General features: G+C 45.6%; 39 protein-coding genes. 38 read left to right on the top strand and 1 reads right to left on the bottom strand.

The features are described 5' to 3' along the window. The 38 genes from Q8N16_03050 to recA form a co-directional block, all read left to right on the top strand. A partial coding sequence (locus tag Q8N16_03050) for a hypothetical protein (protein MDP3093719.1) occupies positions 1–1,555 on the top strand: 1,555 nt, incomplete at its 5' end. Positions 1,556–1,656: 101 nt separating this feature from the next. Continuing rightward, complete coding sequence (locus Q8N16_03045; protein ID MDP3093718.1) at positions 1,657–2,052, top strand: four helix bundle protein; 396 nt, start codon at positions 1,657–1,659, stop codon at positions 2,050–2,052. A gap of 36 nt (positions 2,053–2,088) precedes the next feature. Continuing rightward, entirely contained in the window at positions 2,089–2,586 is a 498-nt protein-coding gene (locus Q8N16_03040; GenBank protein ID MDP3093717.1) for a hypothetical protein, read from the top strand. Between the two features lie 41 nt (positions 2,587–2,627). Beyond that, positions 2,628–3,653 carry a hypothetical protein gene (locus Q8N16_03035; GenBank protein MDP3093716.1) on the top strand — a complete coding sequence of 342 codons (1,026 nt, stop codon included), beginning with the start codon at positions 2,628–2,630 and terminating at the stop codon, positions 3,651–3,653. Positions 3,654–3,657: 4 nt separating this feature from the next. Continuing rightward, positions 3,658–4,884, top strand: coding sequence for a hypothetical protein (locus Q8N16_03030; GenBank protein ID MDP3093715.1), 1,227 nt, complete (start codon positions 3,658–3,660; stop codon positions 4,882–4,884). Between the two features lie 202 nt (positions 4,885–5,086). Continuing rightward, positions 5,087–6,253: a PKD domain-containing protein gene (locus Q8N16_03025; protein MDP3093714.1), complete on the top strand. Its 1,167-nt coding sequence runs from the start codon at positions 5,087–5,089 to the stop codon at positions 6,251–6,253. Positions 6,254–6,341: 88 nt separating this feature from the next. Continuing rightward, entirely contained in the window at positions 6,342–6,986 is a 645-nt protein-coding gene (locus Q8N16_03020) for a type II secretion system protein (GenBank protein MDP3093713.1), read from the top strand. 166 nt (positions 6,987–7,152) lie between these two features. After that, positions 7,153–7,599: a hypothetical protein gene (locus tag Q8N16_03015; protein ID MDP3093712.1), complete on the top strand. Its 447-nt coding sequence runs from the start codon at positions 7,153–7,155 to the stop codon at positions 7,597–7,599. An 8-nt stretch (positions 7,600–7,607) separates the two neighbouring features. Next, positions 7,608–8,165 (top strand): prepilin-type N-terminal cleavage/methylation domain-containing protein, encoded by a 558-nt coding sequence (locus Q8N16_03010; protein ID MDP3093711.1) that lies wholly within the window; start codon positions 7,608–7,610, stop codon positions 8,163–8,165. A 17-nt stretch (positions 8,166–8,182) separates the two neighbouring features. Then, positions 8,183–8,536, top strand: a complete 354-nt coding sequence (locus Q8N16_03005) for a hypothetical protein (GenBank protein MDP3093710.1) — start codon at positions 8,183–8,185, stop codon at positions 8,534–8,536. 87 nt (positions 8,537–8,623) lie between these two features. Next, on the top strand, positions 8,624–9,334 hold the full coding sequence (locus Q8N16_03000; protein ID MDP3093709.1) for a transposase: 711 nt from the start codon (positions 8,624–8,626) through the stop codon (positions 9,332–9,334). 123 nt (positions 9,335–9,457) lie between these two features. Next, positions 9,458–11,563 carry an NAD-dependent DNA ligase LigA gene (ligA, locus tag Q8N16_02995; GenBank protein MDP3093708.1) on the top strand — a complete coding sequence of 702 codons (2,106 nt, stop codon included), beginning with the start codon at positions 9,458–9,460 and terminating at the stop codon, positions 11,561–11,563. Positions 11,564–11,736: 173 nt separating this feature from the next. After that, complete coding sequence (locus tag Q8N16_02990; protein MDP3093707.1) at positions 11,737–12,318, top strand: hypothetical protein; 582 nt, start codon at positions 11,737–11,739, stop codon at positions 12,316–12,318. Positions 12,319–12,356: 38 nt separating this feature from the next. Then, positions 12,357–13,457 carry an FtsW/RodA/SpoVE family cell cycle protein gene (locus tag Q8N16_02985; GenBank protein ID MDP3093706.1) on the top strand — a complete coding sequence of 367 codons (1,101 nt, stop codon included), beginning with the start codon at positions 12,357–12,359 and terminating at the stop codon, positions 13,455–13,457. A gap of 447 nt (positions 13,458–13,904) precedes the next feature. Then, the gene (locus tag Q8N16_02980; protein MDP3093705.1) at positions 13,905–14,981 is read left to right on the top strand and encodes a hypothetical protein; all 1,077 of its coding nucleotides are present in this window, start codon (positions 13,905–13,907) and stop codon (positions 14,979–14,981) included. Positions 14,982–14,998: 17 nt separating this feature from the next. After that, positions 14,999–15,706 (top strand): polyprenol monophosphomannose synthase, encoded by a 708-nt coding sequence (locus Q8N16_02975; protein ID MDP3093704.1) that lies wholly within the window; start codon positions 14,999–15,001, stop codon positions 15,704–15,706. A 161-nt stretch (positions 15,707–15,867) separates the two neighbouring features. Next, positions 15,868–16,515, top strand: a complete 648-nt coding sequence (locus tag Q8N16_02970) for a hypothetical protein (GenBank protein MDP3093703.1) — start codon at positions 15,868–15,870, stop codon at positions 16,513–16,515. Between the two features lie 147 nt (positions 16,516–16,662). Continuing rightward, positions 16,663–17,646, top strand: coding sequence for a hypothetical protein (locus Q8N16_02965; protein ID MDP3093702.1), 984 nt, complete (start codon positions 16,663–16,665; stop codon positions 17,644–17,646). 67 nt (positions 17,647–17,713) lie between these two features. After that, positions 17,714–19,759, top strand: coding sequence for a DUF2723 domain-containing protein (locus tag Q8N16_02960; GenBank protein ID MDP3093701.1), 2,046 nt, complete (start codon positions 17,714–17,716; stop codon positions 19,757–19,759). Between the two features lie 134 nt (positions 19,760–19,893). Then, on the top strand, positions 19,894–20,496 hold the full coding sequence (locus tag Q8N16_02955; protein ID MDP3093700.1) for a class I SAM-dependent methyltransferase: 603 nt from the start codon (positions 19,894–19,896) through the stop codon (positions 20,494–20,496). 10 nt (positions 20,497–20,506) lie between these two features. Further along, the gene (locus Q8N16_02950; protein ID MDP3093699.1) at positions 20,507–21,673 is read left to right on the top strand and encodes a glycosyltransferase; all 1,167 of its coding nucleotides are present in this window, start codon (positions 20,507–20,509) and stop codon (positions 21,671–21,673) included. Next, positions 21,658–22,398: a class I SAM-dependent methyltransferase gene (locus Q8N16_02945; protein ID MDP3093698.1), complete on the top strand. Its 741-nt coding sequence runs from the start codon at positions 21,658–21,660 to the stop codon at positions 22,396–22,398. Before Q8N16_02950 ends, Q8N16_02945 begins: the two co-directional genes overlap by 16 nt. A gap of 12 nt (positions 22,399–22,410) precedes the next feature. Beyond that, complete coding sequence (locus Q8N16_02940) at positions 22,411–23,295, top strand: glycosyltransferase (protein ID MDP3093697.1); 885 nt, start codon at positions 22,411–22,413, stop codon at positions 23,293–23,295. 4 nt (positions 23,296–23,299) lie between these two features. Then, positions 23,300–24,601, top strand: coding sequence for a fibronectin type III domain-containing protein (locus Q8N16_02935; GenBank protein ID MDP3093696.1), 1,302 nt, complete (start codon positions 23,300–23,302; stop codon positions 24,599–24,601). Next, positions 24,598–25,365 carry a hypothetical protein gene (locus Q8N16_02930; protein MDP3093695.1) on the top strand — a complete coding sequence of 256 codons (768 nt, stop codon included), beginning with the start codon at positions 24,598–24,600 and terminating at the stop codon, positions 25,363–25,365. Before Q8N16_02935 ends, Q8N16_02930 begins: the two co-directional genes overlap by 4 nt. A gap of 565 nt (positions 25,366–25,930) precedes the next feature. Continuing rightward, positions 25,931–26,401 (top strand): hypothetical protein, encoded by a 471-nt coding sequence (locus Q8N16_02925; GenBank protein MDP3093694.1) that lies wholly within the window; start codon positions 25,931–25,933, stop codon positions 26,399–26,401. 16 nt (positions 26,402–26,417) lie between these two features. Beyond that, positions 26,418–36,863 carry a hypothetical protein gene (locus Q8N16_02920; GenBank protein ID MDP3093693.1) on the top strand — a complete coding sequence of 3,482 codons (10,446 nt, stop codon included), beginning with the start codon at positions 26,418–26,420 and terminating at the stop codon, positions 36,861–36,863. 15 nt (positions 36,864–36,878) lie between these two features. Next, entirely contained in the window at positions 36,879–37,592 is a 714-nt protein-coding gene (locus tag Q8N16_02915) for a transposase (GenBank protein ID MDP3093692.1), read from the top strand. A gap of 40 nt (positions 37,593–37,632) precedes the next feature. After that, positions 37,633–38,265, top strand: a complete 633-nt coding sequence (locus tag Q8N16_02910; protein MDP3093691.1) for a ComF family protein — start codon at positions 37,633–37,635, stop codon at positions 38,263–38,265. A gap of 54 nt (positions 38,266–38,319) precedes the next feature. Then, on the top strand, positions 38,320–39,207 hold the full coding sequence (gene dprA, locus Q8N16_02905) for a DNA-processing protein DprA (GenBank protein MDP3093690.1): 888 nt from the start codon (positions 38,320–38,322) through the stop codon (positions 39,205–39,207). Then, the gene (locus Q8N16_02900) at positions 39,197–40,738 is read left to right on the top strand and encodes a YifB family Mg chelatase-like AAA ATPase (GenBank protein ID MDP3093689.1); all 1,542 of its coding nucleotides are present in this window, start codon (positions 39,197–39,199) and stop codon (positions 40,736–40,738) included. Before dprA ends, Q8N16_02900 begins: the two co-directional genes overlap by 11 nt. Before the next feature lie 74 nt (positions 40,739–40,812). Further along, a complete protein-coding gene (locus Q8N16_02895) occupies positions 40,813–41,310 on the top strand; it encodes a YraN family protein (protein ID MDP3093688.1) in 498 nt (165 codons plus the stop codon). An 81-nt stretch (positions 41,311–41,391) separates the two neighbouring features. After that, complete coding sequence (locus tag Q8N16_02890) at positions 41,392–43,818, top strand: hypothetical protein (protein MDP3093687.1); 2,427 nt, start codon at positions 41,392–41,394, stop codon at positions 43,816–43,818. Between the two features lie 12 nt (positions 43,819–43,830). Beyond that, positions 43,831–46,047, top strand: a complete 2,217-nt coding sequence (locus tag Q8N16_02885) for a tetratricopeptide repeat protein (GenBank protein MDP3093686.1) — start codon at positions 43,831–43,833, stop codon at positions 46,045–46,047. 364 nt (positions 46,048–46,411) lie between these two features. Next, complete coding sequence (locus Q8N16_02880) at positions 46,412–49,684, top strand: DNA-directed RNA polymerase subunit beta (protein ID MDP3093685.1); 3,273 nt, start codon at positions 46,412–46,414, stop codon at positions 49,682–49,684. Between the two features lie 74 nt (positions 49,685–49,758). Continuing rightward, positions 49,759–53,457 (top strand): DNA-directed RNA polymerase subunit beta', encoded by a 3,699-nt coding sequence (gene rpoC / locus Q8N16_02875; protein MDP3093684.1) that lies wholly within the window; start codon positions 49,759–49,761, stop codon positions 53,455–53,457. An 80-nt stretch (positions 53,458–53,537) separates the two neighbouring features. Beyond that, positions 53,538–55,769 carry a DNA translocase FtsK gene (locus Q8N16_02870; GenBank protein ID MDP3093683.1) on the top strand — a complete coding sequence of 744 codons (2,232 nt, stop codon included), beginning with the start codon at positions 53,538–53,540 and terminating at the stop codon, positions 55,767–55,769. 103 nt (positions 55,770–55,872) lie between these two features. Next, positions 55,873–56,901 (top strand): recombinase RecA, encoded by a 1,029-nt coding sequence (recA, locus tag Q8N16_02865; GenBank protein ID MDP3093682.1) that lies wholly within the window; start codon positions 55,873–55,875, stop codon positions 56,899–56,901. A gap of 4 nt (positions 56,902–56,905) precedes the next feature. Here recA and rpsR read toward each other — a convergent pair whose 3' ends face one another. Continuing rightward, positions 56,906–57,103 (bottom strand): 30S ribosomal protein S18, encoded by a 198-nt coding sequence (gene rpsR, locus Q8N16_02860; protein MDP3093681.1) that lies wholly within the window; start codon positions 57,101–57,103, stop codon positions 56,906–56,908. Between the last annotated feature and the right edge of the window lie 269 nt (positions 57,104–57,372).

The raw sequence follows: 57,372 nt of genomic DNA, 5'->3' as shown, positions 1-57,372 counted from the left end.
GAACCCAACAATTAAATTAGCGATAGGAGACACCGATACAGGATTGAACTGGGCCGGAAGTGGACAGCTCGATTTGTATTCTGACAATACAAGGACGCTTAGTCTAAGAGGCGGCAACGTCGGCATCGGGACGGCGGGGCCTACTCAGAAATTGGATGTAATAGGTTATGTAAGGGGCTCTTCGGGTTTATGTATTAATACTGATTGCCGTTCAAGTTGGCCAGCAGGAGGTGACATCACCGCAGTTAGTGCCGGCTCAGGACTTACTGGCGGAGGCACTTCAGGGAATGTTACTTTGGATGTGGGGGCGGGGACCGGAATTTCAGTGGCTGCTGATAATATCTCTGTAGTTTATGGTTCAGTTGCTGGAACAGCAGCTCGAGGAAATGTTAGTCTTACCGGTCCTGCGGCTGGAAATGGGCTAACTGGAGGTGGCGGCGCAATTGCTGTTGGAGCCGGTGGGACTTTTACTACTATCAATGTTGCTGGTAATTCAACTTTGACTGTTGCTGCTGACTCAGTTGGTATTAATCTTGCTAATGTCAATACCTGGACAGGTGCTCAAACTTTTTCCGCGAACACCAATTTTCCGGGTTCGGGCATCTGGAATACTTCCGGCAACGTCGGCATCGGAACGGCGAATCCGGGAGCAAAATTAGAAATTGCCGGTCAAATTAAAATCACCGGCGGTTTGCCGGGCGCAAACAAGGTTTTGACTTCAAATGCCGTCGGTTTAGCCACTTGGACTACGCCAGCCAGCGGACTACCGACTGGCACTTCCGGCCAAACCTTAAGGCATAATGGCACAAATTGGATCGCAAACAGCCTGATTTTCAACAATGGTACCAATGTCGGCATCGGCACGGCGAGTCCTGTTGTAAGACTCCACGTTTATGGCGGAGGAGAATCTTTGAGATTAGATGGAGGTGGCAGTTATTCTCGATTAAATTTCATGTCAGGGGATGCGACTGTTGCCGGAGTTTTGAACCGCAATTCTACTTCAGGTTCGACAAAACATTTTTACTTTGGAGAGGATTCTGATAGTGGCCAGTGGATATTTCGAGGCAGTGGTGCAGTTATGATTGGCAGCAGTGGTGGGGGAAAATTAAATGTTGGGACCATTGACCCGGTCTATGATATTAACGGCAAGAAATATGCCACCTATGTTTCAGATTTTGCCGGCGGAGTAAGAATGGAAACAGCCGGAACTATACAACTGACAACTGACAACTTACAACTGACGACCGACAACTCGCAACCTACAACTGACAACTTACAACCGGAAATCGCGATTAATTTCGATGAATTAGAAATTGGTTCCGATTTGTGGCTGTTCTGGCAGGTGTCTAATAAAAACATAAAAGACGTGGCGGTTTTACTAACTCCTGGGTTTGAGGGAAAAACTTGGTATGAGAAAAGCAAAAATACCATAATAATTTACGGGGAAAGGGCGGGCGAGGTTTCCTTCAGATTATCGGCGCCAAGAATTGATTACAAAGATTGGCCAAACTTGGCCGAAGATCAAGATTTAACGGGAATAAAAGTCAACTATTAACCCTACAACTAACAACTTTACAACTGACAACTGACAACTAACAACTAACAACTGACAACTAACAACAAACAACTGACAACTAACAAATGATAACTAGCAACATGCAACAAACAACTAACAACAAACGAGAATTCAGATTTCAAAAATTCCCAGTTTATAACGATATTAGAAAATTCATTAAAGATATTTTTTCAATTACCTCGAAATTTCCAACAAAATATCAATATGATTTAGGTTCCCAAATAAGAAGAGCAGCTATTTCAATTTTACTTAATTTAGCGGAAGGGTCGGGTCGAAATTCAGATAAGGATTTTAATCGGTTTATTTTAATAGGGTTGGGATCAATTTATGAAGTAGTAGCTGGTTTAGATATAGCCTTGGATAACGAGTTAATTTCGAAAGAAGAATACCAGAAGCTTTATGAAAAAGCTGAAAGCATCAAAAAACAACTTGGTGGATTGAGCAAGACATTAAAGGTTGCATGTCGTAAGTCGTAAGTCGTTAAGTCGTAAGTCGTAATAAGTTAGAATCTTATGTCAAAAAAAGGAATAACTATTTTCGCCTTAATTTTGATCTCGATTTTGGTTTTGGGAACAGTTCTTTACCTGAAACTTAAATCAGTTCCTCAAGTAAAGCCAGAAGGGAAGGAAATTTCAGAAACGGCTGAAAAACCTTCTGAAAGGATGGGAAAGTTTTCTGTTAGCGGAGGAGAAATTCCTGGACCGGCTTTTGAAAAGGAATTAATAGTTGATCCCTTAAAACCAAAACTAAATGAAATCCAAAAATTTTCAATTTGGGCAAAGGATCCAAAGGGAATAAAAGAAGTGACCGGGGAAATAGAAACAGATAATAAAGGAAAGGAAAAAATTGGATTCAAGTTGGTTGAAGGAAGGAATGAGGAAGGAAGGTGGTTTGGCTCTTGGCAAACTAAAGACGTTTCATCTGGAAGCCACTATTCAATTTTGATTTTGGCAAAGAATGAAGAGGGAAAAGAAACAAAACTTAATTTTCCCTTTGAGGTCCAATTTTGAGGCCCAAAGGCGTTAAAATAACGCGAAGATTGTTAAAATCGATGACCGAAAGCCCCCAAAATTACAAAAGAAATCAGAAACTTTGGATATTGATCGGCCTCTGTTTCTTTATTTTCTCAATTTTCCTGATTTCCTTTTCCTTTAAAGATCTGGGGAATTTTTTATTTCCCCCCGAGAAACCTTTTTCAGTTGATAATGTTTTCAGAGAGATAAAAAAGGAGTTCCATAAGTCAACTTCAGAATATCCAATGATGGTGGGTGATAAAGTTGTTAGCTGGCAAGAATTGGATCAAGTTCTGGAGTTTGAAGAAATGCTTTGGAAAAATAGGCCGATAAACTGGCAGATAAAAGCATTAATATCTAAGAAGGGCTATGAATATGAAAAAGAGGAAATTGTAAACCTTCTTTTAAAAAGAAAGATTATTGAACAGATAGTTAAAAGCTATGCCATTTTGGATTTAACTGATAATGAGATAGAAAAAGCTAAAATAGATTCTTTTAGTCAAAATTACAAAGAGCTTCCCTTTAGTTCTCATTTGGAAATGGAAGCCAGGGCCAGAACAAGAGCTTTTAAGGAAAAAATCGACAAAGAATTGGTCCAAAGATATACCGGGATTCTCGTTTATGTTAAGTTTGAAAGCGCTGGAGCTTTTAATTTAAAGAATCGGGGGATTAACCCCAAAGTTAAGGCCAAAGAAAAGATAGATGAATTGTACCAAGAAGCAAAAAGGGGCGTTGAAACCATATCTTTGGCCGCGCTAGCCAATAACGATTCAGGGATAATAGAACTCAATGATCGCGCCCAGGCAATAATTCTTGATGAATCTGCTTTGATAGATCTATCTCTTTCTAGCCCGGAGATCAAAGAGGTTATAAAAAGTTTGTCGTCTGACCAGGTAAGTGAAATATTTGAACTTTCAGCGATTTTAGATCCAAATTCCAATGAACATAGGCCCTTTGCCTACGGTTTTTTAAAGATTGATAGGGTCAGCGGTTCAGCCGAATCGTTAGAAAGCCTCATTCAGCAGACTAAAGACAATTTAAAAATAGAGATTAATATTAATTAAAACCGTGAAGACTAATAAAGCACTTATAATCATTTACTTTTTCTTTATTGGTTTTCTTTTTGTTTTGCCCTTAACCGGGGAAAAAGATGTTCAGGCGGCTTGCCCTTGTAACGGGACTGCAGGAATCAGATGCCGTCTTGACGAAGACGTGGCTTCAGGAGATAGCGTTGATTGTGATGTTTCTGTGCAGTATGCCAATAATTGTACCGCATATTGTAACTGGTATCCTTGCGACGGGGCGGCAGAGTCTGGCGATTGCACTATTTCAGCTGGAAATGATTCGTGTACAGTTAGTGACCTTGATTGTCTCTGTTATCCTTTTAGGGTAACGATTTCAGCTGAAGAGGGGTCTGTTACTACTAGCTGTAGCTATGACGGATGCGATGGTTGGGGCGGTTACCCTTATTATGCGTCGGGTTATCATTGGGTAGGAGTCGCTAACCCAAGCACCTGTACAATTACGTGTGACTATACCCCTGGCTGCTCTACGACCAAGCCAGTCTGGTCTTCGGTTGGTTCCAGTAATATTACTGCCAATTCCGCGACTTTGGATTGGGCCCTTTCCTCTTGGGGCGAAGAATGCTCTTGTAGTGGCGCTCGCGAGTACGAAACTCATCTTCATTCTGGTTCTACTTGCAGCAGCTATTTGCAGCATTGGTCTTTTGAAACAGATTCTCTAACTCGTTCTAAAAACGTGACCGGCCTTGCGGCTGATACCACCTATAGCTACTTTGTTTGGGCCATGAATAAATGCTATGTGTCGGATTCAAGTACGCCAAATGCTTTTAGCCGATCTTCTTGCCATAGTTTTACCACTACTGGGGCTTGCAATGACTCTTGCACTGGATACCAATTGGTAGATTATAATAGCGATTGCGTTAGAAATAGCACTTGCGGCACGCAATCAACTCGTTATACCGGCGGGGAATGCTCTGTTTGCCCCTTAAACAATAATTCCTGTTCCTCAAAATATCCAGGAAATACTCAAACCTCTGGGAATTGCGTCATTCCGGGAAATATGCGGTCAAGTCTGGATTTCACCATCTCGCACAACGTCACCTTCCCGGGATCAGCGGCGTTAACGGTAGGAGGGAATTTGATATTGAATAGCGGAGGGAGAATAACCGCTGCTTCCGGAGCCACCGTCGTCTTTTATATTGGAAAAGAAATTAGAATGCAGGGAGGAAGGATTGATTTAACAGGCGGTTATATTTTAAACCAAATTCCATAAGATTCTTAAAATCCAAAATAAACAAGTTTGATTCTGACGAAATAAGCAAGCTTGTTTCTAACGAAATAAAAAAATGAAAAAAGAAATTTTTGCCCCGTTAGAAAATTTAAATTATAAACTAGCAAAAGTTGGAAATCGCAAATTTCTAACCAGGTTTATTTTTTTAATAGTTTTTCTGATATTGTGTTTTAGTTTTGGAAAGATGGAAGCGGGAACGGAAGACAATGTTTTGGGTTGGGCCTGGTCGGAAAATATCGGTTGGATTTCTTTTAACTGTAATAATCCCGAATTACCATCCCCTCGCTGTACCTATAATTACGGAGTGAATATTAATTCCTTAACCGGAATTCTTTCAGGTTATGCCTGGTCAGAAAACATTGGCTGGCTCACTTTTAATGAGTCGGAACTGGCCGGTTGTCCGACTTCTCCCTGTCAGGCAAAATTAGATGTTTTGACAAAGCAAATTTCTGGTTGGTCAAGAGCTTTGGCTTATGGTGGCGGTTGGGACGGTTGGATAAGATTAAGAGATACAAGCTATGGAGTTTTGATAAATGACATCGTTAGCCCGGCTGAATTCCGGAATTGGGCCTGGTCAGATATGAATATTGGCTGGGTTTCTTTCAATAGAGCCAACTGCGATCCTGATAAAAATGGATTTTCAAAAGGAATAGGCGCTTGTCCTCCAGCCGGTACTCCTATCTCAAATTATAAAGTGATTACCAGTTTTTCTTTCAATCAGCCGCCCGTAGCTGACTTTTCTTGCGTGCCGACAAACTGCACGATTTATACAGGCGAGAACCTGACACTGAATGATGGATCAGCTGACATTGATAATAATATTACCAGCCTGGAATGGTATATTGATTCTGATCCGGATTTTAGCTGTCCTTCTTCCGGCTGCGGCTCGCCAGCAGGTTCTTGCGATTGCGATAATACGGTTCAGTCTTCAATTCTAGGTACAGGAGATTATCAAATTAAGCTTACTGTTAAGGATGCCTTCAACGAAACAGATGACTTGACTAGAACCCTAACTATTAAGCAGGACGCCATTGCCGATTTCAAATGCTCGCTTGATAATTCCACTTGGGTAATTTGTCAGAACTTTAAAGCCAAAACCGGCCAGACAGTTTATTTCTTGAGCCAATCTTCCGCTTCAGAAGGGGCCTCGATCACTTCCTGGAGCTGGGTTTTTCAAGACGCGACGCCTCCGATTGCCAATACCAGCAGTCCTCAGACAAAATTCACTAAGAGCGGCACCAAAACCGTTTCTCTGACCATCGAAGACAGCGCCGGCAGAAACGCTTCCCAAACCTATAATCTTAAGATTCAAATGCCGGTTCCAGACTGGGAAGAAATCGCGCCGTTCTAGCATCCTAGCATCCTAACATTCTAACATTCTAACATTATGGGTTAGGAAGTTTCTGGCTGTTAAAATGTTAAAATGTTAAAATGTTGAAATGAAACACGGTTTTACCCCCACACCAAACCCGCGTTTAGCTAGTAAATCTTCATTGACCATAAGGCGAAGCCGCCTATCGGCTTCAGTCAGTGTAAACAGACAGCCTAACAAAGGTTTGGTGTGGGGGTTTACCCTGATCGAGTTGCTGGTGGTGATGACTATCATTTTGGTTTTGTTTTTTTTGGTTCTGGTAAATTACCGCTTGGGAGAGAAAAGTTTTTCCCTGGAAGAATCGGCGGCCAAGCTCGGTCAGGATTTCAGAAGGATGGAGGAAATGGCCATGTCTGCCAAAGAATTTCACGGGAAAATCCCCAGAGGAGGCTACGGCGTCTATTTAAGGGCAGGAGATAGCCTTTATACTCTTTTTGCCGATTGCGACCAAAACTACCAATATACTGCTGCCGGCACTCCTTGCGAAGGCGGATATTCGGAGAAAGTAGAAGAAGTTAGTTTGGGAGAAAGACTGGAAATCAGCAGTCTGTCTTCTGGTTCAGTTTTGAACGTCGTTTTTACGCCACCGATCCCCTTGGTAACGATTTCCGGCGGAGCCAACGAGGCGACGGCAACCGTCGCCATAAAACAAGTTTCAGGCAAGCATAAGACGATTAGAGTTAACAAAGCCGGTCTAATCGAAATTTATTAAAATGAAAAACGGATTCACCCCCACACCAAACCCGCGTTTAACTAGTAAATCTCCATTGGCTATAAGGCGAAGCCGCCTATCGGCTTCGGTTAGTGTAAACAAACAGCCCAATAAAGGCTTGGTGTGGGGGTTCACTCTTTTGGAAGTTTTGTTTTCTTTGTTTATAATGGTTGTCGCCATTATCGCCGTTTTCTCGCTGGTCCAGCAAACGACGAGTTTTTTGCCGCTTTCCGGGCAAAGGCTGATGGCAAGCTATCTGGCCCAGGAAGGAATAGAAATCATTAGGAACTTAAGAGATAGCAATAAAGTAAAAGAAGTTGATTGGCTGACCGGCCTGACTGGATGCGCTGCTACTGGCTGCGAAGCAGATTATTCCAGCCAGTCTTTAACTCCTTGGACAACAGGGCGTAATTTGCTGAACGACGGCAGTTTTTACAATTATGCTTTAGGCCAGGCGACGAGCTACCAGAGGAAAATTACTCTGACGACAGAAGACGCTTCGGAAAACCCGGACCCAGACACAGATATCTTGAAAATCGAGGTCCAGGTTCTTTGGCAAGAAAAAGGCAGGACGCATTCTTTTTTAGCCAGCGAAAAGCTTTACAATTGGTGAAAACAATTATGAATTCTAAAGATAAAACTAAAAGTGACGCGGGACTGACAATAGTTGAACTGCTGGTGGCGGTAACGCTTTTCTCTGTTGTCGTTGCCATTGTCGGCAATATCTTTCTGGTTAACTTTCAGAGCCAGCGCCGGTCTCTGGCTTTTCAAACTATTTTTGACCAGACCTCTTTCCTGATGGAATATATGAGCAGATCTTTGAGAATGGCAAAGAGAGAGACGACGGGCTGTCTTTCAGCCCCCAATTTGAACTATGAGACTACCAGGAGCGGCAAGGGGATAAAGTTTGTTAATTCTGACAATGTTTGCCAGGAATTCTTTTTGGATGTCTCAACCAGCAGGCTCAAGGAGAAAAAAGACACCCAGGAACAGTTTCTGACGTCGGAAAACTCGCAAGCAGTTGCTTTTGGCGTCGGCCTTTCGGGCCAGGACCAGGCAGACGACCTTCAGCCCAGAGTCACTTTTTCCCTGACCCTGAAGAGGAAAAGCGCAAAACCGGAGATGGAGCCTTTCCTGACGGTTCAGACGAGTCTTTCCCAAAGAAGGCTTGATAAGTAATAATATTTTTTGGATATATGCCCAATAACAAATTTTCCCGAGGAGTTTCCCTTTATTTGACGGTCATGATTCTGGCTTTAGTTTTGAGCGTCGCTCTGGGATCTTCTATCCTTTTGACCAGCCAGATAAAAAGCCTGAGAAATATAGGAAATTCTGTCGCCGCTTTTTACGCCGCCGAAACCGGGATCGAAAGATCCCTTTATGCTCTGGTTAATGGATCGACTCAGACCCGATGGGAAGAGCAGTTAAACGGCGCCAGCTACGGAGTCGACTATTTGAGTCCCGGCCTCGATTGCCCGGGATTGAATTATTGCCTTAAATCGATCGGCGCTTACAAAGACGTCAAACGAGGAATTCGCATTGTCCGTTAATCTAAAGCGACCCGCCATAACCCAATAACCAGATTGTCCCGAGGTCAGACCTCGGGACGCTAGATCTCGGATCGCTTTTCCAAATTTATGAAAAGACCAAAGCTAGTTGACGGAGAAATTTACCACATCGTTCTCCGTGGAGTTGAGCAGAGGCAGATTTTTTTGGACGAAGCGGATCATTACCGCGGGATTTTTTCCTTATTCGAGTTCAATAATGCCAAACCAGTATCTATTAAAGATCGGAGAAAAGAGCGTTTTCGTTTTAAAAAACAGATGGCCCGAGGTCTGACCTCGGGTAATTTTGAACGGACTTTATTAGTTGAGGTTTTAGTTTTTGTATTAATGCCCAATCATATTCATTTGCTTTTACGGCAGATAAAACCCAAGGGCATCAGTCTATTTATCCAAAAATTGGGTACTGGTTATGCCTCTTATTTTAATCGGAAATACAAACGTAGCGGTCATTTATTTCAGGGACGGTTTCACGCCGTTCACATCAAGACCGATAAACAGCTGGAAAGGGTTCTCACTTATATTCACACCAACCCGCTTGCCATTATTGAGCCGAAATGGAAAGAAAAAGGCATCAGAAATCGAGCAAGGGCTAAACATTTTCTAAAAAATTATCGTTGGTCGAGTTATCTAGACTATATTGGCAAGAAGAATTTTCCATCAGTCAGCGAAAGGAAATTTTTATTAAAAACGATTGGCGGAGAAAAAAGGTGCCGTGATCTTATCAATCAACAAATTGATTATAAGGGTAGTTTTTATGACCCGGAAAAAATCGGTTTGGAGTAATAATAAATAATAGAAGCAACCCGAGGTCTGACCTCGGGACAACTATAAATACTAGCTTCTTAATCCCTGTTTCGGCAGGGATTTTTAGATGAGAAGTGATATAATAGAAAAGAAGAGAAATATATGACCAAATTAGAGGCTCGTCAAAGAACCGAAAAGCTCAAAGCCCTGATTAACCATTACCGTTATCTCTACCACGTTCTCGATAAAACAGAGATTTCCGAAGGGATTTTAGATTCTCTTAAAAAAGAGCTTTTTGATTTGGAACAGAAATTTCCTGATCTGGTAACGCCCGACTCACCCACCCAGAGGATAGGCGGCAAGCCCTTGGAAAAGTTCTCAAAGGTAAGGCACGCAAAGCCAATGCTTTCTTTTAACGATGCCTTTTCCAAAGAAGATATGGAGGATTGGCTGGAAAGGAATCGAAAGCTTTTACCCGAGACGGAAAAGGAAAGAATCAATTTTTACTGCGAGCCCAAGCTCGACGGCCTGGCCATAGAATTGGTTTACCAAAAAGAGATCTTGAAAACCGGATCGACCAGGGGCGATGGCGTCTGGGGCGAAGATGTCACTCAAAGCCTAAGAACGATCGAGTCTCTTCCTTTGAGGCTGCGCCGCCTCAAGGACGTTTTAGAAGGTTTAAACAAGGAAGGGTTGCCCGAGATTGCCGGGGTTGTTAAAAAAAAGGGTTTGGCCGAAGTTATTGTCAGGGGGGAGGCGATTATCAGGACAAAAGACTTTTTAAAGATAAACCGGGAGCAGGTGAAAAAGGGCTTGTCTCTCTATGCCAATCCCAGAAATCTGGCCGCAGGCTCGGTGCGCCAGCTGGATCCAAGGGTCACTGCCGGCCGGAGCTTGGACGTCAATGTCTATGAATTGGTTTCTGACCTTGGCCAGAAAACTCACGAAGAGGAGCATAAGATTTTAAAAATTCTTGGCTTTAAAACCAACAATAAATACTCTAAGTTCTGCAAAAATCTGGAGGAAGTCGTTTCTTTCCGGGAGTCTTGGCTGAAGAACCGCGAGCAACTTCCCTACGAGATCGACGGCATCGTCGTTGTCATCAACGAAGATTCTATTTTTGAAAAGCTCGGGATCGCCGGCAAGGCGCCGAGGGGAGCGATTGCTTTTAAGTTTCCTTTGAGACAGGCAACGACCGTAGTTGAAGATGTAATTTTCCAGGTGGGAAGGACCGGAGCCATCACCCCGGTAGCTATTTTAAAGCCCGTCCAGGTGGGAGGGGTTACCATTTCTAGAGCCACTTTACATAACGAAGACGAAGTCAGAAGATTGGGATTAAAAGTAGGAGACACGGTGGTGGTGGGAAGGGCCGGAGACGTCATTCCCGATGTTCTCGAGGTTTTGCCAGAATTGCGGACCGGCAGGGAAAGAACTTTCCGTTTTCCCGACAAGTGCCCTTCCTGCCGGACCGAGCTGGTCAAGCCGGATGCCGAAGTCGTCTGGCGGTGCCAAGATCCAAATTGTTTTGCCAGAACCAGGCGGTGGTTTTCCCATTTTGTTTCCCGGGGCGCTTTTGACATTCAGGGATTGGGCCCGAGAATTATTGACAAGCTCCTTAGCGCGGATTTGATTGGCGATCCGGCCGATCTGTTTTCTTTGAAAGAAGGAGACGTGCTTTCAGGGAGGGGATTGTCCCGGGGCAAGCCGAAAGCCTTAATATCCGGATTTGCGGAAAAGTCGGCCAAGAATTTGATTGAAGCGATTCAAGCAAAAAAGGAAATTGATTTACCGAGATTCATATTCGCTTTGGGAATCAGGAACGCGGGAGAGGAAACGGTTCAAGACTTGGCAGAACGCTTCGGCAATTTAGAAAATTTAAAAAAAGCAACTTTATCTGATTTGCAAAACATTTACGATATCGGGCCGATAGTCGCCAAATCGATTTATGAATATTTCCAAGACAAGAAAAACTTGGCGTTTTTAGCAAAGCTGAAAAGGGCCGGCATTGTTATCCAAAATACTAAATACCAGATACCAGATACAAGACTGAAAAATTTAACTTTTGTTTTAACAGGCAACTTAAAAGCAATGACGAGGGAAGAGGCAAAACAAAAAATCAGGGATCTGGGCGGAAAAATTTCGGAATCGGTTTCCAAAAATACAGACTTTTTGGTCATCGGGGAAAACCCTGGCTCTAAATTAGAAAAAGCAGAAAAACTGAAAGTCAAAGTTATAACAGAAGCAGAGTTTTTAAAGATCTTAAAATAATTCTTCTAAGGAACTTCCTAAGGAACTTAGTTCCTTTAAAAGGAACTAAGTTCCTTTTTTATACGTAAAGAGCAGGCGGGGCTTGCCAGGCAATCTTGCTATATTGTACAATAAAACAACTTGTAACCGTGGAATATGTAATAAGCATTATCATTTTCCACAAATTAATTAACATGGCTAGAATCAAAGGGGTTATTTCCCAAGAAATCTTAAAAAAACTATTGGCTAAAAAAGAGATTGTTATCAACAAACAGTCTCCCCGGTTTTGGATCGAGGTTTACCGACAGCTTTTCGGCGGCAAGCCCTTGAAAGAAAGAGTCGTCAAAGACGCCTTTTATTATTTAAAAAAGAAAAACCTGCTTGTTGGACAGCTGAAAGAGGATTATTTTTCCATCCAGCTGACGTCGGCAGGAAAAGTAGAAGCGGCCAAGTGCCAGATCGATTGGCTCGAAATTAGACGCCCCAAACGCTGGGATAAAGAATGGCGGCTGGTGATTCTGGACATTCTGGGAAATCAGCGTTTGAAAGAAACTATCCGCAAAAAGCTGAAAAAACTCGGTTTCCATTTCTTTCAAAAAGACGTTTGTATAATTCCTTTTCCATGCCGGAAGGAAATTGGCGCTTTGCGCAGCTTTTTTGGTTTGGCGGCAGAAAACTTAAAATTATTCGAATCCGCAAACCTAGAACAAGACCTGTTTTTAAGGGAGGTTTTTAAGCTGGAAGAAAAAACAGAAAAAGAGCAGCAAAAGTCGTGAAATATTTCAGAATAGTTTGAATATTCCACGAAAACTTCATGTCTTTTACCAGTTTTTATCAAAAACTTAAATCTCTTGACTGGCTGATAATTATTCCCAGCCTTTTGCTGGCCGGATTGAGCCTGACGACTATTCTCAGCTCTTCCTATTACCTGGGAATTTTTTTTAACTTCCAGAAACAGACAGTCTTCTTGCTCGCGGGGATTGCCTTGATGATTGTTTTCAGCTTTCTTGACTGGCGGGTTCTTCGCGACGGGCCCTATTTATTGGTCATTCTCTACTCTCTGTGCCTGGTCGGCCTAGTCGGTCTTTTGTTCTTTGCTCCTCATATCCGCGGCAGCCGGAGTTGGTACCGCTTCGGTCCGGTTTCATTCGATCCGATAGAGTTTACCAAGGTAGTTTTGATAATTCTGCTGGCTAAGTATTTTTCCACTCGTCACGTAGAGGTCTATCGGATACGCCATATACTGGTTTCCGGACTGTATGTTTTAGCTCCCGCTATCTTAATTTTGCTTCAGCCAGAAGTCGGTTCGGTCATTATCCTGGTTTTTCTTTGGATAGGAACGCTTCTGGTTTCCGGCATCAAACTGAGGCACTTTTTGATTCTCTGCCTTTGCGGCCTGATTCTTCTGGCTCTGAGCTGGTCTTTTCTTCTTAAGGGGTACCAAAAGGACAGGATTTCCAGCTTTCTTTCTCCTTCGTTTGCGCCCTTAGGCAGCGGCTGGAACCAGGCTCAGGCAAAGGTGGCGATTGGTTCCGGCGGCCTTTTCGGCAAGGGTTTTGGCAACGGAACCCAGATCAGATACGGTTTTCTGCCAGCCAGCCAGACCGACTTTGCTTTTGCCGGCGTTGTTGAAGAATGGGGCTTGGCCGGAGCCGGACTGGTTCTTTTGGCGTTTATTGTCTTAATCTGGAGAATGATCAGGCTTAGCCTGGTCAGTCAGAGCAATTTCCCGAGGCTGTTTTCTGCCGGGTTGGCAATTATTATGATTATCCAGATAATTATCAACGTCGGCATGAATCTGGGGCTTTTGCCGATTATTGGCATCCCTCTCCCCTTAATAAGTTATGGGGGGAGCAGCCTGATAGCTACCTTCATCGGTTTGGGAATTATTCAGAGCATGGCGATGAGGCCTTGAATTGTGCAATATAGTGCTAATGTGTATCATTTACACAGATATTGTTTGCCTGTCATCTCTTTTCAGTTGGTCAGTAACTTGTGTGCTTAACCAGGTTAAGCACACGCCTTAACCCGAAATATCATGTGCCCTCGTTGACGACAGTCGTCAACTAAGAAAAATAAGGTCAAGGAGAAGGTATTAACTTCACTTTCAGCTACGGTCGTAGCTGAACCGTATATTCCTCGTTGTAGGGATTTACTCCTGTTGAGGTTAGGCCTCAACGGAAACTCAACAGATAAGAAAATTACCTTAATATTTCTAGTATCCGATAATGATATCGGATACGACTTGACTTATCCACAACGCCTTTCTTGACGGCTATTTTTATTTATCGGAAAATGAACTAAGCTATAAGGAAGATATCAGATGAGGAAATAGGATCAATCGGCCGCAAGCAATTCTAAAATGCCACAATATATCTCTCTGCAAGAAGCCACAAAATACTGCCATTACTCGCAGGAATATTTAAGTTTAAGAGCCAGGCGGGGAAAGATTAAGGCAATTAAAGTCGGCAGGAACTGGGTGACGACAAAAGATTGGGTTCAAGAATATGTTAGGCAGACACAGTCGTACAGCGAGTATGTTCAAGGAATAAACGCCGGAGAAATTTCCGTTCAGCCAAAAGAACAAAAATTGGCAGAGTTAAAACTGCCGTCCCAATTCCCTTCTGTTTTAGCGAAATCTGCTTTCATCCTGGGCTTGGTTTCCGTTTTTATAATTATTGGCGGAATTGCTGCCAGTAAAGTTGATTTTAAAGAAGCTTTTTCTGAAACCCTTGCTAATGTTAGCCAAAACTTGAGCGCCCCGGCTCTTAAAAACAGCGCCAAGAACGTGGGAGCTGATATAGGAGAATACGGCAATTGGCTCGAGGATGGGGTTTTCGGCCCGGTAAGGAAAATCGCTTTTGCCTATTCTAGAGCCAATGATTACGTCGAGGAAAAGCTGATTTTTCTCGGTGAAAAAGCAATCAGCGTTACTAAGGTTTTCGTCAGATCCTTTAAACAGCTTTCTTTCGCAGAGGAAGATTTAGGCTTTGAGTGGCGCTTGCCGAAAATTAGACTGCCAAAGATTGAGCTGCCAAAAATCGACACCTCTATAATTACGAGAATCCGTTTGCCGGAGGTGAGGTTTGCCCTGCCCAAAAGATATACTCTTCTTAACGCCGCTCTCGAGCAGGAAATTACTGATATTGGTTATGGGGTTTCTTTCTTTTATTCTAAATTTAGTGATTTTCTCGCAGACAAAATTGTCAATACAGCTTTCCTTTTTTTGGGAATTGAAAAGCCGGCCATAAGCAATTCAAGGCTTTTAATCATTCCTTATTCCGAGGATGAAGGAAGAGCGCTTGAAGAAAAAATCAAATCCGGTTTTTCCGACGAAATCGAGGTGAAAATGAAAGACGACGGCTGGGGGATAATCAAACCGGTTTTTAAAAGCGGAAAACAGGAAGAGTATTTTTATATGGTTATCCCCGGAAAATAATTCATCAGATATAATAAATGGCAGCCCAAAATTTAGTCGTCATTCCTTGCTATAACGAAAAAGAAAATATAGGCCTACTGATTCCGGAAATCTTCGGCCTTGGAGAAAAGTTTGATATTTTGGTTGTTGATGACAATTCCCCTGACGGCACCGCTTTGGAAGCAGAAAGGCTGGCCGGTCTTTTCCCGGGAGTTTTCCTCTTGAGGCGCCAGGGCAAAAAGGGATTGGCAAAAGCTTACCTTGACGGTTTTAGATGGGCCCTGGAGCGCGATTACGAGCTAATTTTTGAAATGGATGCCGACGGTTCCCACCGAGCGGAATACCTGTCTAAACTCCTAGAGAAGATAAAGGATTGCGACTTGGCTGTCGGCTCCCGTTATTACCAAGGCCGCTTAAGCGTTATCAACTGGGACATCAGGCGGGTTTTCCTTTCTCTGCTGGGAAATTTTTATGCCAGATTGGTTACGGGCGTGCCCATAGGCGACGCCACCAGCGGTTTTAAGTGCTTTCGGCGCCGGGTTCTTGAGGCAATTGATCTTAACCGGGTTTTGTCCGAAGGCTATTCTTTCCAAATTGAGATGAATTGGCGGGCTTTTAAAGCCGGCTTCAAAATCGGTGAAATTCCGATCATTTTTTACGAGCGCCGTTTCGGAATCTCCAAAATGTCGGCAGGCATAATAAGAGAAGGCCTGTGGATTCTCTGGAAAATGAAGTTGAAACCCTGAAATTTAGGGCTGTGGATAACTTTCTATTTACATCCTTACATCCCCTGTTGTTTTGAGGTAAAATGTGATAAGGGCTGATTTTTAAAGTTTGCTTATTTGCGTTAACATTTATTTAAAAGGTCGAGTGTTATAAAGATACTGAATTGACCAAGAAATAAAAAATGAAAAAAACACTAAGTTTTATTCTAGCCTTAGGCCTGCTTCTGCCAATCGCTTTTATGATGTTTGAGCCGGAAATAGCAGATGCCGTTGCTGCCTCCGGCGAAGTGGACGTCACCCTGACCGTGACCGAAGAACTTACCTTGACCGTACCCACTGGAGCCGGTCTGGTGATGACGGCAATGACCATGACAACCACCACTTCATACAACCCAGCGGCCGGCGCTGACTGGACCGTTAAAACCAACTCCCAGGACGGCTGGAAACTGGAACTGAAAGGAGACAATGCCAATATCTTGGCGCAGGCGAGTCCGGCAGAAGCGTTTACCGACTATACCGAAGTAACCGCTAATACTCCGGAAACCTGGAGCGTTGCCGCCGGCGCCTATGAATTTGGGTTTAATGTTGACGGTGATGGCGTTGATACTGCTGTTTGGGGGGCCGGCACTAGTTGCGCAACCGGTACAGATAAGAAATACCAAGGATTCAAGGGCGTGACCGCGATTGAGGTTTCTGATGATGCGACGGAAACTTCTACTACAGGTGCCCTTGTCAGCTTGTGCGTTAAGGCAGAAGAGGGTAGTAGCGTTTATGCCCCGAACGGTTCTTACATCGCCGATGTAACTGGGACAGCCACGTCAACACCATAAGATTCTTTAAAACAGGTGGATATCCCCTTCCTTGACATTGAAGCGTTTGAATGCCGAGGAGGGGATGTTCGTGTGTTTCTATTTGACAAAAGGCAATTAACTGTTAGTCTGGAGAAATAACAGAATATAACAAGAAATAAATAAAAAATGAGAAAAAGAACGAGTTTTTTTAAAAATTATTTTCTGCTGCTGTCTATTTTTCTGGCATTGAGCTGGGCCTTATCCGCGTCGGCTTACACCATAGAAAAACTGCCCGATGTCGCTGTTGAGAAAGATTTTACCGTTGGTCCGGCCCAGAACGAGGTTTTCTTGGATCCGGGAGCCGAAGCAACTAAGAATTTAATGGTTACCAGCCGGTTGGGAAAAACAACGAGTTTTATAATCACTCTTGAAGACTTCAAGGGCACCACAACCGGGGAAACTTCAGCTTTGCTTTTGGGCGGGGAACGGAACGGACCATATTCTTTGATAGATTATTTAAAACCTGAAACAACGGAGTTTACCCTTAACCACGGAGAGAGGATCGCTCTGCCGATTAAGATTTCTATTCCTGCAGATGCCGAGCCGGGCGGCCGCTACGGCGCTGTTTTGGTTTCCATCACCAATCCGGTAGAGATTAAGTCGCAAGAGGGCGAAGTTGTCGGCGGCATCAATGTTACCGGCCGGGTGGCGGCTTTATATCTAGTCAGGGTCAGGGGTGATGTCGAGGAAGACGGGTTTTTGAGAGAAATCAGGACTGTCGGACCCAAAAAATGGTTTTACGACAAAGGCCCGATTTCCCTTGAGCTTTTATTTGAAAACCGCGGCAGCGTCCATTTAAACCTTTACGGCGTTATTGAAATCAGGAATCTTTTCAATAAGAAGGTCGGGGAAATAAAATTGGATCCCTGGTTTGCCATGCCGCAATCCTTGAGATCCAGAGTGGTTAAATTTGACCGATCGCTTTTATTCGGCCGCTATACTGCTTTGGCAAGCATTAACCGCGGATACGATGACATTGTTGACCAAAAATCAGTCAATTTTTGGGTAATCCCCTGGAAATTCCTGGCTGCAGGCATCATTATTTTGGGCTTGTTCGCGTTTCTGTTGAGATGGCTGCTGTCTAAGGTGGAAATAAGGGTAAAAAGATAGGCAGCTAGGATATCTTTTAAAACAATCTGATGATAAAATATGCGTAGACTCCCTACGCATATTTTTTATGAAAAATTTCCTCAAAAAACCGGTTTTGTTAGGAGGGATGCTGGTATTTTTCATCCCCTTTTTTGTTTATATTTTGACGCTGGCGCCGACAATTTCTCCGGGCGACGGCCCGGAGCTGATTGCCGCTGCCTATAAACTGGGGGTCGCTCATCAGCCCGGTTATCCTTTATTGACGCTCCTTTCCAAGTTTTTCATTGAAATTTTTCCTTTTGGGAGCGTTGCTTGGCGAGTTAATCTGCTGAACGCCATTTTCGGCGCTCTTACCGCCCTGGTTGTCTACTTGATTATTTTCCGGCTGACAAAAAAAATAGTTCCTTCTTTGGCCGGCAGCCTATTTTTGGCTTTTTCCTCTGCTTTTTGGCTCTATTCCATTACCGCCGAGGTCTTTGCTCTCCATCATCTTTTGGCTGCCGTTTTAATTTTCCTTCTTTTAATCTGGAGAGAGAAAATTCTTCTGGCAGACAGAACCGCTGATAGATATCTTTATCTTTTTTGCTTTGTTTGTGGTCTGGCTTTTGCCAATCAGGAAGCAATTGTCTTTTTGGGCCCGGCTTTTCTCTTTCTTTTGCTGGCGACTAAAAAAGAAATCCTTGTTAACCCCAAAAAACTTTTGTTAATGTCTATTTTCCTGCTTTTGGGCTTGAGCTTCTATCTTTATCTGCCCCTCGCCACCAACCTAAACCAGTCTTTTCACTGGGGAGAGCCAGACACTTTACGGAAAATGGCGGGCGCCATATTGAGAGAGAACTATGGCGGGGTTCCATTCGGGCCACAGGGCAATTTTTTGTCAATCTGGAAAATGATGGTTGAGAATTTTGAATTTTATTTCAAGTCCCTTTATATCCAATTCACCGCTGTTGGCGCGGCCTTGGGCGTTTTCGGCCTTTCTCTTTTATTCAAAGACAAAAAACTTTTTGCTTTTTTCACCCTGGCATTTTTATCCAGCGGCCTTTTGCTCTTATTTTATCTTGGAAACTTAAAGCTTGATGACCGGATAACCCGGGCGGTTGGCGAAAGATTCACTATCCTGCCAATGGTGGTTTTCGCTATTTTTATCGGTTACGGCATTCACTTTCTGGCAGAGAGGCTGGGACGGGTTTTCCAAAACAGAGGTCTTTTAAAGCGTTTGGCTTTGGTTTTTTTATCTTGTTCTTTTCTTTTCCCCTTGTTTTTGCATTATCCTTTTGTCGACCAAAGCCAAAACACGCTTCTTTATGATTTCGGCCAAGACATTTTAAGCCCGGCAGACAAAAACAGCCTCATTATTTCCCTGGGCGACATGATGTTTTTTTCCACCCTTTATCTGCAGGAAGTCGAGGGAGTGAGAACCGATGTTAAAGTTGTCCAAGAGCGTCTTTTGACCAGCCAGTGGTATATTGATTACTTGAGAAAGCGTCACCCCGACATTAAAATTCCTTTTGAAAGAGTTAGAAAGGGTGAAAACTGGGATGAAAAACTAAAAGAGCTCATCGCCGCCAATATTGAAAAGACAACGGTTTATTATCCAATAGTTGAAGTTGCCGATAAATTGAGGCCGGATTATTTTTTGCTCCAGCGGGATTTCCTTTTCCAGGTATTCAAGGGAGAGCCCCCTTTCAGCCCCCAAGATTATATCCGCCAGAGCCATGATTTTAACCGCGATTCGCGGGTTGCTAAAAACAAGAAGCTCTACCAGGCAGGCTTTAATTTAAAATACCCTTTTTCCGCTTGGGACACGGAAATTGCTTCAGCTTATGTTATTTCCCATTATAATAAATGCGTCTTTTTCTATAACTCCAGTTTTTTCAAAGAAGCAGAAAAGGAATGCCGACTGGCAGAGGCGGCCGATCCCTCGTTTGAAAAAGCTTATTTCACTCTCGGAAACATCGCTTATAAAAACAAGCAATACGAGGAAGCGGCCAGAAATTATGAAATTGCGATCGAGCTTTATCCGGGCGAGCTGAAGGCCTACGAAAACCTGATCGTGATTCTTTCTAAGCATTTAAATGATCCGGAGAAAGCCTTGGAGTACACCGAAAAATACCTTCAGGCCAAATCAAGATGAAAAAAGAATCAAGAACATGAAGAATTTAATCACCAATTCCTATTTTTATTTCGAAGGTTTCAATTAGTTTAATCTTTACAATATTAGCATTTCCGGGGGGTTCTTTATTTTTCTTCAAAGTTTAAATAATTAATATGGATCGAAATAGATTGACAAAAATGTATATAAATATAAAACCTGAAGAAAGAAAAATTGCAATTATTCAGAATTTTATTCCTGATAATTGTGAGCGAATTTTAGATCTCGGTTGTGGAAACGGTCTTTATAGCAAATTTCTTAAACAAAAAACCAAATACCTTATTGGTATTGATAAGAATCCAGAATTAGTCAATTTGTGCAAACTTCTTCCTCATTATGATGAAGTCCATCTGAAAGATATATATCCTCTTTCTTACAAGACTAAATTTACAGTTATATGGGCTTCAGAAATTATTGAGCATTTGCCAAAATTAGATATTTTCGATCAGCTTGAAAATTTAACCGTTAATCTTATTATCGCTACATTGCCAAATCCTTTTTCCCCTCATTTTAAAAAGGATCCTAGTCATATACTTAAATATTCACTAAAAAGTTTGAAATTTTATCTTGAACACAGAAAAAATTGGAAATATCAAATTTATGGACTGGGCTTTGAAAATGTACCTATTCCTAAGTGGCTTAAAAAACTTAGTCAAAAACTATTGTGGTATTTTCCATTACTTTCCCCTACTATTTTAGTTGTGGGAAGAAAAATTTAGTTTTCATAAAATGTCTAAAGAATTAGTTATAATCTACGATACTCCCAGCATGACTCACGCTCATATTATAAGCATTCATAATCTTGCTTATTATTTAAAATATTTTGACAAAATTCATATTACTTATTGGTCAAAAGAAAAGGTGCCGGAAATTTTTGAGAGAGAAGAAGGAAAGTTTATTTTTTATCCTTATTTAAAACCCTATAATTCAGGATATATTGCCGGTATTAAATTTATGATTTGGATTGGAAGAACGCTTTGGAAAATTTGTCAAAGCATCCCCAAAGAAGCTAAATTAGTTTTTATGCCGGTCATCCCTTTATGGGCCGGCCTGCCAGCCTTGGTTGTCGGAAAGTTAAAAGGGAAAAAGGTGGTTTTGCGGCTGGAAGCCCACAAAATAGATTACTTTGAAATTGAGTCAGAACTGGAAGGTCATTCCGGCCCGGGCCTGGTTCTGAAAGTTTTTATCCTCAAACTCATCTATCGTCTTTCCCTGCCTTTTTACGATTTGGTGATCGGCATTTCTCAAGGGTTGATCAGGGAGGCAAAAAAATACGGTGCCAGAAAAACGGTTAAAATCCCGATTCTGATAAATGCCGAACCGTTTTTATCGCTAGAAAGAAAAGGAGATTATTTTGGTCCGCCCCGGATTTTATACGTGGGCCAGATAAAAAAGATCAAGGGTTTGGAAACTTTAGTTTTGGCGGCAAAAGCTTTAAAATCCGAAGGCTGTCTTTTTCGGCTGGAAATAGCAGGCTCGGTCACCAATCCCAAAGACGAGATTTTCAGCCGGCAATTAAAGACAATGGCAGACGGTCTTGACATTGAGTTTTTGGGTCATGTTCCCCATTTAAATCTGGCCGAAGTTTTTCAGCGAGCCGATGTTTTTGTCAACCCCTCCTTTACCGAGGCTTTGGGTATGGCAATGATGGAGGCAATGGCTTCGGGCTTGCCGGTAATAGCCACTCAAACCAGCGGCGCCAAAGATTTGGTGGAAGACGGAAAAACCGGCTTCCTTGTTCCCATTAAAGATCCGCTAGCGCTTAAAGAAAAAATCAAGATTTTAATGGAAAATCCGGATTTAAGAAAAAAAATGGGCGAGGCGGGAAGAGAAAGAATTGAAAAAATATTGGAAGAAACGAATAAAGAAAATGAAAAACTATGGCAAGCGATTTAAAACAGGACTGGGAAAATGTTTGGAATTTAGAAGAGTTCCGCGAGGTTGATGAAAGGAGCCTGGTCTTCGGAATTGTCAATTCTATTTTGGCAAGATATCCCAAGGGTTCTATGGCTTTGGATGCGGGCAGCGGCCTGGGCCAATGGGTTTTTTATTTTGAAAGGCTCGGTTATAAGGGATATGGAATTGATATTGTCAAAGAGGCGGTCAAGAGATGTTTGGCCAAAGCCGAAGCGGAAAATTCCGGCAGCGACTTTCGTGTCGGCGATATCCGGCAAATGCCTTTTGAAGATGATTTTTTTGACGCAATCGTCAGTTTCGGGGCCATAGAACATTTTCCGGAAACCGAAAAAGCCATAGCTGAAATTTACAGGGTTTTAAAGAACAGCGGCACAGCTTTAATTACAGTCCCCAATGTCTTTTCAATAAGAACTCTTATCACCCGGCCGATATTAAATATTTTAAAAACCCCTCAATTTGGCTATCAGGGTTATGAAAAATCATATCGTCCAAAGCAACTGGCAAAAATGATGGAGAGAGCCGGTTTTAAGCATTTAAAATGCGGCATTCTTCCCGATGGCGTTCTCTTGGGAGATTTTTACCGTTTCCTTCCTTTTTTGGGCAAGTCCTTAGGAACGATAGCGAGAAAAATAAGTTTCTGGATTGAAAAGCGGCAGAATATCCTTGGCCATATGGCGTATTGTCGGGGGATAAAAGATAAATAAATTTGTGTTTTTATGAAAATTTCTTTAGGAATTTTCGCCTATAACGAGGAAAAAAACGTCGCCAAGCTGCTCGGGGCGGTTTTGGGCCAGAAATTAAATAAGGTTGAGCTTGAGGAAATTATAGTTGTCGCTTCCGGCTGCACTGACAAGACGGTGGAGATCTCCCGGGGTTTTTCCGCTAAAGACGGTCGAGTCAGGGTTTTGGTTCAGGAAAAAAGAGAGGGCAAGTTCTCGGCCATCAACCTGTTTTTGAAGACCGCCAAAAACGAAATTCTGGCAATTGAGAGCGCCGATACCCTGCCTAGCGAGGACGTCTTGGAAAGATTAATCAAGCCGTTTGAGGATTCCCTGGTTGGCATGGCTGGCGCCAGACCCATGCCGACAAACAATGAAAGCGGTTTTTGGGGCTTTGCCAGCCATTTCCTTTGGGAACTGCACCATCAACTTTCTCTGGCAGAGCCGAAAATGGGGGAACTGGTCGCTTTCAGGAAGATTTTTGACAAAATTCCGCCAACTGCGGTTGACGAAGCCGTGATTGAAGCGATTATTTCCTCGGCCGGCTTTAAAGTTGTCTATGTGCCTGACGCCATTGTTTACAACAAAGGGCCGGAAAGCCTTTTTGATTTTCTAAAACAGCGGCGCCGGATTTTCTGCGGCCACCTGGCTTTGAGAAAACAGCTGGGGCATAAAGTTTCCACCATGGATTGGCAAAAGATTTTTGCCCTTATTTTTAAGAATCTTAAGCCGAGTATCCGCTTTTTGGCGTTTGTTTCTCTGATAGTACTTCTTGAGGCCTTGGCAAGATTTTTAGGCTGGCTTGATTATTGCCTGGGAAGAAATCATTATATCTGGCAGAACATTGAGAGTGCCAAAAACCCCGCGGTTGTGATAAAATGAAGTAATGAACCAGCTCCCCCGGTTTTTAAAATTAAAGAAGCTAGTTAGCATTCCGGCAGTTTTTCTTGTTATTGTCGTTATTTTGTTTTTTGCCGATCTTCGAAGCATCGGGGCAGCATCTGAAAGCGATGTCGTCCATATTACCCTTGAGGTAACCAATCCTATATTCGGCGGCAGCAACCCGCTTCTTCTTGCCGAGATTTTTGACACGACGCCGCCAGGCATCTCCAATCTCTATATTTTCCGTTCTACCTCTTCGGCAATAATCAAATTTGATACTTCTGAGCTTGCTCTTTCCCAGTTATCCTGGGGCAAAACCATTGATTATGAAATTGAAACAATCTCTGAAACCGGTCTTAATGCCGCCCACTCTTTCCTTTTGTCGAATCTTTCGCCCTCAACTCTTTATTATTTCCAGATAACCGTCCATGATAAAAAGGGGAATACTGCCAAAACGTCTAATTATCAGTTCACCACGCTTTCTCTGCCGGACACGACTTCGCCGGCAAACACCGCCGATTTTGAAGCCGTTGCCGGTCGCGGCAAAATTACGCTGCGCTGGAAAAATCCGCCCGACGCCGATTTTAAAGGCGTCAAAATAATGAGGAACGACCAGTTTTATCCCTTAGATCCTTTTTCCGGCATTACCGTCTACAGCGGAAAGGGAAGTTCTTTTGTTGACAGAGAGGTGGAAGAAGGCATGACTTATTACTATACCGCTTTTTCCTATGACGAATCAGAAAATTATTCTTCGGGAGCAATGGCTTCGGCGTTTCTTCCGACAGCGGTTTTTGTTACCCCCTCGCCCTCGCCGACTCCGTCTGTTTCTCCTTCGCCGACGGCGCCGGTTTCGTCTATCCAAAAACTCTCGCTGAAAGATTTTGAGTTTAGACAGGAAGGCAAAAATATTATTCCTACGGGCAGGGCAAAAATCCGCGTCAACAATAAGGCGCCGGTTAAAGTTTTCGTTGGATATGAGAGAATGCCGGAAATCCTTAAAACGATAACAATAAGTTTACAAAAAGGCGGCAAAGAGTTTTTATATCTTTTGAGAGTCAACAAGGAAAAAACTTTTTATTCTGCGGTTTTCCTGCCGCCAGAAGACCCGGGAATGTATCCTTTAATTATTACCGTGTTGGATCACAAAAACCGTTCGGTGAAAACAATCTCTTCCGAATTGCTTGTTAGAAAAGAGCAGTCGTCAATCCCGGTTGTCCCGGTCGGGTCCTGGTATCAGGAAATTATTGCCAAAATCCAATCGTTTATCAATTATATCTATCAGGCGGCTTCAAAACTAATTAAATGACGCAAATCGAATTCTTAAAAAACCGTTTTTTAGCAGTCATGGCGACGCTGTTTGTCATTGCCTCTTTTGTTTCTGCCATGAAGAGCGAAAACTATATTATCCAGGACGATAGCGTCAATGTCGGCGGGGTGGATCAGAAATCAACTAATTATCTTTCCAGCGACACTATCGGCGAGGTCGGTACCGGCGAGATGGCAAGCTCCAGCTATAAGCTCAAGGCCGGTTACCAAGAGCTTCAGGAAGTCTATATCTCTTTAACCGTGCCCGCAAGCAATCTTTCGCTTTCGGACATGTCTTTGAGCACGGTCGTGCCGGTGACTAACGCTTCCGGCGGCGCTGCTTGGAATATTAAGACCGACAATCCCGGCGGCTATACCCTGACTTTAAAAACCGACAAAACTAGTACCTTATGCACTGCCGGCGATGTCGAGTGCTTTACCGACTATTCCGAAGTCACCAGCGGGACGCCGGAAACCTGGAATGTTAATGAAAGCCAGTACCAGTTTGGCTTTTCGGCCTTTGGCAATGATGTTTCTACTGCTACCTGGGGAACCGGTTCCAGCTGCACCAGTCCTTCTGCGAACAATCTTAAATATCGCGGTTTTACCAGCACAACCGTTATTCAAATCGCTTCTTCAAACGCGAGAACCGATCCGTCTTCTGGTACCGACACCTCTTTTTGCGTTGCCGCCGAGCAAAAAAATGTTTACGCGCCTAACGGTTCCTATACCGCCGACATTACCGGCACGGCAACGACCCAATAATATTCATCTCAAAATCGCCCAAATGCCCCGCCCCGTTTAACAGACGGGGAGTTTTTATCTCAGAGTCGCCCGAATACCCCGCTGCTTGCAGCGGGGATGAAGGGCGCGATAAAGTCCGTAGCAAGTACTATGGGGGAGAAGATACCCCGCAGCTTGCTGCGGGGAGATTCATAAAACAGGGAATAAAGAGAGATGTTTTTCCAATAATGTGGAAAATGCTAGGCAATTATAGTTTTATTCCACACCTTTTAGCTAACCGACCCCCAAAGGATCCCGCTTTGACAGAACCTACCGGGTAAACCCCGTAGCAATCCCGCCAACAACCAATGAGAATATTATGGCCAAGAGGCGGTAGCCGCCTATCGGCTCTGGTCAATATAATTACATCAACCAAGCTATGGATTGCAACGGGGTAAACTGTCATAGGCGCCCGGACTTATCCACAGCAACCCCTTGCAGCTACTGCTTGCCTTTATTATAATTAACTAAGATACCAGAACAAAATCGTTTAGACGATATGAGTTATTCAGCTCGCCAAAACGATATTTGTTCGTAACCAAGGAAGATGACCACTATTCCAGAAAAAGGGTTTCTTTCCCTTAAGCAAGCGTCGCATATTTCCGGCTACCATCCGGATTATTTGGGTTTATTAATCCGCAAAGGCAAACTTAAAGGAAAAATGGTCGGTCGGGACTGGTTTATTGCTAACCAAGCTCTTGAAAACTATTTTCACCTAAAAAAAATCTCTCTTCCGGCAGTCAGGCTTAGGCGTTTATTTAGACCAGACCGGCTTTTGGGTTTAGTGGCCTGGTTTTTTGTTTTGGTGGGTATTGGTATTTTTATTTTTTTGGGCCTGGGTTTGAACATTAATGCCGGGGCTGGCGATTTTATCGAACCTAAAAGTATGATAGTTGACAAAATCATTTTAGGCGGGTCAGGCGGAGAGACTATCGGCCGGTTCAATCTTTCAGCTTTTACCAATTATTCTTTAGATGAGACTAAGGAGGTCCAGGGTTCGACCATTCCCCAGCCATAACTTTTTATTATTTTTGATGAACAACAAAGCTGCCAAAATCTGTATTATCCTTCTGCTCCTTCTCCTCTTTAGGGCTGTTTTTGTCCAGGAGTCTTTGGCAGCGATAAATGAAAAAATCAATTACCAGGGAAAATTAACTGATACCAGCAGTCAGGCAGTGGCTGACAATGCCTATGACATTGTTTTCAATCTTTATACCGTTGCCGGCGGCGGTTCGACCAGCTGGACCGAGTCTTGGACCAGCGCTGCTTTGTTTACCGAAACCGGCACCACCACTTTTACCAATGACGGCTGTGCTACCGGGGTGGATAAGATGGCATATACCACCGATACCAACGAAAGCGCTTTGGCAGCTGGCCAGTATTTGTGGAACACGACCAAAAAGGAATCAGCCGTCATTCAGTCAGTCAGCGCCGCAGGAGCTGGCGGTTATGTCTGCTTTTACGATCCGGCTTCAACCTGGGTGAGTAACGACGACATTACCAATCGGATTTATGTTAAGAACGGCTTGTTCTCGACAATGCTAGGGACAATTACATCTTTGAGTTCAGTCAACTTCAACCAGACGCTTTATCTAGGCGTCACTGTCGGCGCTGACTCGGAAATGAAGCCGAGAAAAGTTTTGGGCGCAGTGCCGGCTGCCTTTGAAGCCAAGCAATTAAGCGGCTATACCTGGGGTTCGCCCGCCGGCATTGGTTCTACTACACCCTCAACCGGCGCTTTCACCATCCTGTCAGCCGTGCCAGGATCCAATGCCACGGCCCTGACTTTAACCGGCACCAATGTCTCTTCTGCCAACCTGGCTTATTTAAACTCCAAGAATACTTCGGGCACTGTCCTGAACCTGGCTTACGGAGCAGCCGCCACTTTAGCAGGCAATTTGGTTGGCCAGGCAATAGATTTGTCAACCAATATCACGGCCACGGGTTATTCCGCGACCGGCCAAACCATTAGCTTGCCGGCTGTCACCAACACCGGCGCCTCAACCTATGCTTACAAAGGCCTGGTTATTACCGGCGGCGCCTTGGTCCAGAACACACTCACCGGCACAGACACCTGGACAGGGCTTGACGTCACGATGCCGAATATCACTCAAACAACGGGTACAGTCACCTCTACCGGCTTAAAGATAACCGGAGGAACAGTCACATCAGGCACTTCTTATGGATTGATCATTGATTCCACTGCCGGCAACGTCGGCATCGGGACGACGGGACCGACTCGTTTACTTGGATTAGGCGGCGATGCGGCCAGAGGTTTTGGTATGGAACGGGGGACGGTTGCCGATACGGCCGGATATGCTTTGACGGTCAATGCCGGTGGAGCAACCAGTGGGGCCACAGATAAAAATGGTGGGTCACTGGTTCTTTCTTCTGGTCTTTCCACGGGAACGGGGACGGGACAAATACAGTTCTGGACTTCTTCTGCTCTAACCACAGGAGGTATCAGCACCATAAGCGCAACACCTACCGCTGGCGGGACTGGTTACACTGCCGCTGACACTTTGACGGTTACGACTGGAGGAACGGGTGGAACAGTGACGGTAGCCACAGTTGATGGAAGCGGCGTGGTTCTAACCTTGAACACGGCTCCGGCGGCGGCAGGAACAGGCTACACGACCGGCACGGGCAAGGTAACCACCGGCGGAACAGGGACAGGAGCAACTGTCAGCATTACCGCCATCACCAGCACCACAGACAGTGCTCTGGCCCAAGCAATGACAATTTTAGGAAGCGGCAACATCGGCATCGGGACGACGGAACCGATAGCAGCCTTGCAGGTGGTCGGAAATATTACAAGTTTGACCAATAGTTCGAGCGAAAAGTTTGGTTATCTTGCTTCTGTCGGTTCTTTTACCGAATCAGTGGCAATAGGGTACGTTGCTACCGTTACTAACAGCAGAGCCGTTGCTATTGGTTCCAACGCTTCTGCTGCTTACAGGGGCGTGGCCATAGGATCCGATGCGAGCACGACCGGCAATCAAGCTGTGGCTGTGGGTAAAAATGCCATTGCTGGAGGCAATAGTATTGCTATTGGCTATACTACTGCCGCCCTTAATACCGGCACTAATAATGTCTTGATAGGTTATGCAGCTGGTTACAATGGCGATGGTTCCAGCAACATATTTTTTGGCTATCAAGCAGGATATAACGAAACGGGCTCTAATAAACTATACATTGAAAATTCAAATTCCTCCTCGCCTTTAATCTGGGGAGATTTTTCGACAGATGTTGTAGGAATTAACGGCAATCTGGGCATCGGCACTACCGCTCCCACCGCTTTATTACATTTAGGCATCGGTTCCACCGCTGTTGTCGGTCAAAAGATTGTTTTGGCTTCGGGAGCTACTGCCAACGCTTTTGAAGTCAACTCTTCTGCCGGAGTCGGCGGGGACAAGTTTGTCATTCTGGCAGGCGGGAATGTAGGGATCGGGACGACGGCACCACTTGAATTATTATCATTAGGATTAGCAGGAACTACTAAGGGTGTTATTTCATTTGCTGGCAATACTTCTGGTAAAATTATCATTCAACCTGCCGCAGCAGCAGGAACTTACACGCTTACTCTACCCATCGATGATGGAACCGCGAACCAATTATTGCAAACAGATGGTGCGGGAGTATTAACTTGGGCTACTGCCGGGGCTGGAGATATGGTTCTTGCTTCTGTTCAAACGGTAACAGGAGCTAAAACATTTGGAACTATCGGAGGGGCTGTTGATAAGTTTATTCTCGCCGGTTCAACTTCTGGTTCATCTATTTTGAATGCCGCCGCAGTAGCGGGAACGACAACTCTAACTCTACAAGGAATAACGGGAACAATTTACAGCACAGGAGGAAATGATGTTGCAGTTGCAGACGGTGGGACAGGAGGTTCAACTGCTTCAATTACTTTATTTAACAATATCACGGGTTATACCGCCGCAGGCGCAACTGGCACTACATCAACTAATTTAGTATTTTCAACCTCGCCTGCTTTGACAACTCCAACTCTCGGCGTAGCTTCTGCAACCTCTCTCGCAACTTCCGCGGCTACTCCTCTTAAATTAACAAATGCGTATCTTGTAGATGTCGCACTTACCGCCCAAACAGTTGGGGCTACGACTCTGACTATCCCAGATTTTGCCAATGTAGTGGATGAGTTCACTTTCAAAACCAAAGCCCAGACGATGAGTAATAAAACGTTTGTGGCTCCAGCATTAGGCACTCCTGCTTCAGGTGTGCTTACCAACGCCACTGGGTTGCCTATCAGCACAGGTGTAAGTGGACTTGCCACAGGTGTGGCGACATTCCTCGGAACCCCGACATCTGCGAACTTGATTGCTGCCGTAACCGACGAAACAGGCACAGGGCTTGCAGTTTTTAACGCTTCGCCCACTATTACCTCTCCGGTCATCGCCAACATTGCTCCGGGCGCGGATTTTACTCTGACTCAAAACTCGGTCGTGCCTTTCACATCGGTAAACACCGGCGCCATTGTCAATACTTTATATCTGAAAGCCGGCAACGTCGGCATCGGGACGACGGCGCCATCACAAATTTTTCAAGTCAATAGTTCGGCAACGGCCTCCTTCGTTGTCACTTCGGCGGGCCTAGTCGGCATCGGGACGACGAGTCCGGGAGGGACATTGGATATTGGTCAGGCAGTCACGGCAGCAAGCGCTGGGACATACTACACCGCCAAACTCAACAACAGTTACACGGGAACAATGGCTTCAGCCACTCCGGTGACGAGTATCTATGGTTTGTATAACCGGCCGAATGTCGGGATAGGAGGAACATCACCCCAGCTGACCAATCTGTTTGTTAACTACACTAGTGGAAACATCGGGATTGGGACAACCAGCGTGGTCACCAATCTCTACCTGAACTATGCAGCCGCGCCAACTTTAAATAGTGGGTCATCGGTCACCAACACCTATGCTTTTGTCTCAGAAGCAGGAGCCGGCAACGTCGGCATCGGGACGACTTTACCTGGTAATGTATTAACGGTTAATGGGGATACTGAAATATCAAATGGATTTGGTTTAATCATTGGCAACTCATCACAGGTGACACTAACGGCTGGCTCAGGAGCCGGTCAGATACCAGAATTGCAAGTATTGGGAACGGGTGCGGTAGATTCATCAATTGGTATATTTCGAGCATCAGCAGATGCCCTTGCGCCTAAGTTAATTTTTGGCAAAAGCCGTAATGCTGCCATCGGTAGCTACACAATCGCACAAAACAATGACCAGTTAGGAATGATTGCTTGGGGCGGAGATGATGGTGTTGACTATCAGTCAACTGCCGCATACATCGCTGCTTACGTAGATGGCACACCAGGTGCAGGAGATATGCCAGGGCGTTTAAGTTTTTGGACAACTGCCGACGGCTCGGAAAGTTCTACCGAAAGAATGAGAATTGATAGTAGCGGCAACGTCGGCATCGGGACGACGGCACCGGGGGCAACACTGGATATTGCAAGTGGAACACTTACTGACCAGACTAATAGTTTAAGTATAACCGCCACCCAACCCACAGTTATAACAAATGTGCAATTTGGAATCGATGTTAATGTTACCAGTGCTGGAAGTTCCAGTTTTAACAATGGAGCAATGAGAATATTATATAATGCTGGTTACACGGGTACTTCTGGTGCCCGTGGATTATTTATCGGAAATTCGGTCGCGGGAACAGGGACGAATTTGAATCTTTCTACCGCAGCTACTTCTCCTTCTACCAATATAGGCAATAACAGTCTAGCTTATGGTACAACAACGGGTACAAACATTGGTCTGTTTGGTTTGGGAGAAAACGGCAATGTAAATTTCGGCATCTTAGGCAGAGCTACCATTGCCAAGAACTCAGCCACAAATATTGGATTAGCCGCTTTTGGACTTAATACCGGCACCTCTCCGATACAAATCGCTGGTTATTTTGGGCTGCAAAATACTACACCCACTTTTGAATCAGCAGCTTTAATTGCAGACAATGGTACTCAAACTTCCCCAATTTTCTTGGCAAGGGACAATGGCTCCACAATTTTTGGAGTGTATGACGGCGGCAACGTCGGCATCGGGACGACAGGGCCAGGGTATAAGTTAGACATAGTTGGTGCAACAGAAGGTACTGGAATAAATTTAACAACTGGCTCTATCCGTGCAGGATCTTTGTTAGGGAATAACTCAGGCGGATATTTCGACTTATTTAGTAGTGATAGTAGCGTAACTCCAACAATTCGTTTTAGAGGGTATAACGGAAACAGTTATTTCAATACAGGCGGCAACGTCGGCATCGGGACGACGGCACCTACTGCCCTTTTGCACCTTGGTATCGGTTCCACTGCCGTAGTCGGCCAGAAGATTGTCCTGGCTGCCAACGCCACTGCCAATGCTTTTGAAGTCAATTCTTCAGCCGGAGTGGGCGGGGACAAGTTTGTTATCCTGGCAGGCGGGAATGTCGGCATCGGGACAACGGGACCCATATCGACATTGAGTGTTGGAGGTGCCGGTGTAGCCAACGCCGGCATATATGGCACCGGCACCAGCTACGGCGTGTATGGATCTAACGCTGGCGCCGCCGGCAAAGGTGTGCATGGATATAACAGCAGTACCGGCTATGGCGTGTATGGACAGAATGCTTCATCGGGTATTGGGGGCTACTTTACTTCAACTACTGGTTACGCACTAGTTACAGGTGGGGGCAACGTCGGCATCGCGACAGGGTCTCCGGGCGGTTATTTGGATGTCAATCCCACATACACTGGTAATACTGTTACCAACATATTCAATCAAAAGAGTGGTTTTACTTTAAATAAAAGTGGGACAACGGTAACAAATTGGTATGGTTCTTACATCGCCGCTCCTACAGTAACCGCAGGCACCTTGACTAACAAATATGCTTTTGTCACAGAAGCAAATGCCGGCAACGTCGGCATCGGGACAACGGGACCATTAGCCACACTTCACGTTTCACCTGTCGCCGCATCGGGAGTTGTCTACGCCTCAATCCTTGCAAATCCCTACAATGACATCGGATATACCGTTTTTCAAAATTTTCTTGTGGATGGTGCGGCGGGGAGAATGGGAAAGGGTGCTATTGGATACGTTAACACTACTGGTTTTTGGGGTAAGGGCGATATAGTATTTTTAAATGATTCTGCTTCCGATGCAGGCCCAGTGGGGATGGCCGACGAGAGAATGAGAATAACAAACAGTGGCAACGTCGGCATCGGGACGACGGGGCCAGGAGGAACTTTGGATATTGGTCAGTCAGTTACAGCCGTCAGTGCGGGAACATACTACACCACCAAGCTCAACAACAGTTACACGGGAACAATGGCTTCGGCTACTCCGGTAACTTCGATCTATGGTTTATACAACAGACCGAACATTGGGATAGGAGGGACATCGCCCCAACTTACCAATCTGTTTGTCAACTATGCCAGCGGAAACATCGGGATTGGGACAACCAGCGTGGTCACCAATCTCTACCTGAACTATGCCGCCGCGCCAACCACCAGTGGAGGATCGTCTGTAACCAACACCTATGCTTTTGTCTCAGAAGCAGGAGCCGGCAACGTCGGCATCGGGACGACAGCGCCACAAGGTAGACTTCATATTCAGTACTCTGCGCCAAACACATTTGACCTACGTATACAAGGAAATATAGCTACTAATGCTTTTGTGGGCATGGGGTTTGCTTCATATTCTAGTGGTTCTGATTATCCAATAAAGTCAGCGATTGTATTCGAGCGAACTTCTACTTATGGTAGAGGGTCATTACACTTTTTGGCTCAATCAGCCGCTGATGTCACAAGTGCAGATTTGACAAATGCTGCTGTGACAATTACAAATGCTGGTAACGTCGGCATCGGGACGACCAGTCCGTTGAATACTCTCCAGATTGGAACACAAAGCCCGGTAGAAACAGCTACTCCTGTTACGTTGTCACTCGGAGGCACATATTCAAATACTGGAGGAGCGAATATGAAACTTAAGCTCTATGACGATGGTGATAGTAATGCGGTACACGGGTTAGGTGTTTCGTCAACAGGCCTTGATTTCAGGGGTCCCGGCTTCAACTGGTATATCGGTGCGGATCAAAAAATGATATTAGATTCTACTGGCAACGTCGGCATCGGAGACGCGACACCAACTGCAGTGCTCAACATTGCCGGATCACAACCCGCGGATGCCGGCACAACTCCGGGGACTGCGGCAACAGATACTTTGGTAATTTCAGGCGGAATAGGCGGGACAACCTCAATTGCTTCAACTGGAGTTGGCGGAATAGGAGCAGACTTTACTTTTGCGGGTGGAGTTGGAGGTGTTGCCAGTTCGGCTGCGACCTCCTCTACTGGCGGTAAAGGTGGAACTGCAACTATTACAGGAGGAACTGGCGGGACGGCAACTACGATAGGAACAACAAGGGTGGGCGGAGCAGGCGGAGGAATTACTTTAACTGGAGGAACAGGCGGAGTGGCTTCTGGCGGGACTTCAGATACTTCTGGCGTTGGCGGGGCTTCATATTTAAGGGGTGGAACTGGGGGAGCTGGTGGGCTACAAGGTAGCGCTGGCGGAAATGCTTATGTATATGGTGGAATAGGCGGGACTGGAGATACACTTGGCGGCACAGGAGGAGTTTTATATTTAAGGGGTGGAGTTGGCGGTGTAAGCGTAACAACTGATGGCACTGGCGGAGCAATTTATCTTCAAACTACTGAAAGCAGCGCCGCTGTTTCTACAAGAATGACAATAACCGCTGCCGGCTACGTCGGCATCGGGGTGGCACCGAGTCAAGAATTTGAGGTTAATGGGGATATTCAACTTGATTCTAATGGTACCGCCACCACCAATGGACTGTGCCATTCAGGTGCCGACTCTGATACCACTTTTGTCGACCGTGATATTGTTGCTTGCTCAGCAGCGCCGGGAGACATTGCCGAGTGGTATCCTGCAGAAACCGGAGTTGAGCCGGCTGACATTGTTTCAGCCACAAATCAAACCTTGAACTACGAATCTCCTAAGGTAAACGCTCTAACTGGAGAACTTCTTGGCGAAAACGAACAAAAAACAGTAACTATTGTAAAAAAAGCTGATCAATCTTATCAGAAAGAGGTATTAGGAATTGTTTCAACTTCTCCGGTCCAAACATTCGGGAGAGCAGTAATTAATTTTTCCACTAATCCTCAACCCATTGCCATGTCTGGTAGAGTTCCTATAAAAGTCTCTACTGCCAATGGTCAAGTCAACATCGGCGATATTCTTACCTCTTCCGCCATTCCCGGCTTTGGCATGAAAGCCACCAACGTCGGACCGTCAGTGGGCAAGGCCTTAGAGGCTTTTGACCCAATTAATCATCCGGAGCAAATAATTAACTGTCCTTCCGGCACCGATCCTTCTATAACCTGTGGAAAAATATCAATGCTGGTAAATATTTCCTGGTACAACCCGAATTTGGCTGTTGATACTGACGGAAATATTACATTTTATAAACTAGATAATCTAGGAGTTAAGACCCAGTTAGCCAACCTCTCCGGAAACGGAGATTTGACTGTTGTCAAAGACTTAAACGCTGTGACTGCCAATTTTTCCGGCAAGCTTAAATCCAAAGAGTTTGATTTCGGTGTCGCCGGCGGGAAGTTTTCCATGAGCCAGTCCGGTGATTTAACTGTCCAAAAATCCATTACTACTAAAGACTTAACCCTCACCGGCAGCCTGACCATGACCGAGGGAGAACTGGCAATTGATTCCCTCACCGCCGCCAACATTAAAGCCAATAACCAGGCTAACCTTAACCTAAAACTCGGCGATAATTCCGGAAACACCAAACTCTCCATCCAAACCAAAAACGGAAGCGAAGTGGCTAACATTGATTCAGACGGCGCCGCTTATTTTGCCGGCTACGTCGGCATCGGGACAATAGATCCAGGCGCTCCGCTCCATGTAGTTGGGACATCTTACATTACAGGTTCTTTAGGCGCGACAGGCACCCGCGTGGTAAAAGGCTGGTTTACTGACCTGGAAGTTACCAATGTCATTGCCGGTTCAATCACGGGCAACGCCGTCACTGTGACAGTGGCAGATGAAGCGGCTGACACCACCTCTTTTCCTTTGTTTGCGACAGCGGCGTCCGGTAGTTTAGGCGCTAGAACAAATGCCGGCTTGATATTCAATGCTTCTACGGCGCAACTGCAATCAATATTGGTTTCCGCTGCCACCGGTTTCGTTCCCGATGCCAATGACGGCGCTTATTTAGGCACAACCGCTTTACAATTCTCAGATCTGTTCTTAGCTGAAGGCGGGGTGGTTAACTGGGACAATGGCGATGCCACGCTTACTCAAGCTGGCGACGTGGTGACTTTAGCCGGGGCCAGCTTAACTTTGAATATCGGCTCTACGGCTGTGGTTGGCCAAAAGATTGTTTTGGCCGATGGCGCCACTGCCAATGCTTTTGAAGTAAACTCATCTACTGGTGTCGGCGGAGACAAGTTTGTCATTTTGGCAGGCGGCAACGTCGGCATCGGGACGACAGCTCCTGGAACCAAATTTGCCGTTGCCGGCCTGACCGGCACAGCCAGTTACAATCTTGTCAGGGTTGACACTGCTACCGGCAACTTCTATTACGATTCCTCTTCTCAAAGATACAAAGATAACATCCGTTTATTTGAAGTCGACTTTAATAAAATCTTAGAAGTTTCGCCGAAACTCTTTACTGACAAGGCCTCTGGCCATGAAGAAATCGGCTTTATTGCCGAAGAATTTGCCAATGTCGGTTTGGGCGAGTTGGTTATTTACGACAAAGACGGCCTTCCCAATGGCTTGAAATACGACAAGATCCCGCTTTATCTCTTGGAAGTGGCCAAGAAACAAAATCAGGACATTGCCGAGATTAAAACAATTTTAGGCATTGACTTGAATTCTGAAGGCGGCATCGGCTCGGAAACGCCCATGCCTTGGCTGGAAGCGAAAATCAAGCAGGTTTTAGCTTCTCTAGGCCTGATTCTGGAAAACGGCATTGCTCAGCTCAAAGAAATCATTGTCGGAAAAGTCACGGCCGAGACCGCCCGCGTGGACAAGATTGAAATGGTTGACCGGGCTACCGGAGAGATCTGGTGCACCTGGATTGAGAACGGCGAGTGGCAGAAATTCCGTGGGGATTGCGATAAATCCGCTGCCAACCAGCCCTTCCCGCAGTCTAATAATTCGGTTTTACCAGCCGCGCCAACACCTGACGTTGGTGCGCCCGATTTAACGTCAGGTGTTAACGCACTGCCGCCGGAAACGCCGTCGCCAACGCCAGAACCTTCTCCGGCGCCGAGCGAATCGCCTGTAGTTTATCCTGAGCCTGTCGAAGGACCATCCCCAAGTGAAACCCCGGCAGCGTCGCCCGCGCCCAGCCCCGAACCCTCGCCCGAGCCTTTAGCGTCGCTAGAAACCGTGCCAAGCCCAATGACAGTTGACGACAGTCGTCAATGACACTGATAAACTAAAATGCAAAGAGAAAAAATTACAATTGGTTCGTTCGTGCATGTATATAATCGCGGGAACAGAAAGCAAGAAATTGTTAGAGATAATAAGGACAAGTGGCACTTTTTAGAAATACTATATTATCTTAACGATGAATTTGTAGCGGCCAACCCCTTTTATAAAATACAGACTTCATTGACGACTGTCGTCAATAAGCCATTTATTTGGCCGGGCAACTGGCCGGAAAGAAAACCGCTTGTAAAGATTATTAGCTTTTCCTTATTGGAAAATCATTATCATTTGTTTCTGAAAGAAATCAGGGAGAACGGTATAAGTTTTTTTATGAAAAGGTTCGGGACAAGCATGGCAAAATATTTTAATACAAGACACCAAGAAAATGGAAGACTATTTCAGGGTCCGTATAGGTCAAAAATAATAGATGAAGAAATATATTTTAAGTATCTTAGCGTGTACATTCAAGTAAAAAATGTTTTTGAAATGTATCCAGGGGGATACAAAAAAGCGGTTAATGAATTTGAAAAAGCTTATGATTGGGCGATTAAATATCCTTATTGCAGTTTGGCAGATTATGCGGGCAAAAGAGATTCTCCAATTATCGATAAAGATATTTTAGGAGAATTATTTTTAGGCCCGGAACAATATAAAGAATTTGCAAAACAATGTTTAGAACAAGTAAATTTAGATAATGAATTAGGGAAATTAACATTAGAAGATTAGTTCATTGACGACTGTCGTCAATGAGGCCAAGTTTTAAAAGATGATGTGGGAGAAATTAAAAGAGACGGTTTTGGATATAATTTTGCCGAGAAGTTGCGTTGGTTGCGGCAAAGAGGGAAAGTATATTTGCGAAAAATGCAGCTTATTTCTTTCCGAAGCCCCCAGTCTTTTTCAACAGGGAAGCGTGGAGGAAGTGGTTAGTTGTTGGGAGTACGAAGGGTTGATCAAAGAGATTATTTTTAAAATTAAATACGACGGGATGTTTGACGCCATCGACGAGCTTGTTGAAAAGGCTTTTGAAACAAGAGAACCGTATGTTCCGGAAGACACAATAATAACTTTTGTGCCCCTTTTCAAGAAAAAAGAAAGACGGAGAGGGTTTAACCAGGCGGAATTAATAGCCAAAAAAATCGGAGAAATTACAAGGAAAAAGATATTACCTCTGCTGGAAAAAATAAAAGACACGCCGTCCCAAACAAAATTAGACAAGACAAAGCGGTTAGTCAACGTCAAAGATTCCTTTCGAAGAAAGGAGCTTAGCTCCTTTAGTGACAATGTTCTACTAGTAGATGATATTTGGACAAGCGGAGCGACAATGAAAGAATGTGCCAAGGTTTTAAGAAAGTCGGGAGTAAAGAGGGTTTTTGGCTTCACCCTGGCTCGTACCATGTAGGAAAAGCACAATTAAGAAGAAAGGATCTAAGCTCCTTTAAAGAGAACGAATATCGTGAATGTTATTGAAATAAATAAGTTTAATTCTGTCGAATTAAAAGACAAAAGATACCCGAGGTTGTTGAAGAAAATTAAGGGGGCGCCCAAGAAGCTTTATTATAAAGGCGAGTGGGACAATGATATTTTTGAAAATTGTCTGGCGGTGGTGGGTTCTCGGAGATTCACGAGCTATGGCCGGCGGATGACCGAACTTCTGGTTTCAGAAATTGCCGCAGCAGGAGTGACGATTGTTTCCGGTTTCATGTACGGCGGGGACGAAGCGGCCCATCGGGCGACGGTGACAGTTGGCGGCAGGACCATTGCCGTTATGCCCTGCGGTATAGATTTAATCCATCCCGAATATCAAGAAGAACTTTACCAAAAAATTTTAGAGAACAGGGGCTTAATTCTCTCGGAATTCGAAGGAAGTTTTTCGCCGGCCCTGTGGACCTATCCCAAAAGGGACAGAATTGTGGCCGGACTCTCCCAGGCCGTTTTGGTAGTCGAGGCTGGTCTTGTTTCTGGCACTTTCATTACGGTGGGACACGCCAAAAGTTTTGGCCGGAAGATATTTGCCGTGCCAGGACCATTGACGAGCGAAGTTTCTCAGGGAACGGCCAAGTTAATCAAGGATGGAGCCGCGGTGGTAACCCAAGCCCAAGACATTTTGAGTTTTTTCAACATCTCCTTGACTAAGCCGAGTTTGGTCGGAGTCAAGACCGGTTTGGTTAGAATGAGCGATCTGGAAAGGAAAATAATGGAAAATCTAAAGAGAGAGCCTATGGAAGCCGATGGCTTAGCCCGGCTCCTGTCTCTGCCGGTTTCAAAAATCAGCGCTGACCTATCTTTAATGCAAATCAAAGGCTTTATAAAACAAGAAGGTAACAAATACTATGTTAGTTAAAGTTCCATCAGCCGCCAATTTAGGGCTGGAAACAATTAAAGTCGACGTTGAAGTGCATTTAGCCAACCGAGGATTGCCCGGTTTTGAAATCGTTGGTTTGCCCGACAAAGCCGTGGACGAAAGCAAAGAAAGGGTGAGGGCGGCCATTTTGAGTTCAGGCATTGAGTTTCCTCCAAAGAAAATCACCGTTAACTTGGCGCCGGCCGATATTCCCAAGGAAGGCTCTTTTTATGATTTGCCGATCGCTCTGGGAATACTGAGAAGTGTTTTGCCCTTTTCTTTGCCGGAAAAATCTTTATTCTTTGGCGAGCTGTCGCTGGACGGTTCGTTACGCCATACTCGGGGAGCTTTTTTGCTGGCGCTTTTTGCCAAAGAGGCCGGTTTTGAAAATTTATTTGTCCCCAAGGATTCGGCCAACGAGGCGGCGGTCATCAAAGGAATTAAGGTGTATCCCGTGGAAAATCTTTTTGAACTGACGGCTCATTTCCTAGGCAGGAAGCTGATTGAACCAGCGATTTTCAAAAAGAGCGAAATCGATGACCGACTTCCCGCTCCGGCCGAGTTTGACATGAAAGAAATCTTGGGCCAGGAACAGGCCAAACGTGCCATAGAAATAGCGGCCTCGGGCAGTCACAATATTATTATGGTAGGCTCTCCGGGCTCGGGAAAAACCATGCTGGCTAGAGCTCTTCCTGGAATCTTGCCGCCATTAAGCGAAGAAGAGTCTTTGGAAGTGACGAAACTGTATTCTGCCTCGGGCAACATACCGCCTGGAGGTTCTCTGGTTACTAGTCGCCAATTCAGGGCGCCGCACCATACGGCTTCTCTAGTTGGTCTGATCGGCGGGGGAACCAGACCCCAGCCTGGAGAAATCAGTTTAGCGCACAGAGGAGTTCTTTTTCTGGATGAGTTTAATGAATTTCCCAGATCGGTGATGGAGGCTCTTCGTCAGCCTTTGGAAGACGGCTATCTGACGATATCTCGAAGCAAAGAAAGGGTGAGGTATCCGGCCGATTTCATGCTCGTGGCCTCGGCCAATCCCTGTCCCTGCGGCTACCTGAATCATCCAAGGAAAAATTGCATTTGTTCTCCCCGTCAGATCAGGAAATACCAGAGAAGAATTTCCGGGCCAATTCTCGATAGAATCGATTTGCACGTGGTTGTTCAGCCGGTTGATGTTGGGGAATTTTCGGAAAATCAAAAAGCCTCAGAGTTTTTAGAATCGTCGGAAAAAGTCAAAAAAAGAGTGGTGGTGGCCCGAAAAATCCAGCAAAAACGCTTTAAGAGAAAGGATATTTATACAAACGCCCAAATGAAGAACAGCCACATTAAAAAATACTGTCAACTGACGAAAGAAGTGGAACAGCTTTTAAGGCAGGCCGGCCTGAAATTCCAATTATCCGCCCGGTCTTACATGAAAATGATAAAAGTAGCCCGAACCATTGCCGATTTAGAAAGAATAGAGGATATAGGCATTTCCCATATGGCCGAAGCCCTGCAGTACCGACCAAAAATATACGAAGACATTTAAACCAGGTTAAAAGGAGCTAAGCTCCTTTATAGCCCATTGACGACTGTCGTCAATGGGGTCAAATAGATGTATATATGCGCATAAAGCAAATTTTAGACAGTTGTTTAACCGGCTTAAACAACTTAATGGGCAGAAATAAGAAAAAGGAGCTAAGCTCCTTTAGCGGAAAGGAGAAGGGGTTTATGGAAAAGGAGTTAAGCTTCTTTAACAGGAGCGCGCACTTGGATACAGGAAAGAGGGGCGAGGAAATAGCCAAAGAACATTTGGAGAGAAAAGGATATAAGATAGTTGAGCGGAATTACAAGACAAAATATGCGGAGATTGATCTGGTGGCCAAAAGGAAAAATGATTTGGTTTTTGTAGAAGTTAGAACAAGAATGGGGAATAATTTCGGAACTCCGGAGGAAACGATTAACAAGAGAAAACTGAGAAAACTTTGGGGTAATGCGGTGGCCTATGCGGCTAGGGCAAAATGGAAAGGTTTTTACAGGATAGACGCTATATGTATTGTTTTGAAAAAAGATTATTCTTTAGATCGTTTAAATCATTACGAAAACATCGTCGGCGGCTAAACGAAAATGAAACCTTGCTTTCAGCTTAAAATTAAGCTATTATTATAAAGTAATTATTATTAACAAATTTAAGTCAAAAATATGGCAGACGCACAAGATTCAACTAAGGTTTGGCAAAAGGTCTCCAAGACAGCAATTTTAGTATTGGTCTTCTTGCTGCCCTCGTTCTTCCTGCCTTTTACCTCAAACGTCTTAGATTTCAACAAGCAGGCTCTTTTGGTGGTTTTCGTCTTGGCTTCGCTTTTTGCCTGGCTATTGAAGTCCTTGATCGAAGAAAAGATTTCTTTGGACGTCAGCTGGTTTAATCTGGCCCCGGCAGCTCTTTTAGTCGTCACCGCCCTGTCAACCTTGTTTTCCGCCTACAAATACGGCAGTTTCTGGGGCTGGCCTCTAGTCATTTCCTCAAGTTTTTTGAGCACTCTAGTTTTAATCCTGCTTTACTTTCTGATAGTCAACCTTTACCGAAAACCGGAAGACGTCTTCGGATTGATCTTTATTCTGGTGGTTTCTGGATTGTTGGTGGCTCTGATTGCTCTGCCCCAAATTCTCGGCAAGTTTCCTTTGCCCTTTGATTTTGCCAAGTCAACCTCGTTCAACACGGTTGGATCTGCGAACGGCTTGGCTGTTTTTCTGGCAGCCTTTCTGCCCTTGGCCGCCAGCCTGATATTCATCTCTAAAAAGAAATTGGTTAAGGTTCTGGTCTGGCTGTTTGTCATCGTTTCTCTCTTTCTGCTTCTGGCGATTAATTTTCAGACCGCCTGGCAGATTCTTATGGTTGAAGCTTCCCTGATTCTTATCTTCGGCATTGCTAAAAGAGAAGTTTTCAATCTCAGCTGGCTGTTTCTGCCGATGCTGATTCTGGCCTTTTCTTTATTTGCCTTGATGATGAGGAGTTCGATTATCCCGACGATCAATCTTCCGATTGAAGTTTCTCCGACTTTGGGCTCCAGCTTTAACGTCGCCCTGAAGACGGTCAAGAGTTTTAAACCGCCGATTTCCTGGATGTTTGGATCCGGTCCCGGCACTTTTGTTTACGATTACTCGATGTACAAGCCGGTGGACATTAATCAGACGGTTTTTTGGGGGACAAGATTCGGATCAGGGTCTTCGGAGGTTTCAGACCGTCTGGCAACTACCGGTATTCTGGGATTTCTCTCTTTCCTGGCCGTTATTGGTCTGGCCGGTTTTTTCGGGCTCAAAAGCGTCATTTACGGCGAGGCCAAGAAGGAAAATTTCGTCTGGATAATGCTTACGGGCGTTGTCGCCAGCTTTATCGGGGTTGTTATCAGCTTTTTCATGTATCCGAGCAACCTTTCTTCCATGTTTTTGTTCTGGATGCTTTTGGCATTCATCTTCTGCCTGATTGGCATCAAGACTAAGACTTTTGACCTTCAGCCGTCTCGGGCGTCGGAGCAAGCCTCGAAAGGGAAGATATCTACTCCTTGGATCACTGTCGGCGTTTCCTTTGCTTTCATAGTCGTCTTGATTGTTTCGATGACCGTCTTTTTCGCCCAGGGCCAAAGGTATTTTGCCGAAGTAAACTACGTAAAAGCTTTGCGGGATGTTCAGAAGGGCGATAATAGCGCCGCCGTCATCCATCTGTCTAGCGCCATCCGTTTGACAGGATCTAAGCAGGACAATTACTGGAGAGATTTATCGCAGGTTTATCTTTTCAGGATCAACGAAGAGCTGCAGAGGAAAGATATCACTCAGCAGGAAGTCGGCCAAAACGTCACCAACCTAATTTCTTCTCTGGTGGCGGCCGCCAAATCTTCAAGCGACGCCTCCCCGAAAAATATTGCCAACTGGACAGTCAGAGGCTTTGTTTACAGCAATATCCTGTCCATTATCAAGGGGGCCGACGGCTGGGCAATCAGTGCTTACGAGGAGGCGATAAAGCTTGAACCGACCAGTCCTTATATTTACACTGTTTTAGGGCAGGTTTATGTCAGCCAGGCCGATGATCTCGCTCTGGACAAAACTAAGGCCGCTGACAGGCAGCAGGCCCTGGATACTGCCAGAGGAAAATTCCAGAAAGCTCTTGATTTGAAATCAGACTACGCTCCGGCCCGCTTCCAACTGGCCATGATTGATGTCAGAGAAAACAAGACAAAAGACGCCATCGCCAAGCTCGAAGAAACAAAAGCAATTGCTCCTTTTGACACGGGGCTGGCCTTTCAGCTCGGAGTCATTTACCAGGCAGACAATCAGATAAAGAATGCCAGGGCCGAGTTTGAAAGAGCCGTCGCCCTGGACCCGAATTATTCCAACGCTAGGTACTTCCTCGGTCTTTTATACGATCAGGCTGACGAAAAACAGAAAGCGATCGAGCAGTTTGGAAAGGTTTCCCAGCTCAATCCGGACAATGATCAGGTAAAAAAGATCTTAGAGAACCTAAAAGCCGGCAAGAAAGCCCTTGAAGGAGTGATTCAGGCCGAGCAGCCGCCGATTCAGGAGAAGCTGCCCGAAGAGTTGGAAGTGACGCCTTCTCCGTCTCCGACGAAGTAAATTTTGTTATCCATGAATCTTAAACTGGGCCGTATTTTCCTCTACGGGTTTTCTGCCCTCGTCTTTTTAGTGCCTCTTTTCTGGCTGCCTTTTTCCTTTGAGGCCTGGGAGTTCCCAAAGGAGTTTTTGCTGTTTTTCTTAAATCTAGCACTTCTGATTGTCTATTTTTTCAGCAATTTTTCGCCAGAAGAGAGGCCTAAGTTAAAAATTTTCTGGCCGTTTGACTTGTTAGTCTTGGGATTCTTGATAGTCGCTGCTGTTTCCGCCTTGTTTTCGGTTGACAAGGTTTCCAGCATCTTTGGTTTTTACGGCCGGTTCTCAAACGGCCTGATTGGCTTAATTTCTTTTGCCCTTGTCTATTTTCTGGCCAGCCGCCTGCCGAAAGACAAGGCAGACAGGGTTATAAAAACCATTCTCTGGTCGGCCAGCTTTATTGTCCTTATTGCCTATTTGTCTTTGACGGGGATTTTGGCAAAACTGGTCAGTTTTTCCCCGGCTCTTTTGCAAAGAAACTTCAATTTAGTCTCTCCTTCTCTCGAAGGGCTGGTTATGTTCCTGGCGCCTCTGATGTTCTTGAGCATTGGCTTTAGGGAGAAAAAACTGGCCTGGGTTTTCCTCGCTTTTTCTGCAGGATTGATACTTCTGGTTGACTATGCCCCGAGCCTGATCGTCCTTGGATTGACCTCTCTGTTATATTTGGGACTGATTTCTTTCAAGAAAAAATCGGAGGGAATAAAAAGCTTGGCTTTGATCTTGTTATTGTTTTTGACTTTGTCTGCGGCTGGAATGAGTTTGGATATCTCCAAGATTTTTCCAAAGAGCTTGGTTTCTTTTCCTCGCGAAGTGACTCTGGATTTGCAGACGAGCTGGCAGATCAGCCTGGAGGCTTTCAAGTCAAGGCCGATTCTGGGATCTGGTCCCGGCACCTTTTTCTACAACTTCTCCAAATTCAAGCAGGAGAGTTTTAACCGGGACCCTTTGTGGCAGATAAGATTTGACCGTCCCGTCAGCCATATTTTAGAGATGATGTCGACGACGGGCTTGTTTAGCCTCCTGATTTTTCTTGTTTTGGCGGTTTTGGCGATTAAGTCCCCTTTCCCAAGCCTTGGCCATGTCTTTCGGCCAAGCCCTGATTTGCCGTTTTTGAATCTGGTTTTTGCCTTTATTTCCTCTGTTTTTGCCCAGGCGTTCTATTACCAGAATGTGGTCTTGGGATTCAGCTTCTGGCTGTTTTTGGGGCTGATTACGGGACTGACGGCAAAAGAGAAGGGTTTCAATTTAATAGGCTTTCTGGGAAAGTTCAGAATCCCGAGAACTATTTTTGACAAAGACGGTTCCGGAAAAAGAATTCTCCTGCTAGTCTTTATTTTGTTTTTAAGCCTGGCCTTGATCTTCGTTGTTTTCTGGGCCTCAAGGATTTATTGGGGGGATTTCCTTTACTATCAGGCGCTTGGAAAAGCCAAGATAGACGACAAAGTCGCCTTGAATCGAAAGGCGGTTTCCGTCAATCCTTACTTTGCCGAGTACCAGATAGTTTTGAGCCGGAGCCTGATCAATCTGGCAATCCAAGAGTCGCAAAAAGCTGATACTAAAAACGTTTTCCAGACAGTCGTTTCAGCCGTAGATTCTGCCAGAAGGGCAACCGAGATTTCTCCGAACTGGGTAGCTTCGTGGGAGACCCTGGGCATGATTTATCAGGAGGTCCAGGGACTGGTTTCGGGGACCGAGGATTGGGGGATAAAATCCTTTGAAAGAGCGGTGGACTTGGAGCCGGCCAATCCCTTGCTCCATTCGAGGCTGGGGCGGGTTTACTTTGCCAAGGGAGATTTGAATAAGGCAAAGGAAGAGCTCGTGAAAGCCAGAGCCTTAAAACCCGACTTTTTGGAACCCCGGATATTTTTAGGACTGGTCAGAGAAAAACAGGGAGATCTTAAAGGAGCTTTAAGCTACATGTCTCATCTCGGTCAGCTCTATCCTTTGAACACTGACATTGCTTTTCAATTGGGCAGGCTTTATTTTAACCAGAACAAGACCAATGAGGCGATTTTAGAATTTGAAAGAGCTTTGAAGCTTAACCCCTCGCATTTAGATAGCCTTTATTCTCTGGCTCTGGCTCTTGAGAAAAAGGGGGACAAAACTCAGGCGATCAGCTTTTTGGAACGGGCCTTGAAAATCAGTCCTAACAACCAGATTCTGAAAGACAAACTGGAGCAATTGGAGAAACATTAAAAACTCTTGACAACAGTCATTGGCTTGTAATATAATACTTCTATACGCGCCCTAGACAATTTGGGTTTTTTGATATAGTTTAAAAGCATTAGCGTTTTAAATAATTTCAGAGGTAACTTGAAGCCTCTTCGGCTAGATTAAAAGCTTAACTTTTAGTAGCCCCAATCCTGGCGGGGTTTTTTCGCTTTTTACCCCGCACCAACTTTGCCAGAAAAGCATCTTGCGAAGTGCGCTTGCCGAATAGGCAAACCCCCGTAATTGGGCGCAGCGCTTCGCTCCAGTTCGGGGTGCAGCTATTCGCTGCCCGCACTGCGCAATCTAATAATTAAGCAAAGTTGGTGCGGGGTTTAGAGCGTTGGCAAAGATGAAGGTAAAATCTTTCTCTAAATCAAACGTCTCTTTTCGCCTCCCCTATCTTTGTTCGCTTCAAAGAGACAGCTGGCAGTGGCTTTTGCAAAAGGGCCTGGGCGAGCTTTTCTCTGAAGTTTCGCCGATCAGAGACTATACCAAGAAAGAGTTCGAACTCTGGTTTTTGGGTTACAAACTCGACGAGCCGAAATACAAAGACGACCTTGAGGCCAAGAATGACAACGGTTCGTACGAAGCTTCCTTGAGAGTAAAAACCAGGCTGGTCAACCTCAAAACCAAGGAAGTCAAAGAGCAGGAGGTTTTCCTGGCCGATTTTCCGATTATGACCGAAAGAGGCACTTTTATTGTCAACGGAGTCGAAAGGGTGGCCATCGCCCAGCTCATCCGCTCTCCGGGAGTTTTTTTCACCAGCCAGCAGATTGGCGGTCGGCAGTATTTCGGCGCCAAAATCATCCCCAACCGGGGCGCCTGGCTGGAAATAGAGACAGACGCTTCGGGCTTTATGGGAATGAAAATTGACAGGAAGAGAAAGGTGGCGGTGACCGCTTTGTTAAGGGCTTTCGGCATCGATAAAGACCAGGCCATCAAAGAGCTTTTTCAAGACGTCAACAATGACCCTGATCTTAACTATGTTGAAGAAACCATCAAAAAAGACTCCAGTCACAACCAGGCCGAAGCCTTGGTGGAAATATACCAGAGATTGAGGCCGGGGGATTTGGTGACGCCCGACACCGCCAGGGAACTGATCGAGAACATGTTCTTCAATTTTGAAAGATACGATTTGTCCAGAGTTGGCCGATGGAGAATGAACCAAAGGCTACTCCGACCGATGGGCACGGATAAAAGACGGATAACCACGGATTCACTGATCCGTGAATCTGTGAAAATCAATCTAAAATCCGCGCAAATCAGTGACGGAGAGGAAATCACCGTCAAAGAAAGAGTTTTGAAACCGGAAGATATTGTCGGAGTCGTCCACGAGGTGATTCGCCTCAACAACACTCCCGGAGCCCTGGCCGATCCGATTGATCATTTGGGAAACAGAAGAGTCAGGACTTCGGCAGAGGTTCTTCAGAATAGAATGAGAGTCGGTTTATTAAGAATGGAAAGGATTATCAAAGACAGAATGTCGACTCTTGAAGAGGGAATGATGGCGCCGTCCCAGGTAATTAATCCCAGGCCCCTAATGGCCGTCATCAAAGAATTCTTCACTTCGAGCCAGCTTTGTCAGTTTATGGACAATGAAAATCCCTTGGCCGAACTGGAGCACAAAAGACGTTTGGCTGCTACCGGCCCCGGGGGATTGACCAGGGAAAGGGCGGGGCTGGAGGTCAGGGACGTTCAGCCGTCGCACTACGGCAGAATCTGTCCGATTCAGACTCCTGAAGGACAGAACGTCGGCCTGATCTCTCACCTGGCCTGTTTTGCCAGAATCAATTCCCTGGGCTTTTTAGAAACTCCTTATTTCAAAGTGGAGAAGGGAAAAGTCACTTCCGAGATCCATTACCTAAACGCTTACGAAGAGGAAAGGTACAATATTGCTCATGCCGGCGTTCCGGTTGGCAAAGACAGCCAGATTATTCCAGAAAAGGTGGCTGCCAGGATCAAAGGCGAGCCTGGAGAGATTGATAAAAGCATGATCGATTTCATGGACGTTTCTTCAAAGCAGACGGTTTCGGCGGCCACGGCCCTGATTCCCTTTCTGCAGAATGACGATGCCAACAGAGCTCTAATGGGTTCCAATATGCAGAGGCAGGCAGTGCCTTTGCTGAATCCCGAAGCTCCTTTGGTCTGCACCGGAGTCGAACCGAGAGTAGCTGAAGATTCCGGCCAGGTTCTTTTGGCCAAAGACGACGGCGTTGTTACCGAGGCGGACGCCCGGCATATCAGGATCCAGAACCAAAAGACTCGCGTCCATACGGATTACTTTTTAAGAACTTTTGTCAGGACTAACCAGTATACCTGTTTCCACCAGAGGCCGATTGTCAAAAAGGGCGAGCACGTCAAGAAAGGCCAGGTTTTGACCGACGGAGCCGCCATTGAAGACGGCTGGCTGGCTTTGGGCAGAAACGTTTTGGTTTCCTTTCTGTCCTTGAGAGGCGGGAATTACGAGGACGCCATCATTATTTCTGAAAGGTTGGTCAAAGACGTCGTTTTTTCTTCAATCCATCTTGAGGATTTCTTCTGCGACGTCAGGGAAACAAAATTGGGTCCCGAAATCACCACTTCAGACATTCCCAACGTCAGCGAGGATAAATTAAAAGACCTTGACTCGGAAGGAGTAATCAGGATCGGGGCCGAGGTCGGCTCCCATGATATCCTGGTCGGCAAAATCTCGCCCAAGGGCGAAACCGATCTGACTCCGGAAGAAAGGCTTTTAAGAGCCATTTTCGGAGAGCGGGCCAGGGAAGTCAAAGACACCTCGCTCTTGCTGGAATACGGGAAAAGAGGAAGGGTTGTCGACGTCAAAGTCTGGGAAAGGGAAAAAGGAGCTCAGCTGGAACCGGGGATCATTAAAAGGATTCAGGTCGAGGTGGCGGAATTCCGCAAGATCCAGGCCGGCGACAAATTGGCAGGGCGCCACGGCAACAAAGGCGTGGTTTCTTTCGTTCTGCCAGAGGAAGAAATGCCTTTCTTAGAAGACGGCACCCCGGTTGATATTGTTTTGAATCCTTTGAGCGTTGCTTCGAGAATGAACCTTGGCCAAATCTTGGAAACTCATTTAGGGCTGGCGGCCAAAACTTTAGGGTACCGGGCGGTTTCCCCGGCTCTTTTGGGAGCCAACGAAGAAGACATCAAAAAGGAGCTAAAAGAGGCCGGGTTTCCGGAAGACGGGAAATTAAAGGTTTTTGACGGCCGGACCGGAGAAGGTTTTCTTGGAAAAGCCACCGTCGGCTACATCTACATGATGCAGCTGATCCACATGGTCGAGGATAAGATCCACATGAGGTCAATCGGACCCTATTCTTTGATTACCCAGCAGCCGCTGGGAGGAAAATCCCAGTTTGGCGGCCAAAGATTCGGAGAAATGGAAGTCTGGGCCCTTGAAGGCTACGGCGCTTCCCACACCTTGCAGGAAATTTTAACTATCAAATCAGACGATGTTTCGGGCCGGGCTGCCGCCTATGAATCGATTCTTAAAGGAGAACAGATCAGGCATCCGAATATTCCGGCTTCCTTTAACCTGCTGGTGGCAGAACTGAAATCTTTAGGCTTGGCAGTGGAAGTAAAAGAGAAAATAAGGGAAGAGAAGCAAGAAGATAACTAGTTTATTAGCGTCTAGCGGCTAGCGTCTAGTAAGTTGACTAGACGCTAAACAACTAGACGCTAGACCCTAAACAAATGAGAGTCGCCGATTTACAAGCTATCCGCATCAAGCTCGCCTCGCCCGAGGAGATTTTGGCTTGGAGCCACGGCGAAGTGACTAAGCCCGAGACGATCAACTACCGCACCCAAAAACCCGAGAAAGAAGGCTTGTTTGACGAAAAGATCTTCGGGCCGGAAAAAGACTATGAATGCTACTGCGGCAAATACCGGGGCATCCGCCACAAAGGCATTGTTTGCGACAAATGCGGAGTCGAGGTCACCAAAGCCCAGGTTCGAAGGGAAAGGATGGGCCATATCAAGCTGGCCTCTCCCGTTTCCCACATCTGGTTTTTAAGAGGCGTTCCCTCAAGAATGGGGCAGGTTTTGGATTTGCCGATGTCCCAGTTGGAAAAAGTCATTTATTTCAACGCTTACATTATTACCAAAGTTGACGAGGAAACCAAGAAAAAGATCTTGGAGCAAATCGACAAGGAATACCAGAGCAAACTCAAAATTCAAAAGTCCCGCCTACTCCGCCAGTCGGCGGATTCGGGCGGGCAGGCAAAAGCCGAAAGCGCCAAAGGTAAAAAACAGGACAAAGACAAGAGAGACGCCGAAAAGGTTTTAGCGAAAGAAAAAAAAGGAGCAGAACATGATTTAAAACGAGCCAGGGACGCAGCCAGGGACGAAGTTTCAAACCTGAAAGTGTTGAAAATTATTTCCGAGATCGACTATTTCGACTTGTCCCTGAAATACGGACACTGTTTTGAAGCGGGGTCGGGAGCTGAATCTTTGAGAAAGATTTTTGGCGGAGTTGATTTGAAAAAGCAGGTCAGCCGGCTCCGCCAGGAGTTAGAAACAGCTTCGCCTTTGAACAAAAGGAAGGTCTTAAAAAGAATAAAGCTTTTGCAGGGGATGGAAAAAGCCCATATCAGGCCAGAATGGATGTTTTTGACCGTCCTGCCTGTTTTGCCCCCGGATTTAAGGCCGATGGTCCAGCTCGACGGCGGCCGGTACGCTTCGTCAGACCTTAACGATCTTTACCGGAGAGTTATCAACAGAAATAACCGCCTGAAGTATCTTTTAGAAATCGGGGCTCCGGAAGTGATTGTCAGAAACGAAAAAAGAATGCTTCAAGAAGCAGTTGACGCCCTGATTGACAACGGCATGAGAAAAGGGACGATGACCCAGGCGACCACCGGCGGCAGAAGGCTTTTGAAGTCTTTGGCAGACATTTTAAAAGGAAAACAAGGCAGGTTCAGGCAGAATCTTTTGGGCAAAAGAGTTGACTATTCGGGACGGTCGGTCATTGTTGTCGGGCCGGAACTTTTGCTCCATCAAGTCGGATTGCCCAAGAAAATGGCTTTGGAGCTTTTCAAGCCTTTTGTCATTAAAAAAGTTCTCGACAAAGAGCTTGCCTATAACGTCCGGGGAGCATCGAGATTAATTGATCAGGAAACCGACGATATCTGGGCGATTCTCGAGGAAGTGGTCAAAGACAAACTAGTGTTGCTCAACCGGGCGCCGACTCTGCACCGTCTGGGAATCCAGGCCTTTTACCCGATTCTCATCGAAGGCGAGGCCATTCGAATTCATCCTTTGGTCTGCAGGGCCTTTAATGCCGATTTTGACGGCGACCAGATGGCGGTCCACCTGCCTCTTTCCGAAGAAGCCCAGAAGGAAGCCAGAGAGATTATGCTTTCCTCTCTCAATTTACTGAAGCCGGCCACCGGACTGCCGATTGTCAGTCCGACTCAGGACATTGTCTTGGGATGCTACTGGTTCACCAAATTAAGAGCAGGCGCAAAAGGAGAAGGCAAAATCTTTGGATCTCCTGATGAAGCTCTCTTGGCTCATGAATTTGGAGAACTGGATTTACAGGCTCAAATCAAAGTTCCCTCGCTTTTAGTCAAGGGCGACAAAAAACCGGCAAAAGGAGACCGTAAAAACGCCGCCGATTTTATCGAGACTTCTGCCGGCAGGCTGATTTTTAACCAGGCTCTGCCCGAGGATTTCCCTTTCCAAAACCAGGAGATGAATTCAAAGAGATTAGAGGAACTGATCAGAGAAGTTATCGAAAAATACGGCATTAGCAAAACTCAGCCAATCTTAGACAAGATCAAGACGACCGGTTTTGACGGGGCGACCAGGTCTGGCATCAGCTGGGGCATGGACGATTTGAAGGTGCCCGCAGAAAAGCCGAAATTGATTGAGGCGGCAGAAAAAGAGATCGCCGCTTTAGACAGCCATTATCAGAAAGGCTTTTTGTCCCGCGAGGAGAAATACCAGAGGTCGATCGAAGTTTGGCAAAGAGCCAAGTCGGAAATTGAAAAACTGGTGCCAAAAGCTTTGCCGGATCAAGGTTCGGTTTTTACCATTATTGACTCCGGCGCCAGGGGTTCGTGGGCCCAGCCGGTCCAGATGGCAGGGATGAAAGGCTTGGTTATCAACCCGGTCGGCCGGATTATTGAGCTGCCGATCAAGCACTCTTACAAGGAGGGTTTTGACGTTCTGGAATACTTCCTTTCGACTCACGGAGCCAGGAAAGGCACGGCTGACACGGCTTTGAGAACCTCGACCGCAGGTTATCTGACTCGCCGTCTGGTTGACGTCAATCACGAGGTTATTGTCAAAGACGACGATTGCGGCGACGACAACGGAATTTTGCTTTTGCGCAGAGAAGCAGATGAAATTAGCCAGAACTTTTTGATGAAAATTATCGGCAGAGTCGCTTTAGAAGATATCGGCAGTATGGTCAAAAAAGGGGAGATAATCGACTGGGAAAAGGGCAAGGAAATCGTCAGAGTCGGAATTGACCAGGTAAGAGCCAGGTCGCCTTTGAGCTGCAAGCTTTTAAAGGGAGTTTGCCGCAAATGCTATGGTTGGGATTTTGGCAAGGGAAAAATGGTTGAGATCGGAGAAGCGGTCGGGGTGGTGGCGGCCCAGGCAATTGGAGAGCCGGGAACTCAGTTGACAATGAAAACATTCCATATGGGCGGAGTGGCTTCGGGCGGAGACATCACCATGGGCTTGCCCAGAGTCGAAGAGATCTTCGAGACCAGAGTGCCTGTCGGCAAAGGAGTTATTTCTCAGGCGTCGGGGAGCGTCACCGATATTGTTGACCAAATGATAATTACGGTTAAACCGGAAGGAGACGATTTAAAGAAGGCAAAAGCCAAGAAGCAGGAAACTCTGGAGTACCAGATTCCTAAAGGCAGGGGCATTCTGGTCAAAGTCGGGGATAAAGTCTTGCCCGGACAGCCTTTGTGCGAGGGCAACCTCGACTTAAAAGAGCTTTTCAAGATTGTCGGCCAGGACCAGACCCAGAACCATATTATTAGAGAAGTTCAGCGGATTTATGCTTCCCAGGGAGCGGCTATTCACGACAAACACTTGGAAGTCGTCGTCAGGCAGATGTTTTCAAGACTGAAAATCAAGGATTCCGGAGACAGCGATTTTATCCAGGGAGAGATTGTCAGCAAGACCAAATTCTCTGGAGAGAACAAGAGACTGAAGAAAGAAGGCAAGAAGCCGGCGGTTTCTTTGCCGGTTTTGCTCGGGATTTCCAAAGTGGCTTTGGCCACCGACAGTTTCCTGTCGGCCGCTTCTTTCATCGAGACTTCGAGAGTTCTGATTCGGGCCGCTATTGAAGGCAAAGAAGATTGCCTTGAGGGATTGAAAGAAAATGTCATCATCGGAAAATTAATTCCGGCCGGAACCGGATACAAGAAATAACCTGGAAAATTCTGCTTTCAGGCGGTATAATGTATCATTAGGGGTTTTTGGGTTGCGATCTAAATTTTAAACGAAGTCTCGTGGCTAAAAAGAGGAATCATAGTCGGAAAAACTCTTTTACCAAGAAGAAAAAGGCAGAAGACCGTCATTTTCTGCCGCCTTTTGTTCAAGGTTACATTTTTGGCTTGGTCTTTCTTTTGCTGGCGGCAATAGTCCTGCTTTCTTTTTTTGAATTAGCCGGCAAGGGCGGCCAAGGCATTTTAGAAGCCCTGTTGTTTCTGCTCGGCAGGAGCGCTTTTGTCCTGCCGGTGTTTTTAGTTTTGGCCGGAGTCGTTTTTTTCGCCGGCGGACGAAACCATCAGAAAATCTGGAAAATGACTGTCTTGGCTTTTTTTTCCTGCCTGGTCGGCTTGAGCGCGGTTTTGAATTCGTTTGACGGCGTCAGTTTCTCTTTAAAGCAAAAAGCTCTTGGGGGATTAGTCGGCTATTTTCTTAGCCTACCCTTTTTGAGAATTTTCGGTTTTTGGGTGAATCTCGTTGTTTTCGGAAGCCTGATCATTTTCGGCTTCTTCATTTTCTGGCAGGTGGCTAAAAAGATAAAACCCCAGACAGCCGAAGAATTGGCCGAGCAGCCCCCGGTTTTAAAAAAGATCTTTGAGCCCAGGTTCAAAATAAAGGAAATCAAAGATTCCCGGTCCACTAGAAATACTGGCAAGGAGCTCGCTTTGCCGCCCGAGCTCAAAACAAAACCGATCTTTCAGGGAGTCAAATCTTCCGTTTACAAAAAACCTTCCTTAGACTTTTTGGAAGTTGATCGCGGCGAGCCGACGACCGGGGATATCAGGAACAACATGGCCATTATCAAAAATACCCTGGAAACCTTTAGCATTCCGGTGGAGATGGGCGAAGTCAATATTGGTCCGACCGTCACCCGGTACACCTTAAAGCCGGCCGAGGGCATAAAACTTTCCAAGATTACCGCTTTGAGCAACGATCTGTCTCTGGCTTTGGCGACTCACCCGATTAGGATTGAGGCGCCGATTCCCGGCAAATCTCTGGTTGGAATTGAGGTACCTAACAAAGTCAGGACTCAAGTCAGGTTGAGGAATATTTTCGAGACTCCGGAGTTCCAAGGCTCGCCTTCCCCGCTTCTTTTCAGTCTTGGCAGGGACGTTGCCGGCAATCCCTGTTTCGCCGACTTGGCAAGAATGCCGCACTTGTTGATAGCCGGCTCCACGGGCACTGGCAAAACAATTTGTTTGAACAGCATTGTTTTGAGCCTGCTCTACCGGAACTCGCCGGAAACCTTGAGATTGATCATGATTGATCCCAAAAGGGTGGAATTCCCGGTCTACCAGGAAATCCCCCATCTTTTGTCGCCAGTCATTTTCGACAGCCAAAAAACCGTCAATGTTTTCAAGTGGCTGGTCAAGGAAATGGAAAGGCGTTTTGAGGTTTTGGCTTCGGCCAAGGCCAGGGACATCGCCTCCTACAACCGGGAAGCCAATTTCAGGCTGTCAAAAGCGGCTGTTAAGGGCCAGGAGGAGGATTTAGAGGCAATTCCTTACATCGTCATCATCGTTGACGAACTGGCCGATCTGATGGCTGCCAGAGGCAAAGAGATTGAGGGCGGCATTGTTCGTTTGGCCCAGATGGCGAGAGCCGTGGGCATTCATTTGGTCGTCGCCACCCAAAGGCCGTCGGTTGAGGTGGTCACAGGATTAATCAAGGCGAACATCACTTCGAGAATCACTTTTCAGGTCGCTTCTCAAGTCGATTCCAGAACGGTTATGGATTCGGCCGGAGCCGAAAAGCTTCTCGGAGCAGGCGATATGCTTTTCATCTCTTCGGAAACGGCCAGGCCCAGGAGAATCCAGGGAGCTTACGTCACCGACAAGGAAGTTAAAAAGGTGACTGATTTCTTAAAGTCGCAAAGAGAAGAATTCGGGCCACTGAAAGAAAACTTTTTGGCCGAAGAGTTGGAAAAAGAACTGGAAATTCATCCGCCGGGAAGCGAAAAGTTTTACGCCAGCGACGAAGACCCCTTGTATTTGCAGGCAAAACAACTGGTGATCGAGTTTAGGAAAGCTTCAGCCTCCCTGCTTCAGAGAAGATTGAGAGTCGGCTATGCCAGAGCGGCCCGGCTTTTGGATATCTTGGAGGACAGAGGAGTCGTCGGCCCGGCTGACGGGGCCAAGCCCAGAGAAGTCTACCTTACCGGAGAAACGCCGGGCCAGAATATTGAGATTAAGGTAAAATCAGAAGACAAAGAAGATTCCGATAATGGAGACGGCGACTGGGAGAAAGTCTAAACGAGTATCTAGTATTTTGTATATAGTATTTAGTATGACGTCGTATACAAGATATTAAATACAGGATACAATATACAAAAGTTTCATTATTCTATTATTGAATATGGTTAAGCGAAAAAAAGAAGAAAAAGAAGAAAAACAGGAAAAAACGGGCTTAATGGAGGCGGTTGAAGAAATCAAACAGAGGTTCGGCGAGGGCGCCATCATGAAGCTCCATGATATCAGGGCGGTTGACGTTGACGTTATTCCGACGGGCTCGCCTTCTTTGGATTTAGCTCTTGGGGTTGGCGGAGTTCCCAGGGGCAGGGTGATTGAGATCTTCGGCCCAGAAAGTTCGGGAAAATCAACTTTAGCTCTGCACATCTGCGCCGAGGCCCAGAAAGCCGGAGGCGTGGCTGCTTTTATCGACGCCGAACACGCCTTAGATCCCGATTACGCCAAAAGGCTCGGCGTCAATACTGACGACCTGCTCATTTCCCAGCCAGACTCAGGCGAGCAAGGTCTTCAGATCGTTGAAACCTTGGTCAGGTCAGGCGAAGTTGACGTCATTGTTATCGATTCGGTAGCAGCTTTGGCTCCCAAGGCAGCCATTGAAGGGGAAATGGGAGAATTTCAGATTGGCTTGCAGGCGAGATTAATGTCTTCGGCCCTGCAAAAGCTTTCCGGAGTCATTTCCAAAACCAAGACGATCGTCATTTTCCTTAACCAGCTGAGGATGAAAATCGGCATTATGTTCGGCAACCCCGAGACAACTTCAGGAGGATTGGCCTTAAAGTTCTACGCTTCTGTCAGAATTGATCTTAGGAGAATTGCCCAGATAAAGCACGGAGACGAGATTATTGGTTCAAGAATCAGAGCCAAAGTGGTCAAGAACAAAGTGGCAGCTCCTTTCAGGATGGCTGAGTTTGACATTTACTATAACGAAGGCATTTCTTACTTGACCGATCTTTTGAACTTGGGAATAAAACAGGAAGTGGTTAAAAAGTCCGGCAGCTGGCTGGATTTTGGCGAAACCAGACTTGGTCAGGGAACCGAAGCGGCCAAGAAGTTTCTCAAAGACAATCCAAAAACGGCTGAGGCGATAAAAAAAGCCCTGTTTGAAAAGCAGGAGCAGGATAAAGCCAAAGAATAAAAGCCTACCTTGTAATGTAGGGGAGCAATCCCAAAAACCTGGCTCTCTTGATCGCCCGGGCCAACTTTCTCTGATGGCCGGCGCAAACGCCGGTTCTTTTTTTTGCCCTGATTTTGGCCAAGCCCGAAGTGAACTTCCTCAAAATCTCAAGGTCTTTAAAATCAATATTGTCTATGCCTTTTTGGCAGAAAAAACAATCCATCCTTCGCTCCTCGCTTCGCTTGGAGCTACGGATGGCAGGCCATCCTCTATTTGCCCTGAAAGGTTTTACCAAACAGGCAGCGAAGGATGTCCTTCCGTAGCTTTAGCGGAGGAGGACAATTACTTAATTATTCGCTCCTCGCTTCGCTTGGAGCTACGGATGGCAGGCCATCCTCTATTTGCCCTGAAAGGTTTTACCAAACAGGCAGCGAAGGATGTCCTTCCGTAGCTTTAGCGGAGGAGGACAATTACTTAATTATTCGCTCCTCG

This window comes from bacterium (assembly GCA_030693425.1).
In the GTDB taxonomy this organism is placed as follows: Bacteria; Patescibacteriota; Minisyncoccia; order Minisyncoccales; family GWA2-46-15; genus GWA2-46-15.
The sequence above is the reverse complement of the archived record's forward strand: the minus strand, read 5'-3'. Positions and strand labels throughout refer to the sequence as shown.

Excerpts from the sequence above, each read along its gene's own strand:
- Q8N16_02920 (MDP3093693.1), top strand. The coding sequence starts at position 26,418 with ATGAACAACAAAGCTGCCAAAATCTGTATTATCCTTCTGCTCCTTCTC.
- Q8N16_02985 (MDP3093706.1), top strand. The coding sequence starts at position 12,357 with ATGTCTTTTACCAGTTTTTATCAAAAACTTAAATCTCTTGACTGGCTG.
- Q8N16_03020 (MDP3093713.1), top strand. The coding sequence starts at position 6,342 with ATGAAACACGGTTTTACCCCCACACCAAACCCGCGTTTAGCTAGTAAA.
- Q8N16_03010 (MDP3093711.1), top strand. The coding sequence starts at position 7,608 with ATGAATTCTAAAGATAAAACTAAAAGTGACGCGGGACTGACAATAGTT.
- Q8N16_02965 (MDP3093702.1), top strand. The coding sequence starts at position 16,663 with ATGAGAAAAAGAACGAGTTTTTTTAAAAATTATTTTCTGCTGCTGTCT.
- Q8N16_02990 (MDP3093707.1), top strand. The coding sequence starts at position 11,737 with ATGGCTAGAATCAAAGGGGTTATTTCCCAAGAAATCTTAAAAAAACTA.
- rpsR (MDP3093681.1), bottom strand. The coding sequence starts at position 57,103 with ATGGATTGTTTTTTCTGCCAAAAAGGCATAGACAATATTGATTTTAAA.
- Q8N16_02955 (MDP3093700.1), top strand. The coding sequence starts at position 19,894 with ATGGATCGAAATAGATTGACAAAAATGTATATAAATATAAAACCTGAA.
- Q8N16_03040 (MDP3093717.1), top strand. The coding sequence starts at position 2,089 with ATGTCAAAAAAAGGAATAACTATTTTCGCCTTAATTTTGATCTCGATT.
- Q8N16_03025 (MDP3093714.1), top strand. The coding sequence starts at position 5,087 with ATGGAAGCGGGAACGGAAGACAATGTTTTGGGTTGGGCCTGGTCGGAA.
- recA (MDP3093682.1), top strand. The coding sequence starts at position 55,873 with ATGGTTAAGCGAAAAAAAGAAGAAAAAGAAGAAAAACAGGAAAAAACG.
- Q8N16_03045 (MDP3093718.1), top strand. The coding sequence starts at position 1,657 with ATGCAACAAACAACTAACAACAAACGAGAATTCAGATTTCAAAAATTC.
- Q8N16_02895 (MDP3093688.1), top strand. The coding sequence starts at position 40,813 with ATGCGCATAAAGCAAATTTTAGACAGTTGTTTAACCGGCTTAAACAAC.
- Q8N16_02900 (MDP3093689.1), top strand. The coding sequence starts at position 39,197 with ATGTTAGTTAAAGTTCCATCAGCCGCCAATTTAGGGCTGGAAACAATT.
- Q8N16_03005 (MDP3093710.1), top strand. The coding sequence starts at position 8,183 with ATGCCCAATAACAAATTTTCCCGAGGAGTTTCCCTTTATTTGACGGTC.
- Q8N16_02945 (MDP3093698.1), top strand. The coding sequence starts at position 21,658 with ATGGCAAGCGATTTAAAACAGGACTGGGAAAATGTTTGGAATTTAGAA.
- Q8N16_03035 (MDP3093716.1), top strand. The coding sequence starts at position 2,628 with ATGACCGAAAGCCCCCAAAATTACAAAAGAAATCAGAAACTTTGGATA.
- Q8N16_02925 (MDP3093694.1), top strand. The coding sequence starts at position 25,931 with ATGACCACTATTCCAGAAAAAGGGTTTCTTTCCCTTAAGCAAGCGTCG.
- Q8N16_02980 (MDP3093705.1), top strand. The coding sequence starts at position 13,905 with ATGCCACAATATATCTCTCTGCAAGAAGCCACAAAATACTGCCATTAC.
- Q8N16_02880 (MDP3093685.1), top strand. The coding sequence starts at position 46,412 with ATGAAGGTAAAATCTTTCTCTAAATCAAACGTCTCTTTTCGCCTCCCC.
- Q8N16_02885 (MDP3093686.1), top strand. The coding sequence starts at position 43,831 with ATGAATCTTAAACTGGGCCGTATTTTCCTCTACGGGTTTTCTGCCCTC.
- Q8N16_02890 (MDP3093687.1), top strand. The coding sequence starts at position 41,392 with ATGGCAGACGCACAAGATTCAACTAAGGTTTGGCAAAAGGTCTCCAAG.
- Q8N16_02950 (MDP3093699.1), top strand. The coding sequence starts at position 20,507 with ATGTCTAAAGAATTAGTTATAATCTACGATACTCCCAGCATGACTCAC.
- Q8N16_02970 (MDP3093703.1), top strand. The coding sequence starts at position 15,868 with ATGAAAAAAACACTAAGTTTTATTCTAGCCTTAGGCCTGCTTCTGCCA.
- Q8N16_02940 (MDP3093697.1), top strand. The coding sequence starts at position 22,411 with ATGAAAATTTCTTTAGGAATTTTCGCCTATAACGAGGAAAAAAACGTC.
- Q8N16_02960 (MDP3093701.1), top strand. The coding sequence starts at position 17,714 with ATGAAAAATTTCCTCAAAAAACCGGTTTTGTTAGGAGGGATGCTGGTA.
- Q8N16_02910 (MDP3093691.1), top strand. The coding sequence starts at position 37,633 with ATGATGTGGGAGAAATTAAAAGAGACGGTTTTGGATATAATTTTGCCG.
- Q8N16_02935 (MDP3093696.1), top strand. The coding sequence starts at position 23,300 with ATGAACCAGCTCCCCCGGTTTTTAAAATTAAAGAAGCTAGTTAGCATT.
- Q8N16_02930 (MDP3093695.1), top strand. The coding sequence starts at position 24,598 with ATGACGCAAATCGAATTCTTAAAAAACCGTTTTTTAGCAGTCATGGCG.
- Q8N16_03000 (MDP3093709.1), top strand. The coding sequence starts at position 8,624 with ATGAAAAGACCAAAGCTAGTTGACGGAGAAATTTACCACATCGTTCTC.
- Q8N16_03015 (MDP3093712.1), top strand. The coding sequence starts at position 7,153 with ATGGTTGTCGCCATTATCGCCGTTTTCTCGCTGGTCCAGCAAACGACG.
- ligA (MDP3093708.1), top strand. The coding sequence starts at position 9,458 with ATGACCAAATTAGAGGCTCGTCAAAGAACCGAAAAGCTCAAAGCCCTG.
- rpoC (MDP3093684.1), top strand. The coding sequence starts at position 49,759 with ATGAGAGTCGCCGATTTACAAGCTATCCGCATCAAGCTCGCCTCGCCC.
- Q8N16_02915 (MDP3093692.1), top strand. The coding sequence starts at position 36,879 with ATGCAAAGAGAAAAAATTACAATTGGTTCGTTCGTGCATGTATATAAT.
- Q8N16_02975 (MDP3093704.1), top strand. The coding sequence starts at position 14,999 with ATGGCAGCCCAAAATTTAGTCGTCATTCCTTGCTATAACGAAAAAGAA.